At 60.9% G+C, this 57,671-nt stretch carries 50 protein-coding genes, 1 tRNA gene and 1 pseudogene (2 of these 52 only partly in view); 30 read left to right on the top strand and 22 right to left on the bottom strand.

The features are described 5' to 3' along the window. The 5 genes from CKW24_RS09660 to CKW24_RS09640 all read right to left on the bottom strand — a co-directional run. Positions 1-776 carry the 5' portion of a hypothetical protein gene (locus CKW24_RS09660; RefSeq protein ID WP_095167386.1) on the bottom strand. Its footprint begins 304 nt before the window's first position, so 776 of the gene's 1,080 nt are visible here — the first part of the coding sequence; it begins with the start codon at positions 774-776; its stop codon lies off the left edge, out of view. Between the two features lie 113 nt (positions 777-889). After that, positions 890-965 (bottom strand) — tRNA-Phe (locus CKW24_RS09655). Between the two features lie 103 nt (positions 966-1,068). After that, the gene (locus CKW24_RS09650; RefSeq protein ID WP_095167384.1) at positions 1,069-1,341 is read right to left on the bottom strand and encodes an oxidative damage protection protein; all 273 of its coding nucleotides are present in this window, start codon (positions 1,339-1,341) and stop codon (positions 1,069-1,071) included. Beyond that, positions 1,338-2,405 (bottom strand): A/G-specific adenine glycosylase, encoded by a 1,068-nt coding sequence (mutY, locus tag CKW24_RS09645; RefSeq protein ID WP_095167382.1) that lies wholly within the window; start codon positions 2,403-2,405, stop codon positions 1,338-1,340. Before mutY ends, CKW24_RS09650 begins: the two co-directional genes overlap by 4 nt. After that, complete coding sequence (locus CKW24_RS09640) at positions 2,402-4,627, bottom strand: AsmA family protein (RefSeq protein WP_095167380.1); 2,226 nt, start codon at positions 4,625-4,627, stop codon at positions 2,402-2,404. Before CKW24_RS09640 ends, mutY begins: the two co-directional genes overlap by 4 nt. A 251-nt stretch (positions 4,628-4,878) precedes the next feature. On the opposite strand from CKW24_RS09640, the gene CKW24_RS09635 reads away from it, so the two are divergent. The 7 genes from CKW24_RS09635 to CKW24_RS09605 all read left to right on the top strand — a co-directional run bounded on the left by CKW24_RS09635 (position 4,879) and on the right by CKW24_RS09605 (position 10,655). Continuing rightward, positions 4,879-6,540, top strand: coding sequence for an OFA family MFS transporter (locus tag CKW24_RS09635; RefSeq protein WP_095167378.1), 1,662 nt, complete (start codon positions 4,879-4,881; stop codon positions 6,538-6,540). A 243-nt stretch (positions 6,541-6,783) separates the two neighbouring features. Further along, entirely contained in the window at positions 6,784-7,377 is a 594-nt protein-coding gene (gene hisB, locus CKW24_RS09630) for an imidazoleglycerol-phosphate dehydratase HisB (protein WP_095167520.1), read from the top strand. Beyond that, positions 7,377-8,015: an imidazole glycerol phosphate synthase subunit HisH gene (gene hisH / locus CKW24_RS09625; RefSeq protein WP_095167376.1), complete on the top strand. Its 639-nt coding sequence runs from the start codon at positions 7,377-7,379 to the stop codon at positions 8,013-8,015. Before hisB ends, hisH begins: the two co-directional genes overlap by 1 nt. Further along, positions 8,016-8,273 (top strand): DUF2164 domain-containing protein, encoded by a 258-nt coding sequence (locus CKW24_RS09620; protein WP_095167374.1) that lies wholly within the window; start codon positions 8,016-8,018, stop codon positions 8,271-8,273. Between the two features lie 42 nt (positions 8,274-8,315). Then, positions 8,316-9,053 (top strand): 1-(5-phosphoribosyl)-5-[(5-phosphoribosylamino)methylideneamino]imidazole-4-carboxamide isomerase, encoded by a 738-nt coding sequence (hisA, locus tag CKW24_RS09615; protein WP_095167373.1) that lies wholly within the window; start codon positions 8,316-8,318, stop codon positions 9,051-9,053. A 9-nt stretch (positions 9,054-9,062) separates the two neighbouring features. Next, positions 9,063-9,833: an imidazole glycerol phosphate synthase subunit HisF gene (hisF, locus tag CKW24_RS09610; protein WP_017126987.1), complete on the top strand. Its 771-nt coding sequence runs from the start codon at positions 9,063-9,065 to the stop codon at positions 9,831-9,833. Positions 9,834-9,899: 66 nt separating this feature from the next. After that, complete coding sequence (locus CKW24_RS09605) at positions 9,900-10,655, top strand: ABC transporter substrate-binding protein (RefSeq protein ID WP_095167371.1); 756 nt, start codon at positions 9,900-9,902, stop codon at positions 10,653-10,655. A 3-nt stretch (positions 10,656-10,658) separates the two neighbouring features. Here CKW24_RS09605 and CKW24_RS09600 read toward each other — a convergent pair whose 3' ends face one another. From CKW24_RS09600 to gpmI, 6 genes are all read right to left on the bottom strand, one after another. Then, a complete protein-coding gene (locus CKW24_RS09600; RefSeq protein ID WP_095167369.1) occupies positions 10,659-11,888 on the bottom strand; it encodes a serine protease in 1,230 nt (409 codons plus the stop codon). A gap of 73 nt (positions 11,889-11,961) precedes the next feature. Further along, positions 11,962-13,233: a Vps62-related protein gene (locus CKW24_RS09595; protein WP_159987276.1), complete on the bottom strand. Its 1,272-nt coding sequence runs from the start codon at positions 13,231-13,233 to the stop codon at positions 11,962-11,964. A 103-nt stretch (positions 13,234-13,336) separates the two neighbouring features. Continuing rightward, positions 13,337-14,113, bottom strand: a complete 777-nt coding sequence (locus tag CKW24_RS09590) for a divergent polysaccharide deacetylase family protein (RefSeq protein WP_095167365.1) — start codon at positions 14,111-14,113, stop codon at positions 13,337-13,339. Position 14,114: 1 nt separating this feature from the next. Beyond that, positions 14,115-15,422 carry a S41 family peptidase gene (locus CKW24_RS09585; RefSeq protein ID WP_095167363.1) on the bottom strand — a complete coding sequence of 436 codons (1,308 nt, stop codon included), beginning with the start codon at positions 15,420-15,422 and terminating at the stop codon, positions 14,115-14,117. A 31-nt stretch (positions 15,423-15,453) separates the two neighbouring features. Beyond that, positions 15,454-16,749 (bottom strand): murein hydrolase activator EnvC, encoded by a 1,296-nt coding sequence (locus CKW24_RS09580; protein WP_095167361.1) that lies wholly within the window; start codon positions 16,747-16,749, stop codon positions 15,454-15,456. A gap of 243 nt (positions 16,750-16,992) precedes the next feature. Beyond that, positions 16,993-18,522, bottom strand: a complete 1,530-nt coding sequence (gpmI, locus tag CKW24_RS09575; protein WP_095167359.1) for a 2,3-bisphosphoglycerate-independent phosphoglycerate mutase — start codon at positions 18,520-18,522, stop codon at positions 16,993-16,995. 155 nt (positions 18,523-18,677) lie between these two features. On the opposite strand from gpmI, the gene CKW24_RS09570 reads away from it, so the two are divergent. The 3 genes from CKW24_RS09570 to secB are packed head-to-tail and all read left to right on the top strand — an operon-like array spanning position 18,678 to position 19,869. After that, positions 18,678-19,091, top strand: coding sequence for a rhodanese-like domain-containing protein (locus tag CKW24_RS09570; RefSeq protein ID WP_095167357.1), 414 nt, complete (start codon positions 18,678-18,680; stop codon positions 19,089-19,091). Position 19,092: 1 nt separating this feature from the next. Beyond that, complete coding sequence (gene grxC, locus CKW24_RS09565; protein ID WP_095167355.1) at positions 19,093-19,347, top strand: glutaredoxin 3; 255 nt, start codon at positions 19,093-19,095, stop codon at positions 19,345-19,347. Positions 19,348-19,386: 39 nt separating this feature from the next. Next, positions 19,387-19,869: a protein-export chaperone SecB gene (gene secB, locus CKW24_RS09560; RefSeq protein ID WP_095167353.1), complete on the top strand. Its 483-nt coding sequence runs from the start codon at positions 19,387-19,389 to the stop codon at positions 19,867-19,869. A gap of 111 nt (positions 19,870-19,980) precedes the next feature. Here the strand turns inward: secB and CKW24_RS09555 are convergent, their stop codons facing one another. Next, a complete protein-coding gene (locus CKW24_RS09555) occupies positions 19,981-20,436 on the bottom strand; it encodes a tRNA (cytidine(34)-2'-O)-methyltransferase (protein WP_032862277.1) in 456 nt (151 codons plus the stop codon). Here CKW24_RS09555 and CKW24_RS09550 point away from each other — a divergent pair. Beyond that, a complete protein-coding gene (locus CKW24_RS09550; RefSeq protein WP_095167351.1) occupies positions 20,435-20,875 on the top strand; it encodes a hypothetical protein in 441 nt (146 codons plus the stop codon). The genes CKW24_RS09555 and CKW24_RS09550 overlap by 2 nt on opposite strands. Positions 20,876-21,387: 512 nt before the next feature. On the opposite strand, the gene ntrC is transcribed toward CKW24_RS09550, so the two are convergent. From ntrC to glnA, 6 genes and pseudogenes are all read right to left on the bottom strand, one after another. Continuing rightward, positions 21,388-22,824 carry a nitrogen regulation protein NR(I) gene (gene ntrC / locus CKW24_RS09545; RefSeq protein WP_095167349.1) on the bottom strand — a complete coding sequence of 479 codons (1,437 nt, stop codon included), beginning with the start codon at positions 22,822-22,824 and terminating at the stop codon, positions 21,388-21,390. Then, positions 22,821-23,906, bottom strand: coding sequence for a nitrogen regulation protein NR(II) (gene glnL / locus CKW24_RS09540; RefSeq protein WP_095167348.1), 1,086 nt, complete (start codon positions 23,904-23,906; stop codon positions 22,821-22,823). The genes ntrC and glnL overlap by 4 nt, the downstream gene beginning before the upstream one ends. Before the next feature lie 230 nt (positions 23,907-24,136). Next, positions 24,137-24,552, bottom strand: a pseudogene (locus CKW24_RS09535) (penicillin-binding protein); the annotation flags it as partial. Between the two features lie 35 nt (positions 24,553-24,587). Then, on the bottom strand, positions 24,588-25,097 hold the full coding sequence (locus CKW24_RS09530; protein ID WP_095167347.1) for a DUF4124 domain-containing protein: 510 nt from the start codon (positions 25,095-25,097) through the stop codon (positions 24,588-24,590). A gap of 86 nt (positions 25,098-25,183) precedes the next feature. Continuing rightward, the gene (locus CKW24_RS09525; protein WP_256585438.1) at positions 25,184-25,921 is read right to left on the bottom strand and encodes a hypothetical protein; all 738 of its coding nucleotides are present in this window, start codon (positions 25,919-25,921) and stop codon (positions 25,184-25,186) included. Positions 25,922-26,005: 84 nt separating this feature from the next. Then, positions 26,006-27,412 carry a type I glutamate--ammonia ligase gene (glnA, locus tag CKW24_RS09520; protein ID WP_095167345.1) on the bottom strand — a complete coding sequence of 469 codons (1,407 nt, stop codon included), beginning with the start codon at positions 27,410-27,412 and terminating at the stop codon, positions 26,006-26,008. Between the two features lie 331 nt (positions 27,413-27,743). Here glnA and thiI point away from each other — a divergent pair, with 331 nt between their 5' ends. Beyond that, positions 27,744-29,198 (top strand): tRNA uracil 4-sulfurtransferase ThiI, encoded by a 1,455-nt coding sequence (gene thiI, locus CKW24_RS09510; RefSeq protein ID WP_095167341.1) that lies wholly within the window; start codon positions 27,744-27,746, stop codon positions 29,196-29,198. A 139-nt stretch (positions 29,199-29,337) separates the two neighbouring features. Further along, entirely contained in the window at positions 29,338-31,158 is a 1,821-nt protein-coding gene (gene typA, locus CKW24_RS09505; RefSeq protein WP_095167339.1) for a translational GTPase TypA, read from the top strand. A gap of 203 nt (positions 31,159-31,361) precedes the next feature. Here the strand turns inward: typA and CKW24_RS09500 are convergent, their stop codons facing one another. Beyond that, a complete protein-coding gene (locus CKW24_RS09500; protein ID WP_095167337.1) occupies positions 31,362-31,796 on the bottom strand; it encodes a YkgJ family cysteine cluster protein in 435 nt (144 codons plus the stop codon). Between the two features lie 216 nt (positions 31,797-32,012). Between CKW24_RS09500 and CKW24_RS09495 the strand changes: the two genes are divergently transcribed. From CKW24_RS09495 to CKW24_RS09475, 5 genes are all read left to right on the top strand, one after another. Further along, positions 32,013-34,463, top strand: a complete 2,451-nt coding sequence (locus CKW24_RS09495; protein ID WP_095167336.1) for a glycogen/starch/alpha-glucan phosphorylase — start codon at positions 32,013-32,015, stop codon at positions 34,461-34,463. A gap of 107 nt (positions 34,464-34,570) precedes the next feature. Then, a complete protein-coding gene (locus tag CKW24_RS09490; RefSeq protein WP_095167335.1) occupies positions 34,571-38,134 on the top strand; it encodes a DUF2339 domain-containing protein in 3,564 nt (1,187 codons plus the stop codon). Beyond that, complete coding sequence (locus CKW24_RS09485; RefSeq protein ID WP_371917578.1) at positions 38,131-39,501, top strand: DUF3999 domain-containing protein; 1,371 nt, start codon at positions 38,131-38,133, stop codon at positions 39,499-39,501. Before CKW24_RS09490 ends, CKW24_RS09485 begins: the two co-directional genes overlap by 4 nt. A gap of 138 nt (positions 39,502-39,639) precedes the next feature. Then, entirely contained in the window at positions 39,640-40,650 is a 1,011-nt protein-coding gene (locus tag CKW24_RS09480) for a class 1 fructose-bisphosphatase (protein ID WP_095167333.1), read from the top strand. A 3-nt stretch (positions 40,651-40,653) separates the two neighbouring features. After that, on the top strand, positions 40,654-41,256 hold the full coding sequence (locus tag CKW24_RS09475) for a DUF924 family protein (protein ID WP_095167332.1): 603 nt from the start codon (positions 40,654-40,656) through the stop codon (positions 41,254-41,256). Positions 41,257-41,356: 100 nt separating this feature from the next. Here CKW24_RS09475 and CKW24_RS09470 read toward each other — a convergent pair whose 3' ends face one another. Next, the gene (locus tag CKW24_RS09470; RefSeq protein ID WP_143501172.1) at positions 41,357-41,596 is read right to left on the bottom strand and encodes a hypothetical protein; all 240 of its coding nucleotides are present in this window, start codon (positions 41,594-41,596) and stop codon (positions 41,357-41,359) included. Positions 41,597-41,624: 28 nt separating this feature from the next. On the opposite strand from CKW24_RS09470, the gene CKW24_RS09465 reads away from it, so the two are divergent. Both CKW24_RS09465 and CKW24_RS09460 read left to right on the top strand, forming a co-directional pair. Next, positions 41,625-41,879, top strand: coding sequence for a hypothetical protein (locus CKW24_RS09465; protein ID WP_095167330.1), 255 nt, complete (start codon positions 41,625-41,627; stop codon positions 41,877-41,879). A 31-nt stretch (positions 41,880-41,910) separates the two neighbouring features. Further along, positions 41,911-42,480 carry a lipocalin family protein gene (locus CKW24_RS09460; RefSeq protein WP_095167329.1) on the top strand — a complete coding sequence of 190 codons (570 nt, stop codon included), beginning with the start codon at positions 41,911-41,913 and terminating at the stop codon, positions 42,478-42,480. A gap of 79 nt (positions 42,481-42,559) precedes the next feature. Here the strand turns inward: CKW24_RS09460 and CKW24_RS09455 are convergent, their stop codons facing one another. Then, on the bottom strand, positions 42,560-43,924 hold the full coding sequence (locus tag CKW24_RS09455) for a formimidoylglutamate deiminase (RefSeq protein ID WP_095167328.1): 1,365 nt from the start codon (positions 43,922-43,924) through the stop codon (positions 42,560-42,562). Positions 43,925-44,111: 187 nt separating this feature from the next. Here CKW24_RS09455 and hutC point away from each other — a divergent pair, with 187 nt between their 5' ends. Both hutC and CKW24_RS09445 read left to right on the top strand, forming a co-directional pair. Continuing rightward, positions 44,112-44,780 (top strand): histidine utilization repressor, encoded by a 669-nt coding sequence (hutC, locus tag CKW24_RS09450; protein WP_232534619.1) that lies wholly within the window; start codon positions 44,112-44,114, stop codon positions 44,778-44,780. 14 nt (positions 44,781-44,794) lie between these two features. Next, on the top strand, positions 44,795-45,367 hold the full coding sequence (locus CKW24_RS09445; protein WP_095167326.1) for a HutD family protein: 573 nt from the start codon (positions 44,795-44,797) through the stop codon (positions 45,365-45,367). 6 nt (positions 45,368-45,373) lie between these two features. Here CKW24_RS09445 and CKW24_RS09440 read toward each other — a convergent pair whose 3' ends face one another. Then, the gene (locus tag CKW24_RS09440; RefSeq protein WP_095167324.1) at positions 45,374-47,017 is read right to left on the bottom strand and encodes a methyl-accepting chemotaxis protein; all 1,644 of its coding nucleotides are present in this window, start codon (positions 47,015-47,017) and stop codon (positions 45,374-45,376) included. Positions 47,018-47,466: 449 nt separating this feature from the next. On the opposite strand from CKW24_RS09440, the gene hutU reads away from it, so the two are divergent. The 8 genes from hutU to CKW24_RS09400 all read left to right on the top strand — a co-directional run. After that, positions 47,467-49,149, top strand: coding sequence for a urocanate hydratase (hutU, locus tag CKW24_RS09435; protein WP_095167322.1), 1,683 nt, complete (start codon positions 47,467-47,469; stop codon positions 49,147-49,149). 253 nt (positions 49,150-49,402) lie between these two features. Continuing rightward, on the top strand, positions 49,403-50,941 hold the full coding sequence (hutH, locus tag CKW24_RS09430) for a histidine ammonia-lyase (RefSeq protein WP_095167320.1): 1,539 nt from the start codon (positions 49,403-49,405) through the stop codon (positions 50,939-50,941). Positions 50,942-51,047: 106 nt separating this feature from the next. Then, positions 51,048-52,457 (top strand): amino acid permease, encoded by a 1,410-nt coding sequence (locus tag CKW24_RS09425; protein WP_095167318.1) that lies wholly within the window; start codon positions 51,048-51,050, stop codon positions 52,455-52,457. Between the two features lie 17 nt (positions 52,458-52,474). Continuing rightward, on the top strand, positions 52,475-53,680 hold the full coding sequence (gene hutI / locus CKW24_RS09420; protein WP_095167316.1) for an imidazolonepropionase: 1,206 nt from the start codon (positions 52,475-52,477) through the stop codon (positions 53,678-53,680). Between the two features lie 10 nt (positions 53,681-53,690). Next, entirely contained in the window at positions 53,691-54,494 is an 804-nt protein-coding gene (gene hutG, locus CKW24_RS09415) for an N-formylglutamate deformylase (RefSeq protein ID WP_095167314.1), read from the top strand. A gap of 237 nt (positions 54,495-54,731) precedes the next feature. Then, positions 54,732-55,703 (top strand): prolyl aminopeptidase, encoded by a 972-nt coding sequence (gene pip / locus CKW24_RS09410; protein ID WP_095167312.1) that lies wholly within the window; start codon positions 54,732-54,734, stop codon positions 55,701-55,703. After that, complete coding sequence (gene dtd, locus CKW24_RS09405; RefSeq protein WP_095167311.1) at positions 55,700-56,137, top strand: D-aminoacyl-tRNA deacylase; 438 nt, start codon at positions 55,700-55,702, stop codon at positions 56,135-56,137. Before pip ends, dtd begins: the two co-directional genes overlap by 4 nt. Positions 56,138-56,471: 334 nt before the next feature. Beyond that, positions 56,472-57,671 carry the 5' portion of a glucan biosynthesis protein gene (locus CKW24_RS09400; protein WP_371917581.1) on the top strand. Its footprint extends 573 nt past the window's final position, so the window shows 1,200 of its 1,773 coding nt (coding positions 1-1,200); it begins with the start codon at positions 56,472-56,474; its stop codon lies beyond the right edge, outside the window.

Genomic DNA, 57,671 nt, shown 5'->3' with positions numbered 1-57,671 from the left:
AGGAGGGCCAGCAGTGGGCTGACGATCAGCACATGGCGCTGGTTTTGCCGGATCACGGCTGTAATGACCGTGAGGAGTATCAGCAAGGCCAAAAAGCACACGGCCATGAACGGGTATTCGCCCAGGGTTTTGACTATCCCGGGGGCTCCCCTGGCCAGGGCTGTCGTTGCCAGTAGTGCGACGAGGTTGCCGGTAAGGAACGTCAGGAAGGCTGTGATGGCGAACTTCAGCCAGCTATAGGACGGTAGTTCGTAGTTTTTTTGCAGGGGTAGGCCGAACGCGATGCCGATCACCAGTGGCCCGGCCAGCAAGCCGAGGGTAAAGGCGTGGCCGTCCTGTAAAAAATATAGAGCCAGCCACAAGACGGCGAGGCTGCAGAACCCGGGGGCGAAAAAATAGCGGTTGATCAGGCGTCGGTCGAGATTTGTCTTGGGAGTGTTGCCGTTGATTCGATACTTCAGCTCTTCATCCACGGGTTTGTCGCTGAAGAATACTTCTGACCAGATCCACCCGGGGGCGGTGAAGCCAAAGCCGATCAGCAGCACGATGACGCACCCCATGAGGGCTGCTGCCGCCAGAAGCGATACGAAGCCGAACAGGTCGAAGTCGGGGTAGAAGTGGTTTTGGCCGAAATAGATCAGGAAGATCAGGAAGCCGAAAGCCAGGGAGGCGAAGTGGAACAGCTTCCAGTTGTGCTTTTCGATGAACTTGAAAACCTTGTCCAGGGCCTGGAAAGGTTCGGATGGGCCGGGGTTGCCCGTGGGTTGCCTGTCCATGCGTAGAGGTGTCCTTGTGAAGATGCGGGTACGGCGACGGGCTATTTGAGCATCTTCAGTTTTCTACGGGCATAAAAAAACCCTGAATCTTGCGATTCAGGGTTTTCGGTATTTGGTGCCCAGAGACGGAATCGAACCGCCGACACGGGGATTTTCAATCCCCTGCTCTACCGACTGAGCTATCTGGGCAACGGGGCGCATTAAACTGGTTTTTCAGGGGGTCGTCAAGCAAGTTTTCAAAAAAATTTTAATTATTACCGTCGCTTACGATCCGACCCCGGTATCTATGCAATTACTCAGCGGGCGGCACGTAGCCTTCGGCTTTGGCGTAATCCTCGCCGGAGAAGAACTTGTCCATCTCGCCCTGAAGATATTTGCGGTCTTCGGCGTTCATCATGTTCAAGCGTTTTTCGTTGATCAGCAGGGTCTGGTGTTTTTGCCAGTCGGCCCAGGCCTTTTGCGATACGTGGTCAAAAATGTCCTGGCCTTTGGCACCCGGGAAGGGCGCGCGCTCCAGGCCCGGCAGTTCTTCGTTGTACTTGCGGCACATGATGGTGCGGGTCATGACGACTCTCCTGCGTTCAATACGTCGGCCGCGCGCTTGAGCAGTTTTTTCACCGGGGCGGCGAGGCCCAGGCGCGGCGGGGTGGCGAGGTTATACCAGAGCCAGTCGGCCTCGGCCACGTGATGGCCGGCCTCCTCGACCTGAACCAGCCAGGGTTCGATGGCCAACTGGAAATGACTGAAGGTGTGGATCAGGTTCGGCAGCTCGGTGTGTTTGCCCAGTTGCAGCGAGTGTTGCAGGGCCAGGTGCTCCAGGTCGCCGAAGTCATCCAGCTCCGGCAGGCTCCATAAACCGCCCCAAAGGCCGGTGGAGGGGCGCCGGTAAAGCAGGATGGCGCCGTCGCGGTTGGCCAGCAGCGGCATCAGCGTACGTTTCTGGGGTACGGTTTTGCGCGGCTTGGGGATCGGGTAGCGGGTTTCCAGGCCGAGCATGTGCGCTTCACAGCCCTTTTCCAGCGGGCACAGCAGGCAGCTTGGCTTGCTGCGGGTGCAAAGCGTTGCGCCCATGTCCATCATCGCCTGGGTGTAGGCGTTTACGCGGTCGTGGGGGGTGAAGCGTTCGGCGGTGGCCCACAGCTGCTTGGCAACCTTGGGCTCGCCTGGATAACCCTCTTGTGCGGTAAAGCGCGCCAGCACCCGCTTGACGTTGCCGTCGAGGATCGGCGCCCGCAGGCCCATGCTCAGGCTGGCGATGGCGCCCGCGGTGGACAGGCCGATTCCCGGCAGGTCGGTGAGTTTTTCCACGTCCTGGGGGAATTCGCCGCCGTACTGCTCGACGACGATCTTCGCGGTCTTTTGCAAATTGCGCGCGCGGGTGTAGTAGCCCAGCCCGGTCCACAGGTGCAGCACTTCATCTTCCGGTGCGGCGGCCAGGTCCTGGACCGTGGGCAACGACGCCATGAAACGGTCGAAGTAGTTCAGCACAGTGCTGACCTGGGTCTGCTGCAGCATGATTTCCGAGACCCACACCCGGTAGGGGGTGATGCCCTGTTGCCAGGGCAGGTCATGGCGGCCGTGGCGGTCGTACCAGTCCAGCACCGCCGTTGAAAATTGCTCGGCTCTCATCGTTTGAACAGCCCCTTGAGCGCGTTCTTCAGTTCCGGGCTGACTTTGTCGCCGAGTTTTTCATCGATTTTCTCACTGAGCTTGTCGCCGGCCAGTTTGCTGGCGACCTGGCCGAGGCGCTCGTTGTCCAGGCGGCAGGCCTTGGCGCCGAGCTCCAGTGGGCCGCGGCAGCGCAGCGGCCACTCGATACCGACGAATTTCTCGCCAACCTGGCAGGCCGGGTCCGGCATGTCGCGCTGGTCGCCTTCGACAATGATGCCGACGCGGTAATCCATGCCCAGCACGCGCAGGTCGACGTCGCCGTTGCCGTTGACGGTCATCCCCGGGATACGCACTTTCAGGTCTGGATTGCTGGCGACGCCATTACGCAAGGTCAGGTTGCCCTTGAGTTCCTGGAACGGCGTGTCCTTGCCCCGTGGCTCGCCGCTGAGGGTCTTGCGGTTGAGGGTGGCGATGCCTTTGCACAATTGCTGTTCGAGGTTGGCGTTGAGCAGCACGCCATTGTTGATGACGAAGCTGGCGTTGCCGTTGAGGCTGTCGATCAGAGTTTTCTGGCTGTTGCCGTTGGCGGTGAGCTGGCTGTTGAGCGTGATCAGGCCCTTGACCGGTGGGTTTTTGCCTTGGCTCTCGAGAATTTTTTCCGCAGGCACCCGGTTGATCGCCGTCTGCATGCTCAAGGCCGGCACCGGCTGGCGCACATCGAGGGTGCCCTTGGCGTTGAAGGTGCCGTTGTACAGCTCGCCACTGAGGTTTTGCAGGGTCAGCAAGCCGCCCTGGCCGGTGGCCTTGAGGGCTGCGTTGTGGATTGGCAGTTGGCTGAGGGTCAGTTGGCCGAAGGTCAGGTCAGCGTCGAGGTCGAGCTTGCTCAGGCGCTCGGCCGGGATCAGCTTGTCGTTACTCCACGCACCCTTGGTCGGGGCGTTGGGCAGGGGCGTGCTGCCGGCGCCGGCCAGGGCATCGGCTTCGGTGCTGCTGACTTCCGCCTGGCGGGCCACCGCTGCACTGTTGGCATCGGCGGACTTGGGCGGCAGGTAGCGATCAGCGTTGAAGGTGTCGGCCTTGAGCTGCACGCGCAGCGCTTGTTTGGCGAAGTCTTCGACGGCGATGCGGCCACTGAAGGTGCTGTCGTCGAGTTTCAGGTTGATGTTGTCCAGCGACAGGCTGGTGGGGGTTGCGGCCAGGCGGCTGACCAGTTCGACTTTGCTCAGGCTGCCCTCGGCCATGGCCGGGAGTTTCTGGCCGATGCTGTCGACAAACTTGGCCAGGTCGAACTGGGCGATCGACAGGGCGCCGCTGATTTGCGGGGTCTTGTCGAGGTCATTGGCCTTCAGTTCACCGAGGGCGCGCAATTGATTGACGGACAGCTTGATGCCCGTCCATTCGGCGACGTTCGCCGCTTTATCGAGGAATACCTGCCCTTGGGCGGCAAAGGTTACGGCCTTGCCTTGCAGCGGTTCGCCGGTCAGTTCGCCTGACACCTTCATGTCTTCGAACTTGTAGCGCTGCAGCGCGCGTTCGAAGCGCAGTTCGCCATTGAGCTCGGTGCGCACCCGCAGTGCGGGTTGGTTACTGGCGAGGAACGCGGTCAACTTGACGTCGATATTGGTCGCATCGTGCACGGGCCCGGTGCTCAGCTGGATGCTCTCGGCGGTGAATTGTTTACCGGTGCGCTCGTCGGTGTACTCCACCCGGGCGTTATTCACGGTCAGGCTGTCGATATCGAGGCGAATCGGCTGGGCGGGTTTCTCTGTCGGGACCGGAGCGCTGGCAGTGGTGTCGCTGCTGGTCGCCGCTACCTCGGGCTGGCCCGCGACCGGCACGGCCTTGCCGATGTCTTCCCAGTTGCCGTGGCCATCCTTGTCGCGGTTCAGGCGCAGGTTCAGGCCTTCGACCCGGACATCGCTCATCTGTACTTCGCGGCGCAGCAACGGCAGGACCCGCACCGAAAGACCGAGCATCTGCAGGTCGGCGAACGGTGCCTTGGGGTTGCTCAGGGTCGCGACACTGGCTTCGTGCAGTTCCAGGCCGAGCCAGGGGAACAGGCTCCAGCCGATGTCGCCATTGAGCGTCAGCTCGATGTGGGCCTTGTCGCGGGCAATCTGGCGAATCTCGTCTTTGTAGTCATTGGGATCAAAGAAGTGGGTCAGGGCAAAGCCCAGGGCCACAATGACCAGCAACAGCCCGAGAAGTACCAGACCCAGGATTTTGCCGAACGCTTTCATGGGGCGAGTCCTTGTAGAGAGTCGAATTCGAAATTTAGCGGGGGAGTATAGCGCTCCGAAACTGACGACTGGTCAGTGACTGGTTTTTCTCTCACGGGCAAATGGTAATCTTCGCCCGTCCGCCTGCCTCGCTGCGACCGGTTGTCGCGCCAGACGCACCCTCACTCGATAAAACGGCCATGCCAATGTGCAAACAAGGCTGTGGGTGAGGAGTGGCGGGCGAACCATACTAATAATTGGGGGAAACACACATGAGCACGAGCACCGAGGCGGGCATTATTGCGCCCCCGCCAACGTTCCTGTCCAAGGAACGCATCATCGCCAAGCCCGGTTTCAACCGCTGGCTGGTGCCACCGGCCGCACTGGCCATTCACCTGTGCATCGGCATGGCCTATGGCTTTTCGGTGTTTTGGCTACCGCTGTCCAAGGCCCTGGGTGTGACCGCGCCCGTAGCGTGCGCGCCGGACTTGAGCTTTATCGCCCAGGTGTTCTCGTCCCAGTGTGACTGGCCGATCTCGATGCTCGGCTGGATCTACACCCTGTTTTTCATCTTTCTCGGTTGTTCGGCGGCTATCTGGGGCGGCTGGCTGGAACATGCCGGGCCGCGCAAGGCCGGTGTGGTGTCGGCACTGTGCTGGTGTGGTGGCCTGTTGGTTTCCGCGCTGGGTATCTATACCCACCAGATCTGGCTGATGTGGCTCGGTTCCGGGGTGATCGGTGGGATCGGCCTGGGCCTGGGCTACATCTCCCCGGTGTCGACCCTGATCAAGTGGTTCCCGGACAAGCGCGGCATGGCCACCGGCATGGCGATCATGGGATTTGGTGGCGGGGCCATGGTCGGTGCGCCGCTGGCAGCCGCGTTGATGGGGCATTTCGCCTCGCCAGGCGGAGTCGGCGTCTGGCAGAGCTTCCTGGTGATGGCGGCGATTTACTTCGTGTTCATGATCGGCGGGGCGCTGTCGTACCGCGTGCCGCCGACCGGCTGGAAGCCTGAGGGCTGGACCCCGCCGGCGAAAAAAGTCGCCAACGCGATGATTACCTATCGTCACGTGCACGTGAATGTGGCGTGGAAAACCCCGCAGTTCCGCCTGGTATGGCTGGTGTTGTGCCTCAATGTATCGGCCGGGATCGGCATTCTCGGCATGGCCTCGCCGCTGCTGCAAGAAGTGTTTGGCGGCAAGTTGCTGGGTAACGATTTGGCATTCGGTCAACTGGACGCCGGGCAACTGGCCTCGATCGCGGCCATCGCCGCCGGTTTTACCGGGTTGCTGAGTCTGTTCAACATTGGCGGGCGGTTCTTCTGGGCGTCGTTCTCCGACTACCTGGGGCGCAAAAACACCTACTTTGTGTTCTTCGCCCTGGGTTTTGCCCTGTATGCGCTGATCCCGAACCTCGGGCATCTGGGCAACGTCTCGCTGTTCGTCGCCGCGTTCTGCATCATTTTGTCGATGTACGGCGGTGGTTTCGCCACGGTGCCGGCGTACCTGGCCGACCTGTTCGGCACCCAGATGGTCGGGGCGATCCACGGTCGCCTGCTGACGGCCTGGGCGGCAGCGGGCGTGCTTGGCCCGGTGCTGGTGAACTACCTGCGTGAGTATCAGTTGAGCATCGGCGTCGAGCGTGCAGCGGCCTATGACATCACCTTGTACATTCTCGCCGGCTTGCTGGTGCTGGGGTTCCTCTGCAACCTGCTGGTGCGTCCAGTGGCAGACAAGTACTTCATGACCGACGCCGAGCTCGCAGCAGAACAGGCCCTGGGGCACGACAAAGGCGCCGACAGCACTACGGTGCTGGAGTGGAAGGCGTCGTCGGCCAGCGTGCCGTTGGCCGTGGCGGCCTGGCTGGTGGTGGGGATTCCGCTGGCGTGGGGCGTGTGGGTGACCCTGCAGAAGACGGCAGTGCTGTTTCACTAGTCAACGCGCACTACCCGGCACACCGCGAACCCCGTCGGAGCAACGCTTGCTCGCGACAAACGGCAGCGCGGTGTGCCTGATACACCACGCTCGACAGCGCTCAGGTTCATACATGTCATGACAGGTATATCCCCGGCCACATTGGCTTCAACCGGTCAGGGATATCATTTGGCGTGTTTCTGTTTGCTGCCGCCGTGCCTATAATGGATGCCTTTTTCGCCCAATGATTTTGCGGAGCTGGTGATGGCCGAACGTATGGCGTCCGTCGAGCGCGACACTCTGGAAACCCAGATCAAAGCCTCGATCAACCTGGATGGCACCGGAAAGGCCCGATTTAATATCGGTGTACCTTTTCTTGAGCACATGCTGGACCAGATCGCCCGACACGGGCTGATCGACCTGGATATCGAGTGCAAGGGCGACCTGCATATCGACGACCACCACACCGTGGAAGACGTCGGTATCACCTTGGGGCAAGCCTTCAGCAAAGCCATCGGCGACAAGAAAGGCATCCGTCGCTACGGCCACGCCTATGTGCCGCTCGATGAAGCGCTGTCGCGCGTGGTGATCGACTTCTCCGGCCGTCCTGGCTTGCAGATGCATGTTCCCTATACCCGCGCAACCGTGGGTGGTTTTGACGTCGACCTGTTCCAGGAATTTTTCCAGGGATTCGTCAACCACGCCAACGTCAGCCTGCACATCGACAACCTGCGTGGCACCAACACCCACCACCAGATCGAAACCGTGTTCAAGGCTTTCGGCCGCGCCCTGCGCATGGCCGTCGAGCTCGATGAGCGCATGGCCGGGCAAATGCCTTCGACCAAGGGCGTTCTGTAATGCAGACGGTCGCGGTTATCGATTACGGCATGGGTAACCTGCACTCGGTGGCCAAGGCCCTCGAACACGTAGGTGCCGGCAAGGTGCTGATCACCAGCGATGCCAATGTGATTCGCGAAGCCGACCGGGTGGTTTTCCCCGGTGTTGGCGCGATTCGCGATTGCATGGCCGAGATCCGTCGCCTGGGCTTCGACTCGCTGGTGCGCGAAGTCAGCCAGGACCGTCCGTTCCTCGGCATTTGTGTCGGCATGCAAGCCCTGCTCGAACACAGTGAAGAGAATGACGGCGTCGACTGCATCGGCCTGTTTCCAGGTGCGGTGAAGTTCTTCGGCAAGGGCCTGCATGAAGACGGCGAACACCTGAAAGTCCCGCACATGGGCTGGAACGAAGTGCAACAGGTGGTGGATCACCCGCTGTGGCACAACATCCCGGACCTGGCGCGCTTCTATTTTGTGCACAGCTACTACATCGCCGCCGGTAACCCGCGGCAGGTGGTCGGTGGCGCTCACTACGGCGTCGACTTCGCCGCTGCGCTGGCCGAAGGCTCGCGTTTCGCGGTGCAGTTCCACCCTGAGAAGAGCCATACCCATGGCCTGCAATTGCTGCAGAACTTCGCGGCGTGGGATGGTCGCTGGTAAATGGCCGTGAAGAAGAAGCCGCCGATCCTGACCCTCACTCCTGAACAGGAGAACGAGGCCAATCACAAGATCAAGCGCTTCATGGAGGACCGCTTCGAACTGGACCTGGGTTCGTTCGAAGCGGGCGAAATCCTTGAGCTGTTTACCCGCGAAATTGCTCCGCACTATTACAACAGGGCGATTTTCGATGTGCAGACACACCTCAAAGAGAGGTTTGAAAGCATCGAAAGCGACCTGTGGGCGCTCGAGAAAAACTGATTTCCGAGCAATGCTGAAAAATCGAATTTGAAGGTTTGCCAGATGCTGATTATTCCCGCTATCGATCTCAAGGACGGTGCCTGTGTACGTCTGCGCCAGGGCCGCATGGAAGATTCCACAGTGTTCTCCGATGACCCGGTGAGCATGGCAGCCAAGTGGGTAGAGGGCGGTTGCCGTCGTCTGCATCTGGTCGACCTGAACGGCGCGTTCGAAGGCCAGCCGGTCAACGGCGAAGTAGTGACCGCCATCGCCAAGCGCTACCCGAACCTGCCGATCCAGATCGGCGGTGGCATCCGCTCGCTGGAAACCATCGAGCATTACGTCAAGGCAGGCGTGAGCTACGTGATCATCGGCACCAAGGCAGTCAAAGATCCGGCCTTCGTCGCCGAAGCCTGCCGCGCATTTGCGGGCAAGGTGATTGTTGGCCTGGACGCCAAGGACGGTTTTGTCGCCACTGACGGCTGGGCTGAAATCAGCACCGTGAACGTCATCGACCTGGCCAAGCAATTCGAATCCGATGGCGTGTCTGCCATCGTTTATACCGACATCGCCAAAGACGGCATGATGCAGGGTTGCAACGTGTCGTACACCGCTGCCCTGGCTGCGGCCACCCGGATTCCGGTAATTGCCTCCGGCGGTATCCACAACCTGGGTGACATCAAGTCGCTGCTCGACGCTCGCGCACCGGGCATCATCGGCGCCATCACCGGCCGGGCGATCTACGAAGGCACCCTCGACGTCGCCGAGGCGCAAGCCTTCTGCGACTCGTACCAAGGCTGAGGACTGACCATGGCGCTGGCCAAACGCATCATCCCTTGCCTGGACGTGGACAACGGCCGGGTCGTCAAAGGTGTGAAGTTCGAAAACATCCGTGACGCCGGCGACCCGGTGGAAATCGCTCGTCGCTACGACGAGCAGGGTGCCGACGAGATTACCTTTCTCGACATCACCGCCAGCGTCGATGGCCGCGACACTACTTTGCATACCGTCGAGCGCATGGCCAGCCAGGTGTTCATCCCGCTGACCGTGGGCGGTGGTGTACGCACCGTGCAAGACATTCGCAACCTGCTCAATGCCGGTGCGGACAAGGTCTCGATCAACACCGCGGCGGTGTTCAACCCGGAGTTCGTCGGCGAAGCCGCGCAGCATTTCGGCTCACAGTGCATCGTCGTGGCCATCGACGCGAAGAAAGTCTCCCTGCCGGGCGAAACCCCACGCTGGGAAATCTTCACCCATGGCGGGCGCAAACCCACCGGGCTGGATGCGGTGGAGTGGGCGAAGAAGATGGAAGGCCTGGGGGCCGGGGAAATCCTCCTGACCAGCATGGACCAGGACGGCATGAAAAACGGCTTCGACCTGGGCGTGACCCGCGCCATCAGTGATGCCCTGGGAATCCCGGTGATCGCTTCCGGCGGCGTCGGCAATCTGCAGCACTTGGCTGACGGTATCCTCGAAGGTCACGCCAGTGCAGTGTTGGCGGCCAGTATCTTTCACTTCGGCGAATACACCGTGCCGGAAGCGAAGGCCTACATGGCGGCGCGCGGGATTGTGGTTCGATAAAGGCCAGTGGACAGCATGGCGGGCTCAAGGCAAGCTTGGGCACGCCAATGGATTGCGGTAGCCGACATGCTCAGACGCCTTTTCCTCGTTCTTGCCAGTACTTCGTTACTGTTCTGCGGCGTGCTACGGGCCGCTGAAAAAACCGATATCGACCTGGTCTTGCTGACGGAAAACTTCCCGCCCTACAACATGGCGAAGAACGGCAAAAACTTCGCTCAGGACGAGAACATCAATGGCATCGCCGTGGACATCGTTCGCGAGATGTTAAAGCGGGCCAACATCACCTACAGCCTGACTCTGCGTTTCCCCTGGGAGCGAGTCTACAAACTCGCCCTGGAAAATCCCGGATACGGGGTGTTCGTCATGGCGCGCTTGCCCGACCGCGAAAACCTCTTCAAGTGGGTCGGCCCTATTGGTCCGGACGACTGGATCATGCTGGCCAAGGCCGACAGCAAAATCACCCTGCAGACCCTGGAAGATGCGCGCAAATACAAGATCGGCGCCTACAAGGGCGACGCCATCGCCGAGACATTGGCCAAGCAGGGACTCAAGCCGATCGTGGTGCTGCGCGATCAGGACAACGCGAAAAAACTGCTCAATGGCCAGATTGACCTGTGGGCCACCGGGGACCCTGCCGGGCGCTATCTGGCGCGCCAGGACGGGGTCACGGGCCTCAAGACGGTCCTGCGTTTCCACAGCGCGCAGTTGTATCTGGCGTTGAATAAAGACGTGCCGGATGAAACCGTCGCCAAGCTTCAGGCAGCGCTGGATCAGCTGCGCAAAGAAGGCGTGGTGGACGACATCATGGCGAAGTATCTGTAACCATCACTTCGATACCACCTGAGACGGAGCGGCTGGCGTCGCGCTCAAGTACACGGCACTTGTAAACACGTTATTCAATGTCGCCCTTGTCAGGTGCTGTTCCTCAGAACTGATGCCAATAATGCAGAGTGCATGTGTGCCGTTTTGTGGCCCGATTTCAGTATTGATGTAAGCGTCTTCAGTGCTGACAGCGGCGCTGTAATTGTCGGGCGCCTTGCAGTCCCTGGCGTTATGGACCGTTTTGTAGCGATAGAAGGGCACCTCGAGGGAGAACCTGAAATCCCACGTAGGCAATACGAGCTGTCCGTCCGCATTTTGTGTTCTATGAACGTATGACTTGAGATTCCAGGGCTCCGAGACAGTCAGTTCGACCGGTTCCAGGGAACAGTCCGCCCCATCGCTGGTGAAGACACCGTCAATAAAGCACTTGTGCAGAAAGTTGGCCGAGTAGCTGTAGTTGAAACGGGCTGCCTTGCAAGACGTCGAATGCTCACAACCAGGCGGTTCGGGTGTATTGCGCGAGACCGCGACTTTACTGACGATGCCGGTGATTTCATTGGTGCGGCGGTTCAGCATCGGGCTACCGGAGCTGCCAGCGTGAAGGTCGCAACTGTTTTTCATAGCCGAAGGGAACACCCCGGGGTGATCGATGAACGTTCCGGCGGTTTGTTCAGCACAGGCACTCAATCGAAGCCCTTGTTCGGTAAAGCCGCTCGGCGCGCCAATGTTAAGCGCATCCTGACTCTCGTAGGTTTGATGGGACGCCAGCTTGAGCGGGTTGACCCCGGCCTGTATCAGCGACGCCAATGTCGCGTCGACCTCCAGTACTGCAAGATCGGTCCCGACCAGACTGCTCCATCGGGCAGTTTGGATGGTGTATCGGCGCATACGCTGTGGCATGTCATGAAAGTAGTGGAAGGTGACGCTGGCCTTCAAAGGCAGATTGGTCCGCGCCGAACCGTACTGAAAGAACACGCAATGACCGCTGGTGAGCAGGTAAGCAGGGCCGCTGGCTTGGCCTTGTCTGTTACGCGTGTCCAGTAGAACGGCGCTGCAAGTCTCGCCCGATTGGAGACTGAGTCGTCCCACGCCGCTCCAGATTTCATAAAGATGTTCGCTGTTTTGCAGTGCCCTAGACGGTGAGTCGTTTACGGCGCCTTCGCCCAGATCGCGGGCCTGCACTGCGCAAATAGCTAACAAGCCGATCAGGCCCGCGAAGCTGAGGTAATTCATGTCCATTCCTTGGTGATGAAATTCAAGGTGAGCGCTCTCGCCGGCCCCCGGCGAGGTGCCGGCCGCAGTCCGGTTACTGTTCCGGCGGATATTCGCTCAAATGCAGTTTGTCGTAGTCCGAGTAACTGCCCTCGCTTGCCACTTGTGTGCCGTTGCTGCGTAGCAATTGGTAGTCAAACTGTGTGCGATAAACCGCGACGACGCGCTTCTTCGCAACGATGGTAACCACGTGTGTCGCCAGGGGGCCGATCAACCTGCTGTTCTGGGTGCCGACGGGGGAGAAACTGTTGCCCAGTTTTGCCGAGAACTCGACTGAAAAGGTCGGTGGCAGCGATATGGAAAATTCCGGCAACCTGGAGCTCCATTCCACTCCTACCTCGACAGAGGTCAGTCGAGAGAAGGTTTCGAGGCTTTCGGCGGTGGGTGCCTCATCGATCCATTTGAAGGTTTTTCCCGAGGAGCTGGTGTTATGGCCGTGGCCGATCAATACGTACTTCTCTTTTCTATGTAATAGGTAGTAGGGAGAAGTACGAAACTGCTCGAAGGCGCTCAGGTTGGGATCCTTGATCGCGAACCAGGGGAGCCGCGCAGTCTGGGTGACTGTGGCGGATTGGCTTGAGGTGGGGGGTTCGTATCCGGTCAGGGACGGAGGCACTGGCGAAGGTTCGGCTTTGAGCGAAATGCGCATGCGCAGTGCATGCGCGGCGGCGTGCGTTGCTGGTTTGGTATAGCTGTTGACGCCGACGAATGTGCCTGGCGCAAAATGAATCTCTCCTGCGGCCGCGACCGGTGGCAGGACACTCCACACGCTGAAGTCCTGCTTGGCGCGACTGCCCTTGTCGCTCCAGATCATTGTGTCGATGGATGCCGCCACGACAAGATCTGCCCGCACGCAACGCACGGAGTTGACTGAAGGTTTATCGAGACCGTCAGCGCACACCAACCCAAGTGCCACGTAGCCCTCAGGTGGTACGGGGCGCCATATTGAACAGTCCGTTTTGGCGCCTGAGCCCGTGTCTTTCCAGACCTGTTCAAAATCATCGGGCTTGCTCAGTGCCTTGCCCTGGTTAGCGCCAGCACTTGGCGGCTCGCCTTCGCAAACGACGGCCACTACTCTTCGATTATTGATGTTGTCGTGGCCGGATACGGCGAGGTCACCGAGTGGGAAAAAGCCTGGCAGCGAGTCAGGGGCAGGGCTGGGGCGCCAAAAGCCACCGGGTTTCGAGCGTGAGCCTTTGTTATCCCAGATCCGGAGAAATTCTGTCGTAAAGTTGATCAGCAGGTTTTCAACTTTGATTGATTCCATTGGCCTTGAGGGTGCCGCGTCATCTTCATGTGGGTTCATGGTCATTCCTGGTAATTGAAAGGCAGCCCAATTGGGCTGCGGGTTTCAATATCCAGAATTGGCTGAGACGCCTGGCGGTAACTATGTAGTGGCCCGCTGCTGGTTAGCGATAAATCCCATCTTTGCCATGGGCAGTCATGGCGCGATTGCCGCGCACGCTGATCATCTGCCGGATATCAATCCAGTCGATGCCCTGGGCCTTGAGCTTGGGCAGCTCGCGTTCCAGCACTGCCAGGGTCTGCGGGTAGGGATGGCCGATCATCACCGCCGAACCCTGTTTGCGCGCCAGGCTTATGGCGCTCTGCAGTTGGTTGTAGATCGCCGCTTCGGTGCGTTCGTCGTCGAGGAACACATCGCGTGAAGCGCTGGCCAGGCCGATCTTCTGTGCCTCGGCGGCGGCGACGGTCTGGGCGCTGGTGCGGCTGTCGACGAAAAGCTTGTGCCGGCGTTGCAGCTCGGCCATCAACCAGGCCATGGCCGGTCGCTGGGCGGTCATGCGGCTGCCCATGTGATTGTTGATGCCGGCGGTGAAGGGGACGGCCTTGAACGCAGCGTCCAGGCGCTTGCGCAGTTCTTCGACGGGCAGTTCGGGGTGCCAGGCGAACGGGCCGGTGGCTGGGTCCATGGGCATGTGCAGGATGACGATCTTGCCAGCGCGGTGGGCCTCGCGGGCAAATTCAGCGGCGTGGGGGGTGTCGGGCATGATCGCTGCGGTGACTGGTCCGGGCAGCGCCAGCACGCGGCGGTCCCGGGGCAGGTTCTGCCCCAGGTCATCGATGATCAGGCTCAGGTAGGCCTTGTGGGGTGGCGCCTGCCCGGGCGTTGCATGGGCAACGCCGGCCAGGCAGCACAGCAGGCCGAGGAGCAACCGCAGGCGCATCTCAGCGGCCGCGGGTAATGCTCAGGCCCTTGAGCAGGCTCAGCGCCTGGGCCAGTTGGTAGTCGTCGTCCTGTGGCATCGGCTTGGCCTTGCCGCCGGAGCCGCTTGGCTTGTCGGCGCCGCCGTTGCCATTGCCCAGGTGGCCTTGCAGGTCAGCTTCCTTGAAGTACTCGCTGTCCTGCTCGCTGGTGATCTTGGCCCGACGCACTTCGATGTCCGGAACGATGCCCTGGGCCTGGATCGAGCGCCCGTTCGGGGTGAAGTACAGTGCGGTGGTGATCTTCAGCGCGCGGTCGTTGTTCAGTGGCAACACGGTTTGCACCGAGCCCTTGCCGAAACTGGTGGTGCCCATCACGACTGCACGTTTCTGGTCCTGCAGGGCACCTGCGACAATTTCCGAGGCCGAGGCGCTGCCGCCGTTGATCAGCACCACCATCGGCACTGCTTCGCTTTCGTCCTTGCCGGTGGCCGAGAAGCGCAGTTCGGAGTTGGCGATCCGGCCCTTGGTGTAGACGATCAGGCCCTTGGTGATGAAGTGGTCGACCACTTCCACCGCCGATTGCAGGACACCGCCTGGGTTGTTGCGCAGGTCGAGCACGATGCCGCTGAGCTTCTTGCCGTTTTCCTTGCGCAGCTTGGCCAGGGCCTGGGAGACCTCTTCGCCGGTCTTGACCTGGAACTGGGTGATGCGGATGTAGCCGTAGCCCGACTCCAGCAACTGCGCCTTCACGCTCTTGACCTGGATGGTCGCGCGGGTCAGCGTCACGTCGAACGGCGAACCGCCGTCGCGGACCAGAGTCAGGGTGATTTTCTCGCCGATCTTGCCGCGCATCTTGTCCACGGCTTCGGTCATGCTCTGGCCGCGGGTAGGCTGGCCGTTGATCTTGACGATGAAGTCGCCCGCCTGGATGCCCGCCTTGGAGGCAGGGGTGTCGTCGATCGGCGACACCACCTTGATGAAGCCGTCTTCGGAGCCGACTTCGATGCCCAGGCCGCCAAACTCACCGCTGGTGCTTTCCTGCAGCTCGGCGAAGTCTTCCGGCCCCAGGTAGGCGGAGTGTGGGTCGAGGTTGCTGAGCATGCCCTTGATGGCGTTTTCCAGCAGGGTCTTGTCGTCCACTGGCTCGACATACGCGGCCTTGATCCGGTCCATGACCTCGGCAAAGGTACGCAACTCATCCAGCGGCAATGGCGCCTTGGTGGTCGCAGCCGAGGTCGACGAGGCCGGTTCAGCGGCAAACGCCAGGGGCGCACCGATCACCAGGGCGATCGTCAGGGCCAGCGAAGTGAGGCGGGACAAATGCAGCATGTCGAACGAACTCCTGAGTTAGATGGTGCGCTTATCCTTGCGCACGGCACCATTGTGCCGGATCACTCGGGTGACCCTGCTGACGAATAGCGAAATACAGCGCGGGCGTGTCCTGGCCGCCACTGTTACCGACAGTGGAGATGGACTCGCCGGCCTTGACCACGTCGCCAGCCGATTTGAGCAGCGTCTGATTGTGGCCGTACAAGCTCAAGAAACCGTTGCCGTGGTCGAGAATCACCAGCAAGCCGGCGCCCCGCAACCAGTCGGCGAACACCACGCGTCCGCCGTGCACGGCATGCACTTGGCTGCCAGCGGAGGCGCTGATCATCACGCCGTCCCACTTGGTGCGGGCATCGTCGCCGCGACTTTCACCAAAGCGGGCAAGCAATCGACCATCAACTGGCCAAGGAAGTTTTCCCCGCGTTGCAGAAAATGCCCCGCCGAAGGTTTCGCCAGCGCTGGAGACCAGGGCGCCGGGTGTCGGTCGGGTAATTTTGCGTGGGGCATCGGTCGGGGCGTCTGCCGCGGCCTGTGCCTCACGTAAACGCTTTTTTTCCGCTTCCTGCTGGGCGATCAGCGCTTTTTGCCGCGCTTCTTCTGCCTCCCGGGCCTGGCGTGCCAGGGTTTCCTCAATGGTTTTCAGGACTTTGGACAGATCGGCCTGGTCCTGCTCGCGAGCCTGCAGCTTCTGGTCGCGGTCCTTGACGTCCGTGTTGAGCTTGGCCAGCACTTGCTGGCGCTCCTTGCGGACCTTGTCCAGCTCGTCGCGCTGGCTGTCGAGGCTGCTTTTCTGGACCAGCAGTTGGGCTTGCTGCAGGGCGATGTCCTGCTCGACATTGGCCAGTTGGCGCAGGGTTTCGTTGAAGTTCTTCAACTGCTCCATGCGTGCCTGGCTGAGGTAGTCGTAATAAGTCAGGGTGCGGGCGAATTTCTCCGGGTTCTGCTGGTTGAGCAGCAGCTTGAGATATTCCTGGCGACCGTTCTGATAGGCCGCGCGGGCCTGGGTGGCAATCAGTTGTTGCTGTTCAGTGCGCGCGCTCTGGAGTTTTTTTTTCTCGGTATCGAGTCGCTGCAGCTCGGATTCGCTTTTCTTCAGCTCTTTTTGCAGGGCATCGACCTGCTTCTCGAGCTTGCCCATCTCGGTCTCGGTGCCCTTGAGGTCCTTCTGCACCCCGGACTTTTCTTCCTGCAGCTTGCCCAGCAGCTTTTTCAGCTCGGCAATATCCTGACGCGTGGCGTCCAACTGTTGTTGGGTTTGCGCGCGCTCGTCAGCCAAGGCCGGTTGGAGCAGGCAGGTCAGAGCTAGGGCTATCAGGACGCGGAGCATAGAGGCGGGCGACACCGGGGGAAAAAAGACAGCCTAGTATGCCCGGCAAGCGTTGCAAAAAAAACGCCCAATTAGGGCGGTGTGATAACTGGAGCAGAGTTACCTCTGAAAACACCCCAAAACCAATGTGGGAGCGAGCTTGCTCGCGATGGCGCCATAACATTCAACGTAGATGTTGACTGTCAGATTGCTATCGCGAGCAAGCTCGCTCCCACAGGGTTTGGCGGTGTTTGATGGGGCGGGTTACACCAGGATCGAGGTGCCGGTCATTTCGGCCGGTTGCTCAAGCCCCAGCAACATCAGCATGGTCGGCGCAACATCCGCCAGCACGCCGCCTTCGCGGACCTTGAGGTCGCGCTTGCCGAAGTAGATGAACGGTACCGGCTCGGTGGTGTGGGCGGTGTGGGCCTGGCCGGTGGATTCGTCGGCCATCTGCTCGACATTGCCGTGGTCGGCGGTGATCAGCGCCTCGCCACCGACTTTTTCCAGGGCTTCGACAATCCGGCCGACGCACAGGTCCAGGCACTCGACCGCTTTCACTGCAGCAGCAAACACGCCGCTGTGGCCGACCATGTCGCCGTTGGCGTAGTTGACCACGATCACGTCGTAACGCTGGTTCTCGATGGCCTCGACGATGCGGTCGGTGACCTCCGGCGCGCTCATCTCTGGCTGCAGGTCGTAGGTGGCGACTTTTGGCGAAGGGATCAGGATGCGTTCTTCACCCGGGAACGGTTCTTCGCGGCCGCCGGAGAAGAAGAAGGTCACGTGGGCGTATTTTTCGGTTTCGGCGATCCGCAGTTGGGTCTTGCCGTTTTTCGCCAGGTAGTCGCCCAACACGTTTTCCAGGCTGCCCGGGGCAAAGGCCGACGGTGCGGGGATGCTGGCGGCGTATTGGGTGAGCATGACAAAGCCGGCCAGTTTCGGCTGGCGGGCACGTTCGAACTCGCTGAAATTGTCCTCGACGAACACCCGGCTCAGCTCGCGCGCACGGTCGGCGCGAAAGTTCATGAACACCACGGCGTCGCCGTCTTCGACCTTGACCGGCTCGCCGATGGTGGTGGCCTTGACGAATTCGTCGCTCTCGCCACGCTCGTAGGCGGCTTGCAGGCCTTCCTGGGCGGTCGCGGCGTTGAATTCGCCGTTGCCGTCCACGATCAGGTTGTAAGCCTGGGAGACGCGGTCCCAGCGGTTGTCGCGGTCCATGGCGAAGTAACGGCCGATGAGGCTGGCGATCCGGCCTTTGCCCAGGGTCTTGAAGGCTTCATCCAGCAGTTCGATCGACGACTGGGCACTTTTCGGCGGCGTGTCGCGGCCATCGAGGAAAGCGTGCAGGTAGATCTTCTCGGCACCGCGCTTGAAGGCCAGTTCGGCCATGGCGATCAGGTGGTCCTGGTGGCTGTGCACGCCACCATCGGACAGCAGGCCCATGAAGTGCACGGCCTTGCCGGCGGCGACGGCCTTGTCCACGGCGGCGCAGATGGTCGGGTTGTCGAAGAACTCGCCGTCGCGGATCGCTTTGGTCACGCGGGTGAAGTCCTGATACACCACGCGGCCGGCGCCGAGGTTCATGTGGCCGACTTCCGAGTTGCCCATCTGGCCGTCCGGCAGGCCGACGTCCATGCCTGAACCCGAGATCAGGCCGTTCGGTACGGTGGCGCACAACCGGTCGAGGACAGGCTTGCGGGCCGCGAACACGGCGTTGGATTCTTCGCTCTCACTGTGACCGAAGCCGTCGAGAATCATCAGGACCAAAGGTTTAGGCGTGGTAGTCATAGATTCCACTCGTGGCTGAGTTAAAAAAGGGGCGATGAAAAAAGGGAGTGGCAGTTTAAAGCTAAGTTCCGGCGGCGTCACCGCCGGACGGGGTTTGGCCCACCATAGTGGCTGTGTATACTGGCCGACATTTTAACGCCCTGGAACCTCCTTCGATGGTTGCTCACCTGATTGAATTTGCCACTAACCACTATCTGCTCGTCGGTATCTTCGTCGTACTGCTGGCGTTGCTGATCGCTTATCAAATGCAGGGCGGCGGTCGCAGCCTGAGCACCGGTGAGCTGACCAGCCTGGTCAACAAGGACGCTGGTGTGGTGATCGACATCCGTGCGGCCAAGGATTTCGCCGCCGGTCACATCGTTGGCGCGCTGAATATTCCACACGACAAACTGACTGCCCGCGTCGGCGAGCTGGAAAAGCACAAGGCCAAGACCATTATCCTGGTCGATGCCATGGGCCAGACAGCCGGTACCCACGCGCGCGAACTGCTCAAGGCCGGCTTCACCGCCGCCAAGCTGTCCGGCGGGATCTCCAGCTGGAAGGGCGATAACCTGCCGCTGGTGAAGTGATATGGCCAGCGTCGTCGTCTACTCCAGCGATTACTGCCCTTATTGCTCGCGCGCCAAGTATCTGCTCGAAAACAAGGGCGTAGCCTTCGACGAGATCAAGGTCGATGGCAAGCCACAGGTGCGTGCCGAAATGGCCAGCAAGGCCGGGCGTACGTCCGTGCCGCAGATCTGGATTGGCAGCACCCATGTCGGTGGCTGTGATGATTTGTTTGCCCTGGACCGCGCTGGCAAGCTCGACGCGCTGCTCAAGGCCTAATTCCTTCCCTATAAGACCCAAGATCAGAAAGGATCTGAGATGACTGACCAACAGAACACTGCAGCTAGCGAAGAAGAAACCGCACCGCAATTCTCCTTGCAGCGCATCTACGTACGTGACCTGTCCTTCGAAGCCCCGAAAAGCCCGGCGATCTTCCGCCAGCAGTGGGAGCCGAGCGTCGGTCTGGACCTCAATACCCGTCAGAAAGTACTGGAAGACAACTTCCACGAAGTGGTGCTGACCCTGTCCGTGACCGTGAAGAACGGTGACGAAGTGGCCTTCATCGCCGAAGTCCAGCAGGCCGGTATCTTCCTGATCAAGAACCTCGACGAAGGTTCGATGAGCCACACCCTGGGCGCGTTCTGCCCGAACATCCTGTTCCCGTACGCTCGCGAAGCCCTGGACAGCCTGGTGACCCGTGGTTCGTTCCCGGCCCTGATGCTAGCCCCGGTCAACTTCGACGCGCTGTACGCGCAAGAAGTGCAACGCATGCAGCAGGACGGCGCTCAGACCGTTCAGTAAGCAGCGCGGCTGACAACATCGCGGGCAAGCCCGCTCCCACAGGATTGTGCAAAACCTGTGGGAGCGGGCTTGCCCGCGATTGTTTTGGCCTGGCGAAAAATCGCCGGTGGGTTATTTGAAGCCCAGCTGCCGCCAGCCTTCGTATACGGCGACCGCCACGGTATTGGACAGGTTCAGGCTGCGGCAGCCTTCGCGCATCGGCAGGCGCAGGCGTTGGCCGTCGGGCAGGGCGTCTAGCACCTCGGCCGGCAGGCCACGGCTTTCCGGGCCGAACAGGAACGCATCGCCCTCGGCGAAACTGGCGTCGTGAAACGGCCGCGAACCCTTGGTGGTGAATGCGAACAGGCGTGGATGGCCAAGGCTTTCCAGGCAGCTGGCAAGGTCGGCATGCCGTTGCAAGGTGGCATACTCGTGATAGTCGAGGCCGGCCCGACGCAGGCGCTTGTCATCCATCTCGAAGCCCAGTGGCTCGATCAAGTGCAGGTGGCAGCCGCTGTTGGCGCACAGCCTGATAACGTTGCCGGTATTCGGCGGAATTTCTGGTTGAAAAAGGATGACGTGAAACATGCACGGCTCCGAAGGTAAAGATGGACGGCATTCTACGCCGGAAGTGGATCGGCGATCGAAGCTATTGCCGCGGGTGATGGCCTCGCTGGCGATTGTCGGCCTGATGGTGGGGTTGATGATCGGTCGCCTGACCACCCCCGAGCCGACCGAGCTGCAGCAGGTCGAGGTCACCGGGGATGGCCTGGTGGTGTGGTTCAACCACGCGCCCAAGACCCATGGTGAACTGATCGACGGCAGCCTCGCGCTGCTGTTCGAGGCCCAGGGGCAGGCACAGAAAGGCCAGCTCAAGCTCAACGATAAGGATGTGAACTGGCGGGTGCGTTTGAGTGACAAGGGGTTGTTGCTGACGCTGGTGGCGGCCCGGCCGCTGAAGGGCGATTGGGCCGGCAGCGAGGTGGATGATCGCTGGCGGTTGGAGATCCATCTCCAGGAGCAATAAAAGAGGAATCCCCGGCCTGCCTGTACCAAGGACCCCGAAACGGCAGGGCTCACGCGTTGCGTCGTGAGCCCGGTGTAAAGAAGGAACCCCTGACCTGCCTGTATCAAGGGCCCCAAAACTGCTTGGGCTCGTCGCTTGTGCGGTGTGAGCCCGATGTAAAGAGGGGAATCCCCGGCCTGCCTGTACCAAGGTCCCCGAAACCGGGTAGTGAACTGAATCACTGAATGAACTATTGCAGGGGGCGTGCCAGGTTTTAACGAGTTGAAACAAAATGTTGTGTTGGGCGGCGAAAGCCCTGTATTTCGGGGCTTTGGTGTTTTTTTGATAGGGGTTTGATTGCAGGTGCAGGTGGGATTTCGGATCTGTTGCCGTGCGCGATCGCGGGTCACGGTGCTTTCAGTCGGTGCACGATTGCCCTGAAAGCATCGCGGGCGAGCCCGCTCCCACAGGATTGTGCAAAACCTGTGGGAGCGGAGCTTGCCCGCGAATGGATCTACAGGTCGGTGAAGGATCTAACCCTCATCCCCTTCATCATCGTCCCCACCATCAACTTTCATCCCCAGTTCCTTGATCTTGCGCGTCAGGGTATTACGCCCCCAACCCAGCAAAACCGCAGCATCGCGGCGGCGGCCGGCGGTGTGCTTGAGGGCGGTTTCGATCATGATGCGCTCGAACGCCGGCACCGCGCTGTCCAGCAGGCTCGACTGGCCACGAGCCAGCGCCTGGTCGGCCCATTGGCGCAGGGCCTGTTCCCAGTTGGTCACCGGTGCCGAGTCCTGCGGCAGGCTCAGCAACTCCGGCGGCAGGTCGCCGATGTGCACTTCACGCCCCGAAGCCATCACCGTGATCCAGCGGCAGGTGTTCTCCAGCTGGCGCACGTTGCCTGGCCACGGCAGGTTCTTCAGGTATTCCTCGGTTTCGCTTTTCAGCAGCTTTGGCTCCACCGCCAGCTCTTGTGCGGCGCGGGCCAGGAAGTGCTTGGCCAGGGTCGGAATGTCTTCGCGACGGTCCGACAGGCGTGGGATGTGGATGCGGATCACGTTCAAGCGGTGGAACAAGTCCTCACGGAACTTGCCGGCGTGGACCAGGGTTTCCAGGTTCTGGTGGGTCGCGGCGATGATGCGCACGTCGACCTTGACCGGTACATGGCCGCCGACCCGGTAAAACTCGCCGTCGGCCAGGACCCGCAGCAGGCGGGTCTGGGTGTCGGCCGGCATGTCGCCGATTTCATCGAGAAACAGCGTGCCGCCATCGGCTTGCTCAAAACGTCCACGGCGCAGGTTGGCGGCGCCGGTAAATGCACCTTTCTCGTGGCCGAACAGCTCGGACTCCATCAAATCCTTGGGGATCGCCGCCATGTTCAGGGCGATGAACGGCGAGGCCGCCCGTGGGCTGTGGCGGTGCAGGGCGTGGGCCACCAGCTCTTTACCGGTCCCGGACTCGCCGTTGATCAGCACGGTGATGTTGGAGTGGCTCAGGCGCCCGATGGCGCGAAACACTTCCTGCATCGCTGGCGCTTCGCCGATGATTTCCGGGGTACGGGTCAGGGCGACGGGCACTTCCAGGCCCTGTTGTTCCTGGGCGTGCTGGTTGGCGCGCTTGACCAATGACACCGCCTCGTCGACGTCGAACGGCTTGGGCAGGTACTCGAACGCGCCGCCCTGGTAGGACGCGACAGCGCTGTCCAGGTCGGAGTGCGCGGTCATGATAATCACCGGCAAGCGCGGGTGCTGTTCGCGAATCCGTGCCAGCAGATCCAGGCCACTGGCACCCGGCATGCGGATGTCAGAGATGATCACGTCCGGTTGCTGGCGCGCCAGGCGGCTCATCACGCCATCGGCGCTGTCGAAGCTCTGCGTGGTCATGCCTTCCTGCTGCAAGGCTTTTTCCAGGACCCAACGGATAGAACGGTCGTCATCGACGATCCACACGGTTTCACTACGGCTCATGTCGATGTGGCTCCTTGTTCCAGTGGCAGAAAGATCGAGAAGGTGGTGTGGCCTGGATGGCTGTCACATTCGATCAGGCCCTGGTGCTGGCTGATGATGTTCTGGGTTATGGCCAGGCCCAGCCCGGTACCGTCCGGACGGCCGCTGACCATGGGAAAGAAGATGGTTTCCTGCAGGTCTGCGGGAATCCCGGGGCCGTTGTCGATGATCTCGATCTTGGTCACCAGGCGATGGCGCACGTGGCCGATGGTGAACTGGCGCATGGCCCGCGAGCGCAGGGTGATGCGGCCCAGGCGCAGCTCGTTCTGGCTGCTGATGGCTTGCATCGCGTTGCGCACGATGTTGAGGACGGCCTGGATCATCTGTTCGCGGTCGATCAGCACGTCCGGGATGCTCGGGTCGTAGTCGCGCACCAGAGTGATGCAGCCTTGGCTTTCCGCTTCCACCAGGCTGCACACGCGCTCAAGAACTTCGTGGATGTTGCACATGGCCAGCGACGGCAGTTTGTTCGAGCCGAGCATGCGGTCGACGAGGTTTCGCAGGCGGTCGGCTTCTTCAATGATCACGTTGGTGTAATCGCGCAGGCTTTCTTCCGGCAGTTCGCGGGCGAGTAATTGCGCCGCGCCGCGAATTCCGCCGAGCGGATTCTTGATTTCATGAGCGAGGCCGCGCACCAGCATTTTGCTGGTTTCCTGCTTCGACAACTGCGCCTCTTCCTTGGTGATCCGCAGCAGGCGGTCACGGGGATGGACTTCCAGCAACAGCATGGTGGCGCCGTTGGCGAGAATGGGTGTTACCGCGTAGTCGACAGTCAGGGTCTGGCCAGTAAGGGCCGTCAGCATCGCTTCACGCTTGGTGAACGGGTGTGCCTGCTCGACTGCCTGGCGCAGGGAGTTCAGCGCTTCGGTGGACTCGGTGAACAACTCGCTGATGAACTGCCCATGGCTACGCTGACCGCTGATAGCCAGCAGCATCTCCGCTGCCGGGTTCATGTACTCAAGGCGCAGTTCGGCGTCGAGCAGAATGGTGGCGGTGGTGAGGTTGTCGAGTAGCAAACGGTGTAGTGCGTCGCTAATGGTCATCGGGACCTCTTCTGGGGCGGAGCGTGCGCAAGAAACAAGCGCTGATGCGGGGAAAATGCAAAAACCAAACCAAGGCTCCGAAAAGAAGCAATTAAGGCCTGAAACGGGCGTTTGACGCTCGTTTGCGTGGCGTTTTGCCAGCTTTCGCGGGTACTTTCGAACCAAAATGGGTTGCGATGTGGGAATGGTGCAACCTATTGCACCAATATAGTGCGCAAAGCTGAACGACGTTAGAACAAACGCAGGAAGGGATTTTTTTCTTCTTCCGGTTTGTCTTCGAGGGGACATTCCGGCCGTTGGCCGTAGTCGGCGAGGGTGCAGGGCTTGACCCTGCGTTGTTGCGCGAGTGAGGTGCGCAGCATGTGGAAGGGCTGATTGGCCGTGCGTTCGATGGTGCGGCCTTGTTCGTCGAGGATTTCCACTGACAGGTTGTGGCTGCCGCGATCGATATTGGTCAGGGGGAAACCGGGCTCGGGCCGGGTTCGGCTGTGGGTTGGCCGTCGAGCAGCAGGCGGTAGCGATGACCCGGTTGCAGACCGGGTTCATTGGTGACGCTGACGATAATATCGCCGGCATTGCTGCGGATCGTCGCGTCTGGCTCCGGCACCAGAATGCGCAGCAAGTCGTAGTGAAACAGCGGCAATTCTTCGGGCGGGTTCGCTGCCATCAACGCCCACAACCTCATGGTTTATGAACTCTTTGCACGGTGAACGTCACGCTCGGACTTTGCTGAAGGACGTCCTCTTCATTGATCACCTGCACCGCCAGGCTGTGTTCACCCCGGTCGATGTTCGCCAGTTGCAGGATCGGCACGTTGCTGGGTTGACCGTAGGGTTGACCGTCCAGCAGCAGCCTCAACACATGCGGCGCTTGCAAGCGGGGCTTGATCAGCACGCTGACGGTGAAAGTGCCGTTGTTGGCGCGCAAGGCCTCGTCGGTGGGCAGGCCGGTCAGCTGTAGCAGCTCGTAGGCGCTGCGAGGCTGTTTGCTGCTGTTGGCGTCGGTAGACATGGTGGGAGGTGGCGGGCGTTCCACGCTATTGAGCGGCGGCAGTTCAACCGGCTGCGCCTTGACGCCATCGGGCGGTTGATTGCTGTAGGCGGTGTTGCCGTCGGCGTCGGTGTACTTATAGATCTGCGCTGCGGCGGGAAGGGCGATCAACAGACAAATAAATAGAAAACCACGACCCATGAAATCGACCAGAAACTAAAACGTTGAGTGGGAGCATAGGCGACGGGTACTGGCTCGGCATAGATTGCTGCATCCCGATGTTGATGTCAGCGCCGATCAGCTGATCCGGAAGCGCTCAGGCAAGGACCGATCACCTTGCGCAATCCGCTGTCGTCCTGCGGCAGAACAAACGTGGCGACCAATGGGAGGTCACCTTCTATGGCTGAAGGTAGTGTCATGTTGATCGGTTGGCCTCGAGTAGTTTCTGTTGTCCATTCATTCAGCTCCCGGTGATTGGTTGACTCGAACAATGAAAAAACGAAATCGCCCTTTCGCGCTTGTTCCGCCGTGTAAAAGCCGTTAACCGCGTAGTCGAGGGGCGCACTCTTGCCGGTTGTGAGGCTTAGCGGCCCTGTGGATACGGCATCGGGGCCGTGAAAGGGTTCAGGATTGAAACCTAATTGAGCCGTTGATGTGTATAGCGAGATGTCGGCGCGTCGCGGGGATGGGAAGCAGGTGACTTGCAGTATGGCAGGGCTGGTCCTGTCGCCATGGCTTGCCTCTCCTTTCAGTCGGGCGCTGGCGATGGGGTTGTACGGGTCCGGTTGCTCCAGGTACCAGCCTGCCTCTTGAAATCGGGTGGTTGATGAGAGGCTGTCTGCTGCCTGGACGCAAGCAGAGAAGCTGAACATCAAGACGAATGGGAAAGCTTTATTGCAGGGGAAGTTCATCGTGAATCCGCCAAGGAGGAGCAATGCAGCGGATAGTAACGAGTGGTGCGTCTGCAGCCAGTCGTGTTTGTGTAAGTTATTGTTTTGATGAAGGCGCTTTTTAGTCGTATCCATCCGAATTATTTTTCTCGGAAAACAGAAAAGGCCTCCCGAAGGAGGCCTCTTTTTTGTCACGCCGCGTGCCGCAGCGCTACCGGATCAGCAGCTGTAGTACAGCTCGTATTCCAGTGGGTGTACGAAGGTCCGAACCTTGATTTCTTCTTCGCTTTTCAGAGCGATGTAAGCGTCGATGAAGTCATCGGAGAACACGCCGCCTTTGGTCAGGAACGCGCGACCTTTGTCCAGCTCTTCCAGGGCTTCTTTCAGGCTGCCGCAAACTTGTGGGATCTCTTTCGCCTCTTCAGGCGGCAGGTCGTACAGGTTTTTGTCAGCAGCGTCGCCAGGGTGGATCTTGTTCTGGATGCCGTCCAGGCCAGCCATCAGCAGTGCGGCGAAGCACAGGTACGGGTTGGCAGCCGGATCCGGGAAGCGAGCTTCGATACGGCGAGCGCGTGGGCTGGACACGTAAGGAATACGGATCGAAGCGGAGCGGTTGCGAGCCGAGTAGGCCAGCATCACTGGTGCTTCGAAACCTGGTACCAGACGCTTGTAGGAGTTGGTCGCCGGGTTGGTGAAGCCGTTCAGGGCCTTACCGTGCTTGATGATACCGCCGATGAAGTACAGGGCGGTGTCGGACAGGCCGGCATAACCTTCGCCAGCGAAGGTGTTCTTGCCATCTTTGGCGATGGACAGGTGAACGTGCATACCCGAGCCGTTGTCGCCGTACAGAGGCTTAGGCATGAAGGTAGCGGTGCGGCCGAAAGCTACAGCCACGTTGTGTACGCAGTACTTGAGAGTCTGAACTTCGTCAGCCTTGGCAACCAGGGTGTTGAACTTCACACCGATTTCGTTCTGGCCGGCAGTCGCCACTTCGTGGTGGTGAACTTCGATGGTCAGGCCCATCTCTTCCATGGCGTTGCACATGGAGGTACGGATTTCGTGGTCGTGGTCGAACGGTGGAACCGGGAAGTAGCCGCCCTTGATACCTGGACGGTGGCCATGGTTGCCGCCTTCCACGTCCTGGTCGGACATCCACGAACCTTGTTCGGAGTAGATCTTGAACATCGAACCGGAGATATCGGACTTGAACTTGACCTGGTCGAAGATGAAGAACTCAGGCTCAGGACCGACGAATACGGTGTCACCGATAGCGGTGGACTTCAGGTAGTCCTCGGCACGCTTGGCGATCGCACGTGGGTCGCGGTCGTAGCCTTGCATGGTCGAAGGGTCGATCACGTTGCAGACGATGATCAGGGTTGGGTCTTCGGTGAACGGATCGAGGACAGCGGTGCTGTCGTCCGGCATCAGGATCATGTCGGAAGCTTCGATGCCTTTCCAGCCAGCGATGGAGGAACCGTCGAACATTTTGCCTTCTTCGAAGAAAGCATCATCCAGCGCATCGCGAGCCGGCATGGTCACGTGGTGCTGAGTGCCCTTGGTATCTGTGAAGCGCAGATCAATCCATTTGACGTCATGATCTTTGATGAGTTGAACCGACTTCGACATAGTGTCCTCCGGGTGGCTTCGGGCTTGAGTAGTGGATGCCCTTAGAATGTGGGTGATGCCGGCGCGAATACTCTGCCAAGGCAACCTGCCTCACAAGGGAGCAAATTGCATGCCAGTGCCCCGAGTTGGGTTTTTTGCCCCAATATCACGCTTATAAAGGTGCAAAGCGTGGAAAAGTGCAAAATCGCGCCCCCTAATGTAGCGCTCAAAAGCATAAATGACCCGTTTTGGTGCACTGAAAACCTTCTGCACATTAACTGGTTAAACCTTGAGCAATTTCCGCTATAATCCGCGCCCCCCTTTTTCGGCTGGCCCAGCGCGCGCTGTTTTCATGAAACTAATCGTAAAAGTCTTCCCCGAGATCACCATCAAAAGCCGCCCGGTACGGATGCGTTTCATCCGTCAGTTGGCCAAGAACATCCGTGCCGTGCTCCGCGATCTGGACCCGGCTGTGGTGGTGAACGGTGTATGGGACAATCTCGAGCTGGAAACGCAGCTGACTGACCCCAAAGCCTTGAAGGACATGACCGAGCGCCTGAGCTGCATGCCGGGCATCGCGCATTTCCTGCAGGTCGACGAGTACCCGCTGGGTGACTTCGACGACGTGGTCGCCAAGTGCAAGCAGCACTTTGGCGAGGCGCTGGCCGGGAAGATTTTCTCGGTGCGCTGCAAGCGCGCCGGCAAGCACGAATTCAGCTCCATGGATGTCGAGAAATACGTCGGTAGCCAACTGCGTCGCCAGTGCGGCGCCGCCGGAATTTCCCTGAAAGACCCGGAAATTGAAGTCCGCATCGAAATTCGCGACAAACGGTTGTTTGTGATCCACAACCAGCACAACAGCATCGGCGGTTACCCGCTGGGCGCCCTGGAACAGACCCTGGTACTGATGTCCGGCGGTTTCGATTCCACGGTGGCGGCCTACCAGATCATGCGGCGCGGGCTGATGGCGCACTTCTGCTTCTTCAATCTCGGCGGGCGTGCCCACGAATTGGGCGTGATGGAAGTGGCGCACTTCATCTGGAAGAAGTACGGCAGCTCGCAACGCGTGTTATTTGTCAGTGTGCCGTTCGAGGAAGTGCTGGGAGAAATTCTCGGCAAAGTAGATAACAGTCATATGGGCGTCGTATTGAAGCGTATGATGTTGCGCGCTGCTTCGCGAATCGCCGATCGACTGGAGATCGAGGCGCTGGTGACCGGTGAGGCGATCTCCCAGGTTTCCAGCCAGACGCTGCCGAACCTGTCGGTGATCGACTGTGTGACCGAGAAGCTGGTGTTGCGCCCGCTGATCGCCAGTCACAAGCAGGACATCATCGACCTGGCCAACGAAATCGGCACCGCCGACTTCGCCAAGCACATGCCAGAGTACTGCGGGGTCATCTCGGTGAACCCCAAGACCCACGCCAAGCGTCCACGCGTGGAGCATGAAGAGAAAGAATTCGACATGGCAGTCCTTGAGCGTGCGCTCGAGAACGCCAAACTGGTGCCGATCGATCGGGTAATCGACGAGTTGGGCCAGGACGTGCAAATTGAAGAAGTCAGCGAAGCGCTGGCAGGTCAGATCGTCATCGACATCCGTCACCCGGATGCTGCTGAAGACGACCCGCTCGCCCTGGCTGGCGTCGAGGTACAAACGATGCCGTTTTATGCACTGAACGCTCGTTTCAAGGAACTGGACCCTACTCGCCAGTACCTGCTGTATTGCGACAAAGGCGTGATGAGTCGCCTGCATGCCCACCATTTGCTCAGTGAGGGGCATGCCAATGTGCGCGTTTATCGACCGAGCTAAGAGCCCGGGGCTGTTTGCCTGTGGCCTGCGTCACCGGCCCCCCGACTCTGCCGTCAAGCTGTAACGGCAAGGCCTGACTCTACTGTAAATCGCTGCCACGACCTGTCAGCACACCGAATCCTCTGATCGAGATACACAAGTGATCGAAAATCTACGCAACATCGCCATCATTGCTCACGTTGACCATGGTAAGACCACCCTGGTAGACAAACTCTTGCGTCAATCCGGCACCCTGGAGCGCAACGAGCTCAACGACGAGCGCGTGATGGACTCCAACGACCAGGAGAAAGAGCGCGGTATTACCATTCTGGCGAAAAACACCGCCATCAACTGGAACGGCTACCACATCAACATCGTGGACACCCCGGGCCACGCCGACTTCGGCGGCGAAGTTGAACGTGTAATGTCGATGGTTGACTCCGTTCTGCTGCTGGTTGACGCTCAAGACGGCCCTATGCCGCAAACCCGTTTCGTGACCAAGAAGGCTTTCGAAGCCGGCCTGCGTCCAATCGTGGTAATCAACAAGGTTGACCGTCCAGGCGCACGTCCGGACTGGGTTCTGGACCAGATCTTCGACCTGTTCGACAACCTGGGTGCTACCGAAGAACAGTTGGACTTCAAAGTGGTCTACGCCTCTGCCCTGAACGGCATTGCAGGTCTGGACCACACCGACATGGCTGAAGACATGACCCCGCTGTACCAGTCGATCGTCGACAACGTACCAGCGCCGAAAGTCGACCGTGACGGTCCGTTCCAGATGCAGATCTCCGCTCTGGACTACAACAGCTTCCTGGGTGTTATCGGCGTTGGCCGTATCGCTCGTGGTCGCGTCAAGCCGAACACTCCGGTCGTGGCTATCGATGCCGACGGCAAGAAGCGTAACGGTCGTATCCTCAAGCTGATGGGTCACCACGGCCTGCACCGCATCGACGTTGAAGAAGCAGCTGCCGGCGACATCGTCTGCATCAGCGGCTTCGACCAGCTGTTCATCTCCGACACTCTGTGCGACCCACTGAACGTCGAAGCAATGACTCCGCTGACCGTTGACGAACCAACCGTTTCCATGACCTTCCAGGTAAACGACTCGCCTTTCTGCGGTAAAGAAGGCAAGTTCGTGACCAGCCGTAACATCAAGGAACGTCTGGACAAAGAGCTGCTGTACAACGTTGCTCTGCGCGTTGAAGAAGGCGACTCGGCTGACAAGTTCAAAGTATCCGGCCGTGGTGAGCTGCACCTCTCGGTACTGATCGAAACCATGCGTCGCGAAGGCTTCGAAATGGGTGTTGGTCGTCCGGAAGTGATCATCCGCATGGTTGACGGCGTCAAGCACGAACCGTACGAAAACGTGACCATCGACCTGCCGGAAGAATCGCAAGGTTCGATCATGGAACAGATCGGTATCCGTAAGGGCGACCTGACCAACATGGTTCCGGATGGCAAGGGCCGTGTGCGCCTTGAGTACAACATCCCGGCCCGTGGCCTGATCGGTTTCCGTAACGAGTTCCTGACCCTGACCTCCGGTGCAGGCATCCTGACCTCGATCTTCGACCGTTACGACGTGATGAAGTCCGGCGACATGTCCGGCCGTCAGAACGGCGTGCTGGTATCGGTTGCTACCGGTAAGGCGCTGACCTACTCGCTGGAAACCCTGCAGTCGCGTGGCAAGCTGTTCATCGAACACGGCCAGGACATCTATGAAGGTCAAATCGTTGGCTTGAACAGCCGCGACAACGACCTGGGTGTTAACCCGACTAAAGGCAAGAAGCTCGACAACATGCGTGCTTCGGGTAAAGACGAAACCATCGCTCTGGTTCCGCCTGTACGTTTCACTCTGGAGCAAGCTCTGGAATTCGTACAAGAAGACGAGCTGTGTGAAGTCACTCCTAAGTCCATCCGTCTTCGTAAGAAGATCCTGGGCGAAAGCGAGCGTACCCGCGCTGCCAAGAAGTCCAATAACTAAGTCACTTAGTTAGCGGGCAAAAAAACGCCCCCGACCGCAAGGTCGGGGGCGTTTTTGTTCGTCTGGGATTATGTGATGACTGTGTGGGCCTTATCGCTGGCAAGCCAGCTCCCACAATTTACCGCGTTCAGCCAGGCAACTCGGTCCGTGTGGGAGCCGGGCTTGCCCGCGATGAGGGCCTTTGGAGCCATACAAAATCCAGATCAGAACTTGTCCAGCGTCCGCCGTTGGGTATCGCGCACCACTTCCTTGGGCTTGTAGGCGCAGTAGCCTGGTCGTGGGCCGATCTTGGGGTGATTGCGGCAGGTATCCGGGCGCTTGTCATAAATAGTGCAGAAACGGCTCTTACGATCCAGATACAGGCAATCGTTGTTGCTCATGCGCTGGAGCGTGAAGATTTCCGATTTCTGGTTGTAACGCTCGACGATCCCTTCCTTTTGCAGGCGCTTGGCGATGTTCTTCGGCGGGTCGCCGCGTTCGAACTCATCGACGATGCCGATGCGGATCAGATCCTTGATCTTGACCTCCACTGGCAGCGTGCAGCAGCTGGACACGCAGCCGCCGCACATATGGCTGGAGTATTTCTGCCAGGTCTCGAGACGGTCGAGTTCCGCGGCGGCGATCAGTTGAGGCTTCATCAGGGTTCCAAGGGGGAGCGTTGTATCCGGGCGCGGGATGATACGGGATTGGTGGTTTTTTGAACAACTTTTTCAAGGATCCGGCACGCCCCCTGCATCCTTTTGTTTCTGAACCGCTCAATTCAGGTGATTGTGCAAAACACCCGAACCAGCGACTGCACCGTTTGTCAGACCGTCTAGGCTCAGTCAATTCCATGCTCGCCCGAGGCCCTATCGATGACTCAAGAACCACTTGTTCGCGAAGCTGAGGTGGCCGCATTTCGCGAAGCCGTCCTGACCAAACTCACCTATGCCGTCGGCAAGGATCCGGATCACGCCTTCGACCACGACTGGTTCGAGGCCATTGCGCTGGCAGCGCGCGATCACATGGTCGAGCACTGGATGGACCATACGCGGCAGATTTACCGCAAAGGCCAGAAGCGGGTGTACTACCTGTCGCTGGAATTCCTCATCGGCCGCCTGCTCTACGACAGCCTGAGCAACCTGGGCCTGCTCGACGTAGCCCGCGAGGCCTTGACCGAGCTGGGGGTCGACCTGGAGCGGATCCGCCTGCTGGAGCCGGACGCCGCTTTGGGCAACGGTGGTCTCGGCCGCCTGGCCGCGTGTTTCATGGAAAGCATGTCGACCCTGGGCATCGCCGGGCATGGCTACGGCATTCGTTATGAGCACGGCCTGTTCCGCCAGGCGATTGTCGATGGCTGGCAGCAGGAGCAGACCGAGCACTGGCTGGATTTCGGCAACCCCTGGGAGTTCGAGCGGCCGGAGGTGATCTACCCGATCGGGTTTGGCGGCAGTGTTGAGACCGTCATCGATGCCGGCGGCAAGAGCAAGCAAGTCTGGACGCCTTCGGAAACGGTGCGCGCGGTGGCGTACGACACTCCCGTGGTCGGTTGGCGCGGAGCCAGCGTCAACACCTTGCGCCTGTGGCGGGCACGGGCCATGGAGGACCTGCACCTGGAGCGCTTCAACGCCGGTGACCACTTGGGCGCGGTGGCCGAAGTGGCCCGGGCCGAAAGCATCTCCCGGGTGCTTTACCCGGCCGACAGCACCGAAGCGGGGCAAGAACTGCGCCTGCGCCAGGAGTACTTCTTTGTCGCCGCGTCCCTGCAGGACCTGCTCCGGCGCCATCGCAACATGCACAGCTCGGTGCTGACCCTGGGCGATCATGCGGCGATCCAGCTCAACGATACGCACCCCTCGATTGCCGTGGCCGAGCTGATGCGCCAACTGGTCGACATCTACGACGTGGAGTGGGATGCGGCCTGGCAGGTCACGGTCGATACCCTGTCCTACACCAACCACACGCTGTTGCCCGAGGCGCTGGAAACCTGGCCGGTAGGGCTGATGGAGCGAATGCTGCCGCGGCACATGCAGATCATCTACCTGATCAACGCCCAGCACATCGACTCATTGCGGGCCAAGGGCATCCACGACTTCGACGTGCTGCGCGCGGTGTCGCTGATCGAGGAAGACAACGGCCGCCGGGTGCGCATGGGCAACCTGGCGTTCCTCGGCTCCCATAGCGTCAACGGCGTGTCCGGCCTGCACACGCAACTGATGCGCAGCACGGTATTTTCCGAACTGCACAAGCTCTACCCCGAGCGGATCAACAACAAGACCAACGGCATCACCTTCCGCCGCTGGCTGTACCAGGCCAACCCGGAACTGACCTCGATGATGGTCGATGCCCTGGGGCCGGAGCTGCTGGATAACCCCGAGCAACTGTTGCAGGGCCTGGAGCCGTTTGCCGAGAAAGCGGCGTTCCGCAAGCAGTTCGCCGAGCAGCGGCTGCACAGCAAGAAAGCCCTGGCCTATTTGATTCACGAGCGCCTGGGGATTGCGGTCAACCCGGCGGCGCTGTTCGACGTGCAGGTCAAGCGGATCCACGAGTACAAGCGCCAGTTGCTCAACCTGTTGCACACGGTGGCGCTGTACCAGGCGATTCGCGCCGAGCCTGAGACCGACTGGGTGCCGCGGGTGAAGATCTTCGCCGGCAAGGCGGCGGCCAGTTATCACCAGGCCAAGCTGATCATCAAGTTGACCAACGACATCGCCCGCACAGTGAACAACGACCCGACCGTGCGCGGCCTGCTGAAAGTGGTGTTCCTGCCCAACTACAACGTCAGCCTGGCCGAAAGCATCATTCCGGCGGCCGACCTGTCGGAGCAGATCTCCACCGCCGGCTTCGAGGCGTCCGGCACCAGCAACATGAAGTTCGGCCTCAATGGCGCCCTGACCATCGGCACCCTGGACGGGGCCAACGTGGAAATGTGCGAGCGCATCGGTGCCGAGCACATGTTCATCTTTGGCCTGAGTGCCCAGCAGGTCGAGGCGCGCAAGCAGAACCACGAGTTCCACGCCGCCCCGGACATTGCCGCCTCGCACCGGCTCAATGACGTGTTGCAGGCAATTCGCAGCGGGGTGTTCTCGCCGGATGATCCGGCGCGTTACACCGGCCTGATCGACTCCTTGATCGAGTACGACCGCTTCCTGGTCTGTGCCGACTTCGACTCCTACTGGGCCGCGCAGATGCGCGTCGAGACCCTTTGGCACGACTCCAAGGAGTGGTGGCGTTCAGCGGTGCTCAACAGTTCGCGGATGGGCTGGTTTTCCTCGGATCGGACCATCCGCGAGTACGCCACGGATATCTGGAAGGCGCTGGAGTAGGGGAGGCCTTTAAGAAAAGTCTCGTAGTTCGGGTGGGAGGGATCGATATACTGGTGTAGCGGGCCAATCGCAGCCTGCGGCAGCTCCTACGCGAAGGGATATCGACCATGCAATGGATGTTCATGCTGATTGGGCTGGTGCTCGGCTGGCTGCTCGATGAGTCGTTCAGCGACGCCTTGATCGGTGCGCTGATCGGGCTGGGTGCTGGCCAGGCGTTTGTGCTGCAACGCTTGAATGCGCAAGCTTTGCAGCAGGGGCGTGAATTGAAGCTGGCCCAGGTGGCCTTGGGTGCGGTCGAGCAGCGCCTGGCCTCGCTGGAGGGCGGGGGCGTTGCTGCCGAGCCGCTCTCCCATGCTGAGACTGTCCCGGCGCCAGCGCCTCAACTCGAGCCAACGCCTGCCGCGTCCGAGCTGGTCTGGGAGCTACCGCCTGAAATCAACATGGCCCAAGCCAGTGTCGAGTCTGCACCGGTCGACCTGTGGACGCCCCAGCCTGAGCCATTCGCCGCTCCCCAGCCCCCGGCGCCTCGCGCGCCCAACTTGTTCGACCGCGCCATCGCCGGTGCGCGTGACTGGCTGTTTGGCGGCAACACGGTGCTGCGAGTGGGTGTGGTGCTGCTGTTCTTCGGCCTGGCGTTTCTGCTGCGCTACGCCACCGAGGGCATGGTGGTGCCGATCGAGTTGCGCTATGCCGGCGTTGCGGCGGCGGCCCTGGCCTTGCTGGGGCTGGGGTGGTGGCTGCGGCTGCGCAACACCCAGTACGCGTTGATCCTCCAGGGCACCGGGATTGCCGTGTTGTACCTCACCGTGTTCGCCGCCATGCGCTTGCACCCTTTGCTCGATCCGACGGCGGCCCTCGGCCTGCTGGTGGCGGTGACGGTGTTTTCGGCGATCCTGGCGATCACCCAGGACTCCCTGACCCTGGCCTGCGCCGCGGCATTGGGCGGATTCGCCGCACCCATCCTGACCTCCACCGGTGCCGGCAACCATGTCGCGCTGTTCAGTTACTTCGCCCTGCTCAACGCCGGCATCCTCGGCATCGCCTGGTTCAAGGCCTGGCGCCTGTTGAACCTGATTGGCTTCGTCGGCACCTTCGGCATCGGCCTGGCCTGGGGCTTGCGCTCCTATACCCCGGAACTGCTGTGGAGCACCGAGCCGTTCCTGATGCTGTTCTTCCTGATGTACCTGGCCATCGGCCTGCTGTTCGCCCGGCGCAAGTTGCTGGAGATCAGCGACGCCCCGCTGGACGGCGACCGCGAAGCACTGCTGCACTGGTCGGCGCGCAAGGGCGACTACGTCGACGGCACGCTGCTGTTCGGCCCGCCGCTGGTGGGCTTTGGCTTGCAGTTCGCGCTGGTGCATCACCTGGAGTTCGCAGCGGCCTTCAGTGCGCTGCTGCTGGGTTTTATCTACATGGGCCTGGCCCGCGTACTCAGTGGCGGGCGCGCGCTGTTGCTGGGTGAGACGTGCCTGGCGCTGGGGGTGATCTTTGCCAGCCTGGCCATTCCCCTGGGTCTGGATGCACGTTGGACGGCCGCCGCTTGGGCCGTCGAAGGCGCGGGTATCTATTGGCTCGGCTTGCGCCAGCAGCGGCCGCTGGCACGGGCCTTTGCCTTGCTGCTGCAGTTGGGCTCGGCGCTGGCATTTCTCAGCGAGCTGGATGTCGGCGTCAGCAGCCTGATCGAGGGGGCACCGCTGGGCGCCTTGATGCTCGGCCTGGCGTTGTTGTTCACCTTCTATCAGCTGCGCGCTGCGGCACCTGGGCACAGCCATGCTTGGGAGCGCCAAGGCATGCCGATATTGGCCTGCGCCGGCCTGACGTTCCTTTATCTGTTGGCACCGCTGTTCTTCTTCACCCAGGGCACGGCCATCAGTTGGGCCCTGGCGGGATTGGCGACCTTGTTCGTCGGACTGCGCCTGCAATCGCGCACTTTCCTGTTCACCGCGTTTGCCGTGCAACTGCTCGGTGGCGTGCTGTTCCTGCTACGGCTGCAGGGTGCCAGCGGCGATTCGACGGCGGTGTTCAACACCGGCTGGAGCGGTCTGCTGGCCGCATCGTTGATTGGCCTGGCATTGATCGGCGGGATGCTGTTCGCCGCCCGCGACAGCATGGTGCGCAGCGATCTGCGCTTGCTGCGCGGCTTGTCACTGGTGTTGTTGGCGGGCCTGGCGCTGATCAACCTGGCGGTGTTGTTTGTCCTGCCCTGGCAAACCGCGAGTGCGGTGTGGGCCGCCAGTGGGGTGTTGATCATCTGGTTGAGCCTGTACTTGCAGCAGCGCCTGAGTTTTGTCTTTGGCCTGGTGTTGCAGGTGATCGGCGGCGCGGCGTTCCTGATCGCCGGCCCGGACTTGCTCGGGCCTCTGGATCACCAAGGCTTGCGGCCGCTGGCCCATGGCGGGTTCTGGACGCCCATGGTGCTGGGGCTGGCGGCGATGGTCGGGGCCTGGCGCTTGCAGGTGGGCAACCATGCCAGTGCGTTTGATGCCTTGAGCCTGCGGCGCTTGTCCGAGTTGCTGTTGGCGTGGGGCGCGGCCTGGTGGGCATTGGCCCTGCTGACCGAGGTGTTGCGTTTTGCGCCGGTGCAGTTGTCTGGCGCGCTGTTGCTGGGCTGCGCAGCGTTGAGTGTGGCGCTGTGGACTTGGCTGGCCTTGCGCCTGAACTGGTCGGCCCTGGGCATCCTGTGCACGCTGTTGATCCCGGCGGCCAGTCTGTTGTTGTGGGCGGCGTCCCATGGGCGTTATCACCCGGCGGCGAATTTCGGCTGGCTGGCGTGGGCGGCGGTGTTCGCCGTGCATTTCGTTTCGTTGCGGCGTCTGGCGCCGATGCTCGTGCAACCGGTGGCGAGCGTGGCTCATGTGCTGGGTTGCTGGCTGTTGATCGGGGTGTTGGCGCTGGAGTTACGCTACGGCCTGCTGGTGCTGTCCGAGCAGTACAATGCCTGGCGTTGGTTGGGCTGGGCGATTCTGCCGAGCCTGTACCTGGTGCTGATGGCCGCGCCACGTGCCTGGCCGTGGCCGGTGTCGGCCTATGCCCGCGAGTACCGGCTGTATGCCGCGCTGCCCTTGGCGGTGCTGATGCTGGGCTGGTTCTGGTTGGCCAACACGGTCAGCTCCGGCAACGCCGAGCCGTTGCCCTACGTGCCGCTACTGAACCCACTGGATATCGGCCTGCTGTTCGCCTTGTTCGGCGTCTATGCGTGGACGCGCAGTGCCCAGGGCCAATTGGCCATCCGCTTCGAGCACGCGGGGCTCGCCAGCGATGTTGTGGTTGGGGTGTCGCTGTTCGCGTTCTTCACCGCCGTGGTGATGCGCAGCGCCCACCATTGGGGTGGCGTGCCATATGAGCTGGATGCATTGCTCGGGTCGATGCTGGTGCAGGCCAGCCTGTCGCTGGTCTGGACCCTGATCGCCCTCGGCCTGATGATCGGCGGGCACCTGCGCAAACGTCGGGAAGTCTGGCTGGTGGGCGCGGCGCTGATCGCGCTGGTGGTGGCCAAACTGGTGTTTGTCGAGTTGAGCAACCGCGGTGGGTTGGCACGTATCGTGTCGTTCATTGGCGTTGGCGTATTGCTGCTGGTGGTCGGCTACTTCGCGCCGCTGCCGCCCAAACGAGTCGAAGCTGCGCCTGAGCCGCATGAAGCGGCCAATGAATCTGAAGGAGTGTCGTCTTGAACATGATGTTGAACCCGCGCTGGCTGGCTGTGCTTGGATGCTGCATGGTGCTGTCGGCGCAGGCCGCGCAAACCGCAGCGAACTTCGCCACTCACGTGCCGCTGACCCTCAGCGGCGAAGGCCCCTGGTACCGCCTCGATTTGCCCCTGGCCGTGCAACTGCACGCCCATCAGAGCGATCTGGCGGATGTGCGAGTGTTCAATGCGGCCGGTGAAGTGCAGGCCTATTCGCTGACGCGCGAGCAAGCGCCCAGTGGTGAGAGCCTGCAACTGCATGAGGTCAAGTGGTTCCCGTTGTACGACTCGGCCGATGCCGGCTCGGCGGTGCCGAACGTGCGTGTGTTGTCCAATGCCGCCGGCACCCTGGTGCAGGTGCAACCGTCCAGCCAGCTGGAGGCCGGTGAGGAAGTGCGCCGTGGCTGGCTGCTGGACGCCAGTGCAATCAAGGCGCCGTTGCAGCAATTGATCCTCGACTGGTCCAGCGAGCAGGACGGTTTCCAGCGATTCAGTATCGAAGCCAGTGACGATTTACAGAACTGGCAGGCCTGGGGCGAAGGGCAAGTGGCGCGCCTGTCGTTTGCCGACGAACGGGTTGAGCAGCATGAAGTCGCGCTGCCCGGTCAACGGGCGCGTTACCTGCGATTGCTGTGGCAAACCCCGCAGGCGGCCCCGGTACTGACCTCGGCGCTGTTGCAGAGCCTGACCACCAGCAGCCCGGCGCAGCCCCTGGTGTGGTCCGAGCCGGTGGCCGGCAGCCGTACCCCGGCCGGTGAATACACCTGGCAGTTGCCGATGGGCCTGCGTGTCGAACGCCTCCAGGTGCAATTGACCGAAGCCAACAGCCTGGCGCCGGTGTCGCTGGCCGGGCGTCGCGACGCCAGCCTGCCTTGGCAGACCGTGAGCAGCGGTTTGCTCTACCGCCTGACCCAGAACGGCCAGGACGTGGTGCAAGACCAGTTGCAACTGCCAGGGCAGGTGGTGCAGCAGTTGAAATTGACCGTCGATGATCGCGGTGGCGGTTTGGGTGCCGAGGCGCCCAGCGTGCGTTATGCGGTGCGCGCGACCCAGTTGGTATTCCTCGCCCGGGGTGCCGGGCCTTACCGCCTGGCACTGGGCAGCAGCAGTGAAAAAACCGCGAGCCTGCCGTTGGCTACCCTGATCCCGGACATCAGCCCCAAGCGCCTGGAGAGTCTCGGCCGGGCCCGGATCGAGGAGGGCACGCTGGTGACTCCGCCGGTCGTAGTGCCGCCTCTGGCCCAAGAGACCGACTGGAAGAAGCTGGGCCTGTGGGCTGTACTGTTGCTCAGCGTACTGTTCCTGGCGGCCATGGCCTTCAGTTTGTTACGCAAGCCGGCGGTCAAACCCTGATCCAAATCTGCGTTTTTGCTACTACGCTCAACCCGGCGCATGAACTCTGTCAGGCGAATCTCGTCTGATAAGAGCAATTGCGTAACGACTCGCGTTAAACTGCGCGGGTTTTTAGCCCCCACTTCTCCGGAGCCTTACATGTCCCGCGTTACCCTGAGTCGCTATTTGATCGAGCAGACCCGTAGCAACAACACTCCTGCCGATCTGCGTTTCCTGATCGAAGTAGTGGCGCGAGCTTGCAAGGAAATCAGCCACGCCGTCTCCAAAGGCGCCCTGGGCGGTGTTCTGGGCAGCATGGGCACTGAAAACGTGCAAGGCGAAGTGCAGAAGAAGCTCGACGTGATCTCCAACGAGATCCTGCTCGAAGCCAACGAATGGGGCGGTCACCTGGCCGGCATGGCGTCCGAAGAAATGGACAATGCCTACCAGATCCCGGGCAAGTACCCGAAAGGCGCATACCTTCTGGTATTCGACCCACTGGACGGTTCGTCGAACATCGACATCAACGCCCCGGTCGGCACGATCTTCTCGGTACTGCGTTGCCCGAACGAGTACCTGACCCAGAACGAACCCCTGAATGAAAAAGCCTTCCTGCAGCCAGGCACCCAGCAGGTAGCTGCCGGTTATGCCATCTATGGTCCACAGACCATGCTGGTGCTGACCCTGGGCGACGGCGTCAAAGGCTTCACCCTGGACCGCGAAATGGGCAGCTTCGTCCTGACCCACGAAGACATCACCATTCCTGCGGCCACCCAGGAATTCGCCATCAACATGTCCAACCAGCGTCACTGGGAAGCTCCGGTACAACGCTACGTTGAAGAGTTGCTGGCTGGCGAAGAAGGCCCGCTGAAAAAGAACTACAACATGCGTTGGGTTGCCGCGATGGTCGCGGACGTGCACCGCATCCTGACCCGTGGCGGTCTGTTCATGTACCCGCGCGACAGCCGCGAGCCGTCCAAGCCGGGCAAGCTGCGCCTGATGTACGAAGCCAACCCGATGTCGTTCCTGGTGGAACAGGCTGGCGGTGCGTCCACCGACGGTCACCAGCGCATCCTCGACATCCAGCCCGATGGCCTGCACCAGCGCGTAGCGGTGTTCCTCGGCTCGAAAGAAGAAGTCGAACGCGCCACGGCTTACCACAAGGAATAAACCATGACCGCGCCCTGGTTGCCGTTGCTCCAATGGTGGTTCGGTACAGCCGACAACCCCAACGAAGTGGCGGCGCAACAGGGCGGTCTGTGGTTCGGCAAGCGTGACAGCCAGGACCGTGAGGCGCGTGAGCGTTTTGCGGACCTGGTGGACCAGGCACTGGCCGGCGGATTGACCGAGTGGACGCAACGTCCCGAAGGTTGGCTGGCCCTGGTGTTGTTGCTCGACCAATTGCCGCGCATGATCTATCGCGATACCCCCGCTGCATTTTCCGGTGACCTGCGTGCCCAGCAGCTTGTGGCGCAAGGCATAGCCGCGGATTTCGATCGGCAGTTGCCAGCGATCCAGCGCGTCTTTATCTACCTGGTGTTCGAGCACTGCGAGCATCTGGCGGTGCAGAACGAGGCGATTTCGCGTTTTGCCGACTTGCTGGCCGAGCAGCCCCAGGCACAGCGCGAGGTGTTTGCCGATAACCTCGATTACGCCGAACGGCATCAAAAGATCATCGCGCGGTTTGGCCGCTTTCCCCATCGCAATGCGATCCTGGGGCGTGAGAGTACGCCCGAAGAGGTCGCGTTTTTGCGTGAGCCGGGGTCGCGGTTCTAGCTTTTTGTTGTTGCTGATGCCGCCATCGCGGGCAAGCCGCAAGCGGGCGCCCGCTCCCACAGGGATCTCTGTCGTACACACTATTTGTGTCCACCGAAGATCATTGTGGGAGCGGGCTTGCCCGCGATGAGGTCGGTGACAGCTCTTCGATCATCTTTTGCACTGACTGCGCCACGACGGCAAAGATGAGACGGGTTTGGCAAAAAACGACGAAATGTCGTACACCGCAAAAAGGTGTCCGATTCGAGCCTTGAGCGTCGATCTGACCGTTCAAGAAATACCCGCCTGCGGTGGGAACCAGATGGGCGATTTCTCTTCTAAGCTTTTGGTTGGCAGCCATGCCAGCGTCTCTTTCCAGGAGTTTCACCATGTCGCTGCGATCTATCGCCTTGCTGTCGTTTTGCGTGCTGTTGGCCGCATGCAGCAAGGTCAACCAGGAAAACTACTCGAAACTTTCGGCGGGCATGCCCAAGGCCGAGGTCGAAACCCTGCTGGGCAAACCTGCCGATTGCTCCGGCGCGTTGGGTATGTCCAGCTGCACCTGGGGCGACAAGAACAGCTTTATCAGCGTGCAGTTTGCCGGTGACAAAGTGTTGATGTTTTCCGGGCAAGGCCTGAAGTAAACCGGGGCCAAGCGCCCACGGGAGAAAAATAATGATGCGGTTTGTATTAGTTCTTTTAGCCGGTCTGTTCTTGGCCGGCTGTGCCACCTCTGGCGATGATTCGCTGGCACCGAAAACGGCCAATAACGTCAACCTCAAGCGTTACCAGGGCAAATGGTACGAGTTGGCGCGCATGCCCATGTACTTCCAGCGCAACTGCGCCCAGTCCGAGGCCCATTACGCCCTCAAGCCTGACGGCGACATGGACGTGCTCAACCGCTGCCTGACGCCAGAATGGACCTGGGAAGAAGCCCGGGGCACGGCGACGCCGCAGGTGCCGGGCAAGACCGACAAGCTGTGGGTGAATTTCGATAACTGGTTTACCCGCCTGTTGCCGGGAGTGGTCAAGGGCGATTACTGGGTGCTGTACGTCAGCGATGACTATCAGACCGCGATCGTCGGCAACCCCAACCGCCGCTACCTCTGGCTGCTGTCACGCAAGCCGGAGGTCAACGCCGAGACCCGTGAAGAACTGCTGAGCAGAGCGCGTCAGCAGGGCTACGACACCACTCGCCTGATCTGGCGTGTGTCGGATACGCGGATGGCCAAGACCTCGAAGTAACCGTAGAAACGAGGCTTGCCGGCGATGGCGAATGTGTCGCCGCCATCGTGGGCAAGCCTTGCTCCTGCAAGAGCGGGTGTCAGCCCAGCAGGTCGCGCAACACCTGGGTAAACGCCCGGTTGCTCTCTTCTTCGCCAGCATGATGGCCGTCACGCACCACCCACTTGCCGTTGACCAGCACGTCGCGGACCTGACGGTCGCCGCCAGCAAACAGCCAGCGGTTGAGAATGGCGTCGCCACTGGCGGTCGCCAGGTAAGGATCATTGCCATCGAGCACCAGCCAATCGGCGCGCTTACCAACCTCAAGGGCGCCAATCGGTTGGCCCAGCGCCTGCGCGCCGCCATCGAGCGCGGCGTCGTACAGGGTGCGACCGACCATCGGTTGCTCGGCGCCATACAGGCGGTTACGGCGTTGATCGCGCAGGCGCTGGCCGTATTCCAGCCAGCGTAATTCCTCGACCACACTCAACGACACATGGCTGTCGGAACCGATACCCATGCGCCCACCCTGGGCGAGGAAGTCCACGGCCGGGAAAATTCCGTCGCCCAGGTTGGCTTCGGTGGTCAGGCACAGGCCGGCGATGGCGCGGCTTTTCGCCATCAAACTGACTTCCTCCGGATTGGCATGGGTCGCGTGCACCAGGCACCAGCGCTGATCGACCTCGGTGTTTTCATACAGCCATTGCAGCGGCCGGCGACCGCTCCAGGCCAGGCAGTCGTCGACTTCCTTCTGCTGTTCGGCGATATGGATATGTACCGGGCACTGCTGGTCGCTGGCGGCCAGCACGTCGCTGATCTGCTGTGGTGTCACCGCACGCAACGAGTGGAAACACAAACCCAGGCGCTGTGCCGGCTGTTGCGCCACGATCGGCTGCAAGCGAGCCTGCAGGTCGAGGTAGTTTTGCGTGCTGTTGATAAAGCGGCGCTGGCCGTCGTTCGGCGCCTGGCCACCAAAGCCGGAATGGCTGTACAGCACCGGCAATAGGGTCAGGCCGATACCGGCGGCGCTGGCGGCCTGGCTGATCTGCAGCGACAGCTCGGCCGGGTCGGCATACGCCTGGCCATTGTGATCGTGGTGCACATAGTGGAATTCGGCGACCGAGGTGTAGCCGCACTTGAGCATTTCGATGTACAGCTGGCGGGCAATCACACCCAACTGATCAGGGCTGATTTTTCCGACGAGGCGATACATCAGGTCGCGCCAGGTCCAGAAACTGTCGTTCGGATTGCCCGCTACTTCCGCCAGGCCGGCCATCGCCCGCTGGAACGCATGGGAGTGCAGGTTGGGCATGCCCGGCAGCAGCGGGCCACTCAGTTGCTCCGCGCCTTGTGCGCTTGCATCGGCCTGGATGTGGGTCAGCAGGCCATCGGCGCCGACCTCAAGACGTACATTGTTGGCCCATCCGTTAGGCAGTAGCGCGCGCTCGGCAAAGAAGGCGGACATGGTTCAGCACCCCATCGTGTGTTATTTGTATATACATATACAGACGTTTGCCTGCTCGGTAAACTCCGGCAAGCTAGTGACTTTCATCCATCAACAAGGATTTCCTGTGCCGACTCCGCCCGCAGTATCGACGCTGAGTGCCAACCTGGGCGACAGTCCGGCGCCCTTGTACGCACGCGTCAAACAGATGATCACCCAGCAGATCGACAGTGGAAACTGGCCGCCGCACTACCGTGTGCCGTCGGAAAGCGAGCTGGTCAGCCAGTTGGGTTTCAGCCGCATGACCATCAACCGCGCCCTGCGCGAGATGACGGCCGACGGCTTGTTGGTGCGCATGCAGGGCGTCGGCACCTTTGTCGCCGAACCCAAGAGCCAGTCCGCTCTGTTTGAAGTGCACAACATTGCCGATGAGATCGCCTCCCGTGGCCACCGCCACACCTGCAAGGTGATCACCCTGGAAGAAGAGGCTGCCGGTTCCGAGCGTGCGCTGGCGCTGGACATGCGCGAAGGGCAGAAGGTCTTCCACTCGCTGATCGTGCATTTCGAGAACGATATTCCGGTGCAGATCGAAGATCGCTTCGTCAACGCCCTGGTGGCGCCGGACTACCTCAAGCAAGACTTCACCCAACAAACGCCATACGCCTACCTGAACCAGGTGGCGCCCCTGACCGAGGGCGAGCACGTGGTCGAGGCGATCCTGGCCGAGTCCAGCGAGTGCAAGTTGCTGCAAATCGAAAAGGGCGAGCCCTGCCTGCTGATTCGTCGGCGCACCTGGTCGGGCCGCCAGCCGGTGACTGCCGCTCGCCTGATCCACCCCGGTTCCCGTCATCGCCTGGAAGGGCGGTTTCATAAATAAGACACGAGGCACCCATGAGTCAGTTGAAGGTCTTGCGCGCGGCCGACTATCCGCGCATGCCGTGGAAGAATGGCGGCGGTAGCACTGAAGAAATCACCCGCGATGCGGGCACCGGCCTGGACGGTTTCGGCTGGCGCCTGTCGATTGCCGATATCGGCGAGTCGGGCGGCTTCTCTACCTTCGCCGGTTATCAGCGGGTGATTACCGTGCTGCAAGGCGCGGGCATGCGCTTGACGGTCGACGGCGAGGACGCGCGCCCACTGTTACCGCTGGATCCCTTTGCCTTCAGCGGCGAGAGCCAGGTGTCGTGCACCCTGCTGGGTGGCGCGATCCGCGACTTCAACCTGATCTATGCGCCGCAGCGTTATAGCGCGCGGCTGCAGTGGTTGGAGGGTGAGCAGCGTTTCTTTACTGCAGCGGGCAGCGTGTTGGTGTTCAGTGTCACCGAGCAACTTGAAGTCAGGCTGAGTGAAGGTCCCCAGCAACTGGGTCGCCATGATTGCCTGCAACTGGACGCTAACCGCGGCTTGCTGGAAATCTCCGTCAATGGCCCCTGCTGCGTGATCGAGTTGACGCAGCACCGGTAATGCCGGTTATTCCCGTTCGAGGATGAAGCCTCGAACGGTGTCTTCCAGCTCACTCGACATCCGTTTGAGTGCATGAGTGGTTGTCACGACGTCCTGTTGTGCCGAGACATTTTCCTCAATACGCTGGGCGACGGTTTCCACATTGCGCGCGACGTCTTCACTGGCTACACGTTGCTCCTGCAAGGCGTGGGAAATCTGCCTGACCGCGTCGAGTGACTGATCCAGCGCGCCTTTTACATCATTCATCGATGCGCCAGCACTGTCGATCAGTTGCTGGCCCTGAAGCACCCGCTCACGACCGGCGCTCATGCTGTTGTTCGCTTTGCGCATGCCGCTCTGGATCGTACTCACCAGCTTCACGATCTCGGCGGTGGAGCGGGTCGTGCGGATCGCCAGCTCGCGTACTTCTTCGGCAACTACGGCAAACCCGCGGCCTTGGTCCCCGGCCCGGGCGGCCTCGATGGCGGCATTGAGTGCGAGCAGGTTGGTTTGTTCGGCGATGCTGTGGATCACGTCGACGATTTTCCCGATGGAATTGGAATGCAGGGTCAGTTGATCGAGATCGCTCGATGTCTGGGTCACCAACTGCGCGATTTGCTGCATTTCGATGATGGATCGGTCCATGGTGGCAATGCCCTGGACGGTGATCTGTTCGGCTTTTTGCGTGGTATCGCGCGCTTGTACGGCACTCTCGGCGATGTGGGTGATGTTGGCCGACATCTGTTCAGCGGCCGCGGCAATCGAAGACGCTGCACTGGTTTGCTCGGCGGCCTGTTTCAGGCCTTGCTCGGACGAGGTGCCGAGGCTTTTCGTCGAGGCCTCGATGTGCCGCGAGGCCTCGCGAATTTTGCCGATCATGGTACGCAGGCTGCGCCGCATCGCCTCGACGGACTGCATGACCCCCGTAGTGGTTGCGGTGATGGTTAGCGGATCGAAGAGCTGGCCCTGAGCGATGTGCGTGCTGATGGCGGCCAGTTCGTGAGGCTCGGCACCGAGGTAGCGCAGCAGTCTGGCGCAGAATATCGCGGCGTAGAGGCTGGCGAACAGCAGCGTCAGCGCCAGGACTATAGCCTCCAGCTTCATATAGAAATCGTAGCGGGCGTGACTGAACTCGTACTGTTTTCGGGCCTCTTGCAGTTGAACGTCGGTCAGTTGCGAAAACAGTGAGGTCAACGGGTCGATCAAGGGGTAGAGCTGTCGGGCGGCGAAGCGCTCCAGGTTCGGGTTTGAGATTGAGAGGTCCCTGCTGTTCAGTAGCGCCTGCAAATGCCGCAGCGGAGCTTCGGTTGCTTGCATCAGCGGGGTGATTTCGTCGATCAGTTGCACTTCGTCGGCAATCAAGTGCGTCGACTGGTAGTTGAGCCAGCGTTGTTCGATCTCCGGCAGCGCCAGGCTGATCTGCTCCGCCGCTTGTGCTGCGGTGTAGATGCCGTCCCGGGCCTTGTGTATGGCGTCGACGATCTGCACGGAATACAGCGCGGAAATTTTCTTCAAGTCTTGCAGCGGGATGACCCGGTCGAGGTAAACCGTCTCCAGTCCCTGGACTGTGGAGCGCATCCCGTACAGCCCGAGTGCGCCGATGCACATCAAGCTGGTCAGCAGGGTGCCGGCAAGCAATAGGAGATGGGTTCTGACTTTCCACTGTTTCATTGCGGGTTCCTCGCAGGAGTGACTTCAGGGGGTGGTCATGAAGTCGGCGAGGATCAGTGGCGGTAGAGTCGGACGCATCTAATGAGGTTGTAGGGTGTTTCTGGAATGCGCTGAATTGGGCACTACGTGTTACCGAACGCCCCACCGTGGCGAAAAACCATGTTGCAGTAACATCGGGCATGCCCTCGAAAAACTCCCCACGAAAAAAATCATCCGCGCCAGAGCCCTTGTTCCTGGCGCTCTCCAGCCATTTCAGGGTTTTTCTTGAATGCTTGTCCAGCAAGTTGGCCGCTCGATTGCATATGCTTGTATGTACAAGTAAAGACGTATGCGTATGAGTCACGAAGACTCGACCATCGTCCACAGATTCGCTGGTGTGCATCGTTGTTCGCCGGCTTGCTCGCCCGCCGCCTGGGTTGGTTTGGATTGATTGCTGAGGAGTTCTGTTCGTGACCGAGAATAAGCCTACGAAATACCGTGACGTTGAAATCCGCGCTGCCCGCGGTAACAAACTGACCGCCAAGAGCTGGCTGACCGAAGCGCCGCTGCGCATGTTGATGAACAACCTCGACCCGGAAGTTGCCGAGAACCCTAAAGAACTGGTGGTTTACGGCGGTATCGGTCGCGCAGCGCGTAACTGGGAATGCTACGACAAGATCGTCGAAAGCCTGACCAACCTGAATGACGACGAGACCCTGCTGGTGCAATCCGGCAAGCCGGTCGGCGTATTCAAGACCCACGCCAACGCCCCGCGCGTACTGATCGCCAACTCCAACCTGGTGCCACACTGGGCCAGCTGGGAACACTTCAACGAACTGGATGCCAAGGGCCTGGCCATGTACGGCCAGATGACCGCCGGCAGCTGGATCTACATCGGCAGCCAGGGCATCGTCCAAGGCACCTACGAAACCTTCGTCGAAGCCGGTCGCCAACACTACAACGCTGACCTCAAAGGCCGTTGGGTGCTGACCGCAGGCTTGGGCGGCATGGGTGGCGCCCAGCCTCTGGCTGCAACCCTGGCTGGCGCTTGCTCGCTGAACATCGAATGCCAGCAAGTGAGCATCGACTTCCGCCTGAACAGCCGTTATGTCGATGAGCAAGCCACCGACCTCGACGACGCGCTGGCACGCATCGAAAAATACACCAAGGAAGGCAAGGCGATTTCCATCGCGCTGCTGGGCAACGCGGCAGAGATCCTGCCGGAACTGGTCAAGCGTGGCGTACGCCCGGACATGGTCACCGACCAGACCAGCGCCCACGACCCACTGAACGGCTACCTGCCGGCCGGCTGGACCTGGGAAGAGTACCGCGCCCGTGCCAAGACCGAGCCGGCTGCCGTGGTCAAAGCCGCCAAGCAATCGATGGCGGTGCACGTCAAGGCGATGCTCGACTTCCAGAAAATGGGGATTCCGACCTTCGACTACGGCAACAACATCCGTCAGATGGCGCAAGAAGAAGGCGTGGAAAACGCCTTCGACTTCCCAGGCTTCGTACCGGCCTACATCCGTCCGCTGTTCTGCCGTGGCATCGGCCCGTTCCGTTGGGCTGCACTGTCGGGCAACGCTGAAGACATCTACAAGACCGACGCCAAGGTCAAGGAACTGATCCCGGACGACGCGCACCTGCACAACTGGCTGGACATGGCGCGCGAGCGCATCAGCTTCCAGGGTCTGCCAGCACGTATCTGCTGGGTTGGCCTGGGCCTGCGCGCCAAGCTGGGCCTGGCGTTCAACGAAATGGTGCGCAGCGGCGAGCTGTCGGCACCGATCGTGATCGGCCGCGACCACCTGGACTCCGGTTCGGTATCGAGCCCGAACCGCGAAACCGAATCGATGCAGGACGGTTCCGATGCCGTGTCCGACTGGCCACTGCTCAACGCCCTGCTCAACACCGCGAGCGGCGCGACCTGGGTTTCCCTGCACCACGGCGGCGGCGTCGGCATGGGCTTCTCCCAGCACTCGGGCATGGTGATCGTCTGCGACGGTACCGACGAAGCGGCTGAGCGTATCGCTCGTGTCCTGCACAACGACCCGGCCACTGGCGTAATGCGCCACGCCGACGCCGGTTACCAGATCGCGATCGACTGCGCCAAGGAACAGGGCCTGAACCTGCCGATGATCACCGGCCAGTAACGCACTACCCGTAGGAGCCGGCGGGCAGCCAGCTCCTGCATCAGTGATGTCGGCAGAGATTGCTTGTGCAGGCTGAAAACCGTGGATTAATGACCATGCTGTTGAAAGACCCGGCCTCGCTGCAAGAGACATTTGCCGATTTGTACTGACTTCTAACCAAGACCAGCGTGCCAAGGCGCCACCCCTCAAAAGCGGGAAGCGACGGACAACGGATACTTCCGGAGCGTCTGGTTAATAAACTCTCAAAAGGAGAATGAATGTGACTGCGCTGAACCTAATCCCAGGCCAACTGAGCCTTGCCCAACTGCGTGCCGTGTATCAGCAGCCGGTGCGTGTGACCCTGGACGACAGTGCTTCGGCACAGATCGACGCCAGCGTGGCCTGCGTGGAACAGATCCTCGCGGAAAACCGCACCGCCTACGGCATCAACACCGGTTTCGGCCTGCTGGCCTCGACCCGCATTGCCAGCGAAGACCTGGAAAACCTGCAGCGCTCCCTGGTGCTGTCCCACGCCGCCGGTGTTGGCGAGCCGATCAGCGATGCGCTGGTGCGCCTGATCATGGTGCTCAAGGTCAACAGCCTGAGCCGTGGTTTCTCCGGTATTCGCCGGGTGGTGATCGACGCCCTGATCACCCTGATCAATGCCGAGGTGTACCCGCATATCCCGCTCAAAGGCTCGGTCGGTGCATCCGGTGACCTCGCGCCCCTGGCCCACATGTCGCTGGTCCTGCTGGGCGAAGGCAAGGCCCGTTACAAGGGTGAATGGCTGGAAGCGACCGAGGCGCTGAAAGTCGCCGGCCTGGCGCCGCTGACCCTGGCTGCCAAAGAAGGCCTGGCGCTGCTGAACGGCACCCAGGTATCGACGGCCTACGCCCTGCGTGGTCTGTTTGAAGGTGAAGACCTGTTCGCCGGTGCCCTGGCACTGGGCGGCCTGACCGTGGAAGCCGTGCTGGGTTCGCGCTCGCCGTTCGACGCGCGCATCCACGCTGCCCGTGGCCAGAAGGGCCAGATCGACGCGGCCGCAGCCTACCGCGACCTGCTGGGCGAGCGCAGTGAAGTGTCTGATTCGCACCAGAACTGCGACAAGGTCCAGGACCCGTACTCCCTGCGTTGCCAGCCGCAAGTCATGGGCGCCTGCCTGACCCAGTTCCGCCAGGCCGCTGAAGTGCTGGCCGTCGAAGCCAATGCCGTGTCCGATAACCCGCTGGTTTTCGCCAGCGAAGGCGATGTGATCTCCGGCGGTAACTTCCACGCCGAGCCAGTGGCGATGGCCGCTGACAACATGGCCCTGGCCATCGCGGAAATCGGCTCCCTGAGCGAGCGCCGCATTTCGTTGATGATGGACAAGCACATGTCGCAACTGCCGCCGTTCCTGGTGGCCAACGGTGGAGTCAACTCCGGCTTCATGATCGCCCAGGTGACTGCGGCGGCCCTGGCCAGCGAAAACAAGGCCCTGGCGCACCCGCATTCGGTAGATAGCCTGCCGACTTCGGCCAACCAGGAAGACCACGTGTCCATGGCCCCGGCGGCAGGTAAGCGCCTGTGGGAAATGGCTGAAAACACCCGTGGCGTTCTCGCGGTCGAGTGGCTGGCTGCCTGCCAGGGCCTGGACCTGCGCGACGGCCTGAAAACCTCGTCGAAACTGGAAAAAGCCCGCAGCACCTTGCGCGCCAAAGTGCCGTTCTACGAGAAAGACCGCTTCTTCGCGCCGGACATCAACGCCGCCAGCGAACTGCTGGCTTCGCGTTGCTTGAATGAACTGGTGACGGCGAAGTTGCTGCCGAGCCTGTAAGCGCCCCATCGCGGGCAAGCCGGCTCCCACAAGGATTGCGCTGAACCTGTGGGAGCAGGTTTGCCTGCGAATCGATTTGCTTCGACAAAAATAATAGGGACGAGCAATGCAACAGCCAGACAAAGGCTTGAAACGCGGGCTATCCGCCCGACATATTCGCTTCATGGCACTGGGGTCGGCGATCGGCACCGGGCTTTTCTACGGTTCCGCCTCGGCCATCCAGATGGCCGGGCCTGCCGTGCTGCTGGCCTACCTGATTGGTGGCGCCGCGGTGTTCATGGTCATGCGCGCCCTGGGCGAGATGGCCGTGCACAACCCGGTCTCGGGTTCCTTTGGCCATTACGCCAGCACCTACCTGGGGCCCATGTCCGGCTTCATCCTGGGCTGGACCTACGCCTTCGAGATGATCATCGTCTGCCTGGCCGACGTCACGGCCTTCGGCATCTACATGGGCTTCTGGTTCCCGGAAGTCGCGCGCTGGATCTGGGTGCTGGGCATCGTGCTGCTGATCGGCGGGCTGAACCTGTGCAACGTCAAGGTCTTCGGCGAGATGGAGTTCTGGCTATCGCTGCTGAAAGTCGCCGCCATCGTCGCGATGATCCTCGGCGGTTTTGGCATCATGCTCTTCGGCATCGGCACGGCCAGCACTGAAACGGCTCCCGGCCTGAGCAACCTGTGGGCCCACGGTGGTTTCATGCCTAATGGCATCGGCGGTGTGATTGCCTCCCTGGCGGTGGTGATGTTCGCATTCGGCGGCATCGAGATCATCGGTATCACTGCCGGTGAAGCCAAGGACCCACAACGGGTGATTCCACGGGCGATCAATGCGGTGCCCCTGCGGATCCTGCTGTTCTACGTGCTGACCCTGTTTGTGTTGATGGCGATCTACCCATGGCCACAGATTGGCAGCCAGGGCAGCCCGTTCGTGCAGATCTTCGACAGCCTGGGCATCGGCGCGGCGGCAACTGTGCTTAACATCGTGGTGATCTCGGCGGCAGTATCGGCGATCAACAGCGATATCTTCGGTGCCGGACGCATGATGTACGGCCTGGCGCAGCAGGGCCACGCACCCAAGGGGTTTGCCCAGCTGTCGAAACAGGGCGTGCCGTGGATGACCGTGGTGGTCATGGGCGCAGCGTTGCTGGGCGGCGTGGTGTTGAATTACCTGATCCCCAAGGATGTGTTCCTGGTGATCGCCTCGATCGCGACTTTCGCCACCGTCTGGGTGTGGTTGATGATCCTGGTGACCCAAGTGGCCATGCGTCGTTCGATGACCCGCGAGCAAGTCGCCGAGCTGAAATTCCCGGTACCGTTCTGGCCTTATGCGCCGGCGGCCGCGATAGTGTTCATGCTGTTTGTGTTTGGTGTGCTGGGTTACTTCCCGAGCACCCAGGCAGCGCTGGTAGTCGGTGCGGTGTGGATCGTCTTGCTGGTGATTGCTTATAAATTGTGGGTCAAGCCGGCTGCCCCAACGGCGGTCGAGGTGAGTCGCGACCCTTCCATGTCCCATCGATAACCTAACGGAGGCCTGGGATGAAAACTCTCTGGCAACACTGCCACGTTGCAAGCATGGCCCAAGGCACTTACTCGATCATCGAGGATGCCGCCATCGTGACGTCAGGTGCGCACATTGAGTGGATCGGCCCACGTAGCGAGCTGCCGTCGGATTATTACCCCGAGGTCCATGACCTCGCGGGGGCCTGGGTGACCCCGGGCCTGATCGACTGCCACACGCACACGGTGTTTGGCGGCAACCGCAGTGGCGAATTCGAGCAGCGCCTGCAAGGGGTCAGCTATGCCGAGATCGCTGCCGCCGGCGGGGGCATCGCCAGCACCGTGCGCGCGACCCGTGCCGCAACGGAGGACGAACTGTTCGCCAGTGCCGCCAAGCGCCTGAAAAGCCTGCTGCGCGACGGCGTCACCAGCATCGAGATCAAGTCTGGCTACGGTCTGGACCTGGTCAGCGAGCGCAAGATGCTGCGTGTCGCCCGGCGCCTCGGTGAGGCGTTTGCGGTCAGCGTGCGCACCACCTGCCTGGCGGCCCACGCCTTGCCACCGGAGTACGCCGATCGCAGCGACGACTACATCGAGCATATCTGCAACGAGATGCTCCCGGCCCTGGCGGCTGAAGGGCTGGTGGATGCGGTGGATGCGTTCTGCGAATACCTGGCGTTCTCGCCGGCGCAGGTAGAGCGGGTGTTCATCGCCGCGCAGAAGCTGGGTCTGCCCGTGAAGCTGCACGCCGAGCAGTTGTCGTCGTTGCATGGCTCCAGCCTGGCGGCGCGTTATCAGGCGTTGTCGGCCGATCACCTGGAGTTCATGACCGAAGACGACGCCATCGCCATGGCCGCGGCCGGTACGGTAGCCGTACTGCTGCCTGGGGCGTTCTACTTCCTGCGCGAAACCCAGTTGCCGCCGATGGATGCCCTGCGCAAGCACGGCGTGAAAATCGCCATCGCCAGCGACCTCAACCCCGGCACGTCGCCGGCCCTGTCGGTGCGCCTGATGCTGAACATGGCCTGCACCTGCTTTCGTATGACGCCGGAGGAAGCCTTGGCTGGCGCGACAATCCACGCCGCCACTGCGCTGGGCATGGCCGATACCCACGGTTCGCTGGAAGTGGGCAAGGTTGCCGACTTCGTCGCCTGGCAGATCGATCGTCCGGCCGACCTGTCGTACTGGTTGGGTGGTGACCTGGAAAAACGCGTCGTGCGTCACGGCGTTGAAGTCGAGATTTAGGAGAGCAGCTGTGGATAAGGTTCTGAACTTCCAACAAGGCCGGGTGCCGCTGCTGATCAGCATGCCGCACGCCGGTGTGCGCCTGACGCCAGCCGTCGAGGCCGGGTTGATCCCCGCCGCGCAAAGCCTGCCGGACACTGACTGGCACATTCCGACACTCTACGAGTTCGCCCAGGAACTGGGCGCCAGCACCCTGGCGGCGGAGTATTCGCGGTTCGTCATCGATCTCAATCGTCCGTCTGACGACAAGCCGCTGTACGTCGGCGCGACCACCGGCCTGTACCCGGCGACCCTGTTCGACGGCGTGCCGTTGTTCCGCGAAGGGCTGGAGCCGTCTACCGAGGAGCGCGCACGTTATCTGGAGCAGGTCTGGACCCCGTACCACCGCACGCTGCAGCAGGAGTTGGCGCGGCTCAAGGCCGAGTTCGGCTATGCCATGCTGTTCGACGCGCACTCGATTCGCTCGGTGATCCCGCACCTGTTCGAAGGCAAGCTGCCGGACTTCAACCTCGGCACCTTCAACGGTGCCAGTTGCGATCCGACGCTGGCCACCGAGCTGGAAGCGATCTGTGCTGGCCACAGCGATTACAGTCACGTGTTGAACGGGCGCTTCAAGGGCGGCCACATCACCCGGCATTACGGCAACCCGGGCGAAAACATTCATGCGGTGCAACTGGAGTTGGGGCAGTGCACCTATATGGAAGAGTTCGAGCCGTTCCGCTACCGCCCCGACCTGGCCGCTCCGACCCAGGTGGTGCTCAAGCAACTGCTGCAAGGGATGTTGGCCTGGGGGCGGCAGCGCTATAGCGCATAACCCGACTCACTCCCACAGTGAATTTGGGTGCTGGCTGATTTTGCCCCCCCAATAAAAAATTCCTGTGGGAGCCGGCCGGGCCGTGCTCCGCTTGCCCGCGACAGCGCCCACACAAGCGTCGCAAAAACCGTATTTTCTTCAGGGACATGCTCATTGCGCTATTCGGGTTTATGATGCCCAACGGCAGAATAATAGAAGTCCCCCCAGGGATGACCTCGACCCCTTACGGAGCGCGCAATGCAGACTTTGTACCCGCAGATCAAACCTTACGCCCGGCACGATCTGGCCGTCGATGAAACCCATACCCTGTACGTCGACGAAAGCGGATCACCGGAAGGTTTGCCGGTGGTGTTCATTCATGGCGGCCCGGGGGCGGGTTGCGATGCGCAGAGCCGGCGCTACTTCGATCCGAATCTGTATCGCATTGTCACTTTCGATCAGCGTGGTTGCGGCCGTTCGACCCCGCACGCCAGCCTGGAAAACAACACCACCTGGGACCTGGTTGCCGACCTCGAGCGGATTCGCCAGCACCTGGGCATCGACAAGTGGGTGCTGTTCGGTGGCTCCTGGGGTTCGACCCTGGCCCTGGCCTACGCACAAACCCACCCAGAGCGCGTGCACGGCCTGATTGTGCGCGGGATTTTTCTCTGCCGCCCGCAGGAAATCGAATGGTTCTACCAGGCCGGCGCCAGCCGCCTGTTCCCTGATTACTGGCAGGACTACATCGCGCCGATTCCCCAGGACGAACGCGACGATCTGCTCAACGCCTTTCACAAGCGCCTGACCGGCAACGACCAGATTGCCCAGATGCATGCGGCCAAGGCCTGGTCGCTGTGGGAAGGCCGCACCGCGACCCTGCGCCCGAATCCGTTGGTGGTCGATCGCTTTTCGGAGCCGCAGCGCGCGCTGTCGATTGCCCGGATCGAATGCCACTACTTCACCAACAACGCCTTCCTGGAACCCAACCAGCTGATTCGCGACATGGGCAAGATCGCCCACCTGCCTGGCGTCATCGTGCATGGCCGCTACGACGTGATCTGCCCGTTGGACAATGCCTGGGAGTTGCATCAGAACTGGCCCAACAGTGAACTGCAGGTGATCCGCGACGCCGGGCACGCTGCCTCCGAGCCGGGTATCACCGATGCCCTGGTGCGGGCTGCCAACCAGATGGCGCGGCGCCTGCTCGACCTGCCGCCTGAAGAAGCATGAAGGGCCTGTTGCAGCGCGTGCGTGGCGCGCGCGTCGAGGTAGCGGGGGAGGTTGTCGGCTCGATCGACCAGGGCTTGCTGGTCCTGGTGGCCGTTGAACCCGACGATACCCGGGCCAGCGCCGACAAACTTGTGCAGAAGCTGCTTAACTATCGGGTATTCAGCGACGCCGAGGGCAAGATGAACCTGTCCTTGGCCGATGTCGGCGGGGGGTTGCTGTTGGTCTCGCAGTTCACCCTGGCCGCCGACACCAAAAATGGCCTGCGCCCGAGCTTTTCGACCGCTGCCCCTCCGGCACTGGGCGAAGAGCTTTTTGACTATTTATTAGGCAAAGCACAGCAGTTGCATGGCAATGTGGCATCAGGCAGATTTGGCGCGGATATGCAGGTGCATCTGGTCAATGATGGCCCGGTGACCTTCCTGTTGCAGACCTGAAAGCGTTTGAAACATCTTTTCAGGGCTGTTTCGGGGTGAAACAGGGGTTTTTCGCAATAAATACTTTGTTACCCCTGATGCGTTGTAACGCGGGCTACTAGATAATCCCGCGCTACGGGGATCAGCGTTCGTTGGCCCATTTTTGACTTAGGTAGAGACTTGTTCACGACCGTTTGGGGAATCATTTTGCCCCATCGGAGTCGGAACAATGCTCGCCAACCTGGCATATAGATAGCTGGCCGTTGGTTTTTTGATCTGTTTTCGGCGAGGGTTGCTCGTGATTGTTAGTCCCTGTACTGCACCAAAATTGTCTGCCAAACGGTTACGAAACGCACTGGCGACAGGCTCTGCCCTGTTTTGCCTGCTCAGCGCCGGCCAGCTTTGGGCATTCAATCTGAACGATGTGTCGGCCAAGGCAAAAGAGCTGGCTGGGCAGAAATACGAGGCTCCGCGCAGCAATCTGCCGAACGAATTTCGCGAAATGAAATTCGCCGACTATCAAAAAATTCGTTTCCTGACCGAAAAAGCTGAATGGGCCGATAAAAAGACCCCGTTCAAGCTGTCGTTCTATCACCAGGGCATGCATTTCGATACGCCGGTGAAAATCAACGAAATCACGGCAAACACCGTCGAAGAGATCAAGTACGACCCAAGTCGTTTCGATTTCGGCGACGTCAAGTTTGATCCCAAGGCCACCGAACAACTGGGTTATGCCGGTTTCCGTGTGCTTTACCCGATCAACAAGGCCGACAAGCAAGACGAAATCATGACCATGCTCGGCGCGAGCTATTTCCGCGTCGTCGGCAAGGGCCATACCTATGGGCTGTCGGCCCGTGGCCTGGCGATTGATACCGCGCTGCCGTCGGGTGAAGAATTCCCGCGTTTCACCGAGTTCTGGATCGAGCAGCCGAAGCCGGGCGACAAGCACCTGGTGATTTTCGCCCTGCTGGATTCGCCACGTGCCACCGGCGCCTACCGCCTGACCCTGCGTCCTGGCAGCGACACCATTGTCGACGTCAAGGCGCAGATGTTCCTGCGTGACAAGGTCAGCAAGCTGGGCATCGCCCCGCTGACCAGCATGTTCCTGTTCGGCGCCAACCAGCCATCGAAGGTCCTCAACTACCGTCGCGAGCTGCACGACTCCAGCGGCCTGGCGATCCATGCCGGCAACGGCGAGTGGATCTGGCGTCCGCTGAACAACCCGAAACACTTGGCCGTGAGCAACTTCTCGGTAGAGAACCCACGTGGTTTTGGCCTGCTGCAACGTGGCCGCGACTTCAGCCACTATGAAGACCTCGACGACCGCTACGACAAGCGCCCAAGCGCCTGGATCGAGCCAAAAGGTGATTGGGGCAAGGGTTCGGTCGACCTGGTGGAAATTCCTACCGCCGACGAAACCAACGACAACATCGTGGCTTTCTGGAGCCCGGAAAAACTGCCGGAGCCTGGCCAGCCACTGGATGTAGCCTATCGCCTGCACTGGACCATCGACGAAGCAGCCCTGCACGCCCCGGATAGCGCGTGGGTCAGCCAG

The organism is Pseudomonas sp. Irchel 3H3, from assembly GCF_900187635.1.
Classification (GTDB): Bacteria; Pseudomonadota; Gammaproteobacteria; order Pseudomonadales; family Pseudomonadaceae; genus Aquipseudomonas.
Note: the sequence above shows the minus strand (reverse complement) of the source record. Positions and strands in the feature narration are given on the sequence as shown.

Coding starts and splice junctions, on each gene's coding strand:
- hisB (WP_095167520.1), top strand. CDS start 6,784: ATGGCCGAACGTATGGCGTCCGTCGAGCGCGACACTCTGGAAACCCAG.
- mutY (WP_095167382.1), bottom strand. CDS start 2,405: ATGAGAGCCGAGCAATTTTCAACGGCGGTGCTGGACTGGTACGACCGC.
- hutH (WP_095167320.1), top strand. CDS start 49,403: ATGAATGTGACTGCGCTGAACCTAATCCCAGGCCAACTGAGCCTTGCC.
- CKW24_RS09465 (WP_095167330.1), top strand. CDS start 41,625: ATGTCGCTGCGATCTATCGCCTTGCTGTCGTTTTGCGTGCTGTTGGCC.
- CKW24_RS09425 (WP_095167318.1), top strand. CDS start 51,048: ATGCAACAGCCAGACAAAGGCTTGAAACGCGGGCTATCCGCCCGACAT.
- CKW24_RS09445 (WP_095167326.1), top strand. CDS start 44,795: ATGAGTCAGTTGAAGGTCTTGCGCGCGGCCGACTATCCGCGCATGCCG.
- CKW24_RS09530 (WP_095167347.1), bottom strand. CDS start 25,097: ATGGGTCGTGGTTTTCTATTTATTTGTCTGTTGATCGCCCTTCCCGCC.
- CKW24_RS09495 (WP_095167336.1), top strand. CDS start 32,013: ATGACTCAAGAACCACTTGTTCGCGAAGCTGAGGTGGCCGCATTTCGC.
- gpmI (WP_095167359.1), bottom strand. CDS start 18,522: ATGACTACCACGCCTAAACCTTTGGTCCTGATGATTCTCGACGGCTTC.
- CKW24_RS09640 (WP_095167380.1), bottom strand. CDS start 4,627: ATGAAAGCGTTCGGCAAAATCCTGGGTCTGGTACTTCTCGGGCTGTTG.
- CKW24_RS09480 (WP_095167333.1), top strand. CDS start 39,640: ATGTCCCGCGTTACCCTGAGTCGCTATTTGATCGAGCAGACCCGTAGC.
- CKW24_RS09590 (WP_095167365.1), bottom strand. CDS start 14,113: ATGCGCCTGCGGTTGCTCCTCGGCCTGCTGTGCTGCCTGGCCGGCGTT.
- CKW24_RS09595 (WP_159987276.1), bottom strand. CDS start 13,233: ATGAACCCACATGAAGATGACGCGGCACCCTCAAGGCCAATGGAATCA.
- ntrC (WP_095167349.1), bottom strand. CDS start 22,824: ATGAGCCGTAGTGAAACCGTGTGGATCGTCGATGACGACCGTTCTATC.
- glnL (WP_095167348.1), bottom strand. CDS start 23,906: ATGACCATTAGCGACGCACTACACCGTTTGCTACTCGACAACCTCACC.
- CKW24_RS09490 (WP_095167335.1), top strand. CDS start 34,571: ATGCAATGGATGTTCATGCTGATTGGGCTGGTGCTCGGCTGGCTGCTC.
- CKW24_RS09555 (WP_032862277.1), bottom strand. CDS start 20,436: ATGTTTCACGTCATCCTTTTTCAACCAGAAATTCCGCCGAATACCGGC.
- CKW24_RS09635 (WP_095167378.1), top strand. CDS start 4,879: ATGAGCACGAGCACCGAGGCGGGCATTATTGCGCCCCCGCCAACGTTC.
- hisH (WP_095167376.1), top strand. CDS start 7,377: ATGCAGACGGTCGCGGTTATCGATTACGGCATGGGTAACCTGCACTCG.
- CKW24_RS09475 (WP_095167332.1), top strand. CDS start 40,654: ATGACCGCGCCCTGGTTGCCGTTGCTCCAATGGTGGTTCGGTACAGCC.
- CKW24_RS09550 (WP_095167351.1), top strand. CDS start 20,435: ATGCACGGCTCCGAAGGTAAAGATGGACGGCATTCTACGCCGGAAGTG.
- CKW24_RS09600 (WP_095167369.1), bottom strand. CDS start 11,888: ATGAATTACCTCAGCTTCGCGGGCCTGATCGGCTTGTTAGCTATTTGC.
- pip (WP_095167312.1), top strand. CDS start 54,732: ATGCAGACTTTGTACCCGCAGATCAAACCTTACGCCCGGCACGATCTG.
- CKW24_RS09455 (WP_095167328.1), bottom strand. CDS start 43,924: ATGTCCGCCTTCTTTGCCGAGCGCGCGCTACTGCCTAACGGATGGGCC.
- CKW24_RS09525 (WP_256585438.1), bottom strand. CDS start 25,921: ATGGATACGACTAAAAAGCGCCTTCATCAAAACAATAACTTACACAAA.
- dtd (WP_095167311.1), top strand. CDS start 55,700: ATGAAGGGCCTGTTGCAGCGCGTGCGTGGCGCGCGCGTCGAGGTAGCG.
- CKW24_RS09585 (WP_095167363.1), bottom strand. CDS start 15,422: ATGCTGCATTTGTCCCGCCTCACTTCGCTGGCCCTGACGATCGCCCTG.
- hutI (WP_095167316.1), top strand. CDS start 52,475: ATGAAAACTCTCTGGCAACACTGCCACGTTGCAAGCATGGCCCAAGGC.
- CKW24_RS09570 (WP_095167357.1), top strand. CDS start 18,678: ATGGTTGCTCACCTGATTGAATTTGCCACTAACCACTATCTGCTCGTC.
- hisA (WP_095167373.1), top strand. CDS start 8,316: ATGCTGATTATTCCCGCTATCGATCTCAAGGACGGTGCCTGTGTACGT.
- hisF (WP_017126987.1), top strand. CDS start 9,063: ATGGCGCTGGCCAAACGCATCATCCCTTGCCTGGACGTGGACAACGGC.
- glnA (WP_095167345.1), bottom strand. CDS start 27,412: ATGTCGAAGTCGGTTCAACTCATCAAAGATCATGACGTCAAATGGATT.
- CKW24_RS09605 (WP_095167371.1), top strand. CDS start 9,900: ATGCTCAGACGCCTTTTCCTCGTTCTTGCCAGTACTTCGTTACTGTTC.
- CKW24_RS09620 (WP_095167374.1), top strand. CDS start 8,016: ATGGCCGTGAAGAAGAAGCCGCCGATCCTGACCCTCACTCCTGAACAG.
- grxC (WP_095167355.1), top strand. CDS start 19,093: ATGGCCAGCGTCGTCGTCTACTCCAGCGATTACTGCCCTTATTGCTCG.
- CKW24_RS09470 (WP_143501172.1), bottom strand. CDS start 41,596: ATGGCTGCCAACCAAAAGCTTAGAAGAGAAATCGCCCATCTGGTTCCC.
- hutC (WP_232534619.1), top strand. CDS start 44,112: ATGATCACCCAGCAGATCGACAGTGGAAACTGGCCGCCGCACTACCGT.
- CKW24_RS09440 (WP_095167324.1), bottom strand. CDS start 47,017: ATGAAACAGTGGAAAGTCAGAACCCATCTCCTATTGCTTGCCGGCACC.
- CKW24_RS09460 (WP_095167329.1), top strand. CDS start 41,911: ATGATGCGGTTTGTATTAGTTCTTTTAGCCGGTCTGTTCTTGGCCGGC.
- CKW24_RS09500 (WP_095167337.1), bottom strand. CDS start 31,796: ATGAAGCCTCAACTGATCGCCGCCGCGGAACTCGACCGTCTCGAGACC.
- secB (WP_095167353.1), top strand. CDS start 19,387: ATGACTGACCAACAGAACACTGCAGCTAGCGAAGAAGAAACCGCACCG.
- CKW24_RS09580 (WP_095167361.1), bottom strand. CDS start 16,749: ATGCTCCGCGTCCTGATAGCCCTAGCTCTGACCTGCCTGCTCCAACCG.
- thiI (WP_095167341.1), top strand. CDS start 27,744: ATGAAACTAATCGTAAAAGTCTTCCCCGAGATCACCATCAAAAGCCGC.
- CKW24_RS09650 (WP_095167384.1), bottom strand. CDS start 1,341: ATGACCCGCACCATCATGTGCCGCAAGTACAACGAAGAACTGCCGGGC.